Annotated in this window: 35 protein-coding genes; 6 read left to right on the forward strand and 29 right to left on the reverse strand. The window is 40.3% G+C overall.

Annotation, left to right across the window (positions count from 1 at the left end; genetic code table 11):
- From QHT84_RS13860 to recR, 9 genes are all read right to left on the reverse strand, one after another.
- Positions 1-1,493: beta strand repeat-containing protein (locus QHT84_RS13860; protein ID WP_283240173.1), on the reverse strand; the 1,493-nt coding region annotated here is incomplete at its 3' end.
- Positions 1,494-1,827: 334 nt separating this feature from the next.
- Positions 1,828-2,844, reverse strand: coding sequence for an NAD-dependent epimerase/dehydratase family protein (locus QHT84_RS13865; protein ID WP_283240174.1), 1,017 nt, complete (start codon positions 2,842-2,844; stop codon positions 1,828-1,830).
- 34 nt (positions 2,845-2,878) lie between these two features.
- Entirely contained in the window at positions 2,879-3,925 is a 1,047-nt protein-coding gene (gene rfbB, locus QHT84_RS13870; protein ID WP_283240207.1) for a dTDP-glucose 4,6-dehydratase, read from the reverse strand.
- Between the two features lie 26 nt (positions 3,926-3,951).
- Positions 3,952-5,226 (reverse strand): nucleotide sugar dehydrogenase, encoded by a 1,275-nt coding sequence (locus QHT84_RS13875; protein WP_283240175.1) that lies wholly within the window; start codon positions 5,224-5,226, stop codon positions 3,952-3,954.
- A gap of 82 nt (positions 5,227-5,308) precedes the next feature.
- Positions 5,309-6,700, reverse strand: coding sequence for a UDP-glucose 6-dehydrogenase (locus QHT84_RS13880; protein WP_283240176.1), 1,392 nt, complete (start codon positions 6,698-6,700; stop codon positions 5,309-5,311).
- A 10-nt stretch (positions 6,701-6,710) separates the two neighbouring features.
- Entirely contained in the window at positions 6,711-7,694 is a 984-nt protein-coding gene (locus QHT84_RS13885) for an SDR family oxidoreductase (RefSeq protein ID WP_283240177.1), read from the reverse strand.
- Positions 7,691-10,165 (reverse strand): exopolysaccharide transport family protein, encoded by a 2,475-nt coding sequence (locus QHT84_RS13890; RefSeq protein WP_283240178.1) that lies wholly within the window; start codon positions 10,163-10,165, stop codon positions 7,691-7,693. Before QHT84_RS13890 ends, QHT84_RS13885 begins: the two co-directional genes overlap by 4 nt.
- Positions 10,166-10,177: 12 nt before the next feature.
- Positions 10,178-10,966, reverse strand: a complete 789-nt coding sequence (locus QHT84_RS13895) for a polysaccharide biosynthesis/export family protein (RefSeq protein WP_283240179.1) — start codon at positions 10,964-10,966, stop codon at positions 10,178-10,180.
- Between the two features lie 76 nt (positions 10,967-11,042).
- Positions 11,043-11,663 carry a recombination mediator RecR gene (gene recR / locus QHT84_RS13900; protein ID WP_283240180.1) on the reverse strand — a complete coding sequence of 207 codons (621 nt, stop codon included), beginning with the start codon at positions 11,661-11,663 and terminating at the stop codon, positions 11,043-11,045.
- A gap of 142 nt (positions 11,664-11,805) precedes the next feature.
- Between recR and QHT84_RS13905 the strand changes: the two genes are divergently transcribed.
- The gene (locus QHT84_RS13905; protein WP_283240181.1) at positions 11,806-13,302 is read left to right on the forward strand and encodes a sodium:solute symporter; all 1,497 of its coding nucleotides are present in this window, start codon (positions 11,806-11,808) and stop codon (positions 13,300-13,302) included.
- Between the two features lie 220 nt (positions 13,303-13,522).
- On the opposite strand, the gene QHT84_RS13910 is transcribed toward QHT84_RS13905, so the two are convergent.
- Complete coding sequence (locus QHT84_RS13910) at positions 13,523-13,888, reverse strand: CoA-binding protein (RefSeq protein WP_283240182.1); 366 nt, start codon at positions 13,886-13,888, stop codon at positions 13,523-13,525.
- Between the two features lie 97 nt (positions 13,889-13,985).
- Here QHT84_RS13910 and QHT84_RS13915 point away from each other — a divergent pair, with 97 nt between their 5' ends.
- Together QHT84_RS13915 and QHT84_RS13920 are read left to right on the forward strand one after the other, a co-directional pair.
- Positions 13,986-14,609 (forward strand): MarC family NAAT transporter, encoded by a 624-nt coding sequence (locus QHT84_RS13915; protein WP_407649253.1) that lies wholly within the window; start codon positions 13,986-13,988, stop codon positions 14,607-14,609.
- A gap of 10 nt (positions 14,610-14,619) precedes the next feature.
- Entirely contained in the window at positions 14,620-15,240 is a 621-nt protein-coding gene (locus QHT84_RS13920; protein WP_283240184.1) for a chromophore lyase CpcT/CpeT, read from the forward strand.
- Positions 15,241-15,335: 95 nt separating this feature from the next.
- Here the strand turns inward: QHT84_RS13920 and ctlX are convergent, their stop codons facing one another.
- From ctlX to QHT84_RS13935, 3 genes are all read right to left on the reverse strand, one after another.
- Positions 15,336-16,271 (reverse strand): citrulline utilization hydrolase CtlX, encoded by a 936-nt coding sequence (gene ctlX / locus QHT84_RS13925; RefSeq protein ID WP_283240185.1) that lies wholly within the window; start codon positions 16,269-16,271, stop codon positions 15,336-15,338.
- 46 nt (positions 16,272-16,317) lie between these two features.
- The gene (locus tag QHT84_RS13930) at positions 16,318-17,232 is read right to left on the reverse strand and encodes a dimethylarginine dimethylaminohydrolase family protein (RefSeq protein WP_283240186.1); all 915 of its coding nucleotides are present in this window, start codon (positions 17,230-17,232) and stop codon (positions 16,318-16,320) included.
- A gap of 85 nt (positions 17,233-17,317) precedes the next feature.
- Entirely contained in the window at positions 17,318-18,490 is a 1,173-nt protein-coding gene (locus QHT84_RS13935; RefSeq protein ID WP_283240187.1) for a tail fiber domain-containing protein, read from the reverse strand.
- Between the two features lie 223 nt (positions 18,491-18,713).
- Between QHT84_RS13935 and QHT84_RS13940 the strand changes: the two genes are divergently transcribed.
- On the forward strand, positions 18,714-18,974 hold the full coding sequence (locus QHT84_RS13940; RefSeq protein WP_283240188.1) for a hypothetical protein: 261 nt from the start codon (positions 18,714-18,716) through the stop codon (positions 18,972-18,974).
- A 217-nt stretch (positions 18,975-19,191) separates the two neighbouring features.
- On the opposite strand, the gene QHT84_RS13945 is transcribed toward QHT84_RS13940, so the two are convergent.
- The 12 genes from QHT84_RS13945 to sucC all read right to left on the reverse strand — a co-directional run bounded on the left by QHT84_RS13945 (position 19,192) and on the right by sucC (position 38,414).
- Entirely contained in the window at positions 19,192-20,001 is an 810-nt protein-coding gene (locus QHT84_RS13945; RefSeq protein WP_283240189.1) for an FkbM family methyltransferase, read from the reverse strand.
- Positions 20,002-20,092: 91 nt separating this feature from the next.
- Positions 20,093-22,066: a 3-coathanger stack domain-containing protein gene (locus QHT84_RS13950; protein ID WP_283240190.1), complete on the reverse strand. Its 1,974-nt coding sequence runs from the start codon at positions 22,064-22,066 to the stop codon at positions 20,093-20,095.
- A 1-nt stretch (position 22,067) separates the two neighbouring features.
- Positions 22,068-24,122: a hypothetical protein gene (locus tag QHT84_RS13955; protein ID WP_283240191.1), complete on the reverse strand. Its 2,055-nt coding sequence runs from the start codon at positions 24,120-24,122 to the stop codon at positions 22,068-22,070.
- Positions 24,123-24,492: 370 nt separating this feature from the next.
- A complete protein-coding gene (locus QHT84_RS13960) occupies positions 24,493-25,776 on the reverse strand; it encodes a citrate synthase (RefSeq protein WP_283240192.1) in 1,284 nt (427 codons plus the stop codon).
- 183 nt (positions 25,777-25,959) lie between these two features.
- Positions 25,960-28,389, reverse strand: a complete 2,430-nt coding sequence (locus tag QHT84_RS13965; protein ID WP_283240193.1) for a T9SS type A sorting domain-containing protein — start codon at positions 28,387-28,389, stop codon at positions 25,960-25,962.
- 114 nt (positions 28,390-28,503) lie between these two features.
- The gene (locus QHT84_RS13970; RefSeq protein ID WP_283240194.1) at positions 28,504-31,095 is read right to left on the reverse strand and encodes a DUF7619 domain-containing protein; all 2,592 of its coding nucleotides are present in this window, start codon (positions 31,093-31,095) and stop codon (positions 28,504-28,506) included.
- Positions 31,096-31,204: 109 nt separating this feature from the next.
- A complete protein-coding gene (locus QHT84_RS13975) occupies positions 31,205-31,963 on the reverse strand; it encodes a LytR/AlgR family response regulator transcription factor (RefSeq protein WP_283240195.1) in 759 nt (252 codons plus the stop codon).
- 54 nt (positions 31,964-32,017) lie between these two features.
- On the reverse strand, positions 32,018-33,979 hold the full coding sequence (locus QHT84_RS13980; RefSeq protein ID WP_283240196.1) for a tetratricopeptide repeat-containing sensor histidine kinase: 1,962 nt from the start codon (positions 33,977-33,979) through the stop codon (positions 32,018-32,020).
- 102 nt (positions 33,980-34,081) lie between these two features.
- Positions 34,082-34,819: a class I SAM-dependent methyltransferase gene (locus tag QHT84_RS13985; RefSeq protein ID WP_283240197.1), complete on the reverse strand. Its 738-nt coding sequence runs from the start codon at positions 34,817-34,819 to the stop codon at positions 34,082-34,084.
- Positions 34,820-34,821: 2 nt separating this feature from the next.
- Positions 34,822-35,772, reverse strand: coding sequence for a glycosyltransferase family 2 protein (locus QHT84_RS13990; RefSeq protein WP_283240198.1), 951 nt, complete (start codon positions 35,770-35,772; stop codon positions 34,822-34,824).
- Complete coding sequence (locus QHT84_RS13995; protein WP_283240199.1) at positions 35,762-37,132, reverse strand: glycosyltransferase family protein; 1,371 nt, start codon at positions 37,130-37,132, stop codon at positions 35,762-35,764. Before QHT84_RS13995 ends, QHT84_RS13990 begins: the two co-directional genes overlap by 11 nt.
- Before the next feature lie 88 nt (positions 37,133-37,220).
- Entirely contained in the window at positions 37,221-38,414 is a 1,194-nt protein-coding gene (sucC, locus tag QHT84_RS14000) for an ADP-forming succinate--CoA ligase subunit beta (protein ID WP_283240200.1), read from the reverse strand.
- 184 nt (positions 38,415-38,598) lie between these two features.
- Between sucC and QHT84_RS14005 the strand changes: the two genes are divergently transcribed.
- The gene (locus QHT84_RS14005) at positions 38,599-39,015 is read left to right on the forward strand and encodes a hypothetical protein (protein ID WP_283240201.1); all 417 of its coding nucleotides are present in this window, start codon (positions 38,599-38,601) and stop codon (positions 39,013-39,015) included.
- Between the two features lie 73 nt (positions 39,016-39,088).
- Positions 39,089-40,294, forward strand: coding sequence for a diaminopimelate decarboxylase (lysA, locus tag QHT84_RS14010; RefSeq protein WP_283240202.1), 1,206 nt, complete (start codon positions 39,089-39,091; stop codon positions 40,292-40,294).
- Positions 40,295-40,411: 117 nt separating this feature from the next.
- Here the strand turns inward: lysA and pafA are convergent, their stop codons facing one another.
- The 4 genes from pafA to QHT84_RS14030 all read right to left on the reverse strand — a co-directional run.
- On the reverse strand, positions 40,412-42,022 hold the full coding sequence (gene pafA / locus QHT84_RS14015) for an alkaline phosphatase PafA (RefSeq protein ID WP_283240203.1): 1,611 nt from the start codon (positions 42,020-42,022) through the stop codon (positions 40,412-40,414).
- A 159-nt stretch (positions 42,023-42,181) separates the two neighbouring features.
- Positions 42,182-44,062 carry an OmpA family protein gene (locus QHT84_RS14020; protein ID WP_283240204.1) on the reverse strand — a complete coding sequence of 627 codons (1,881 nt, stop codon included), beginning with the start codon at positions 44,060-44,062 and terminating at the stop codon, positions 42,182-42,184.
- A 10-nt stretch (positions 44,063-44,072) separates the two neighbouring features.
- The gene (locus QHT84_RS14025; RefSeq protein ID WP_283240205.1) at positions 44,073-45,026 is read right to left on the reverse strand and encodes a PorP/SprF family type IX secretion system membrane protein; all 954 of its coding nucleotides are present in this window, start codon (positions 45,024-45,026) and stop codon (positions 44,073-44,075) included.
- Between the two features lie 17 nt (positions 45,027-45,043).
- The coding region (locus QHT84_RS14030) for a T9SS type B sorting domain-containing protein (RefSeq protein WP_283240206.1) at positions 45,044-48,805 on the reverse strand (3,762 nt) is incomplete at its 5' end.

Raw genomic sequence — 48,805 nt, forward strand, 5'->3', positions numbered from 1 at the left:
ACCGGTTGCGTACAGTTAGACGTAGTCGTAGCCAAATCACCAAAGCCGTCACCGTCAAAATCACGGTACCACGTTACGTTGGCTACCACTGTATTCGAAATCGAATTGCTGCTGGCCGTATTGGTAGTCAAACAAGTACCTCCCGAAACAGTAATATCAACACTCACGGACTGACCACTGGTTAAACCACTGGTAGTGTACGTATTGGACGCCCCATTTTGAACGGAAGAACCGTTAACTTTAAAATTGTAAGAAGCGGTGCCGCCGGCCAAACTTCCGGCAGTGGCTGTGAAAGTCACACTGGTTCCGGCACAAAACGTATTATCGGCATCATTACTTGCCAAAGAAACGGTAGGTGTTGAATTGGCAATCACCGTATTCGAAATCGAATTGCTGCTGGCCGTATTGGTAGAAAGAAATGAACCACCGGTAATAGTGATATCAACGGTAACCGCTTGTCCGTTAGTTAAGGCTGTAGTCGTGAACGCATTAGAGGCTCCCGATTGAACACTGCTGCCCGCTACTTTAAAATTGTAATTTACAGATCCGCCTCCTACATTGGATGCTGTAGCGGTAAAAGTCACGCTGGTTCCGGCACAAAACGTATTATCGGCATCATTGCTGACTAAAGAAACGGTAGGTGTATTATTAACGGTCAAAACCCCCGTAGCGGCATTGAAAGTAGCGGTTTGTCCGGCACCCAAACCCGAAGTAGACAACGAAGCATTACTAATCAAGGCACCCGGCAAAACTGAGTAATTTCCGGCCGCCGGCGCAGGACTAAAAGAAACACTAATCCCTGAGGTAGTAATGGTGGCCGTGTATCCTGATTTTTGGATGATTAAACTTCCACCGGTTACCGTTGTAGCACCTGTGTAGGTTAAGTTACCCGACAAAGTGGTAGTCCCCGAATCTTCTTTAGTGAGTTTACCTCCGGATCCGGATATCGTAGCCGTAACATTATTATTCCCGGCTCCTTGAAACACTACGGTGTTAGAATTCACAAAGATTTCTCTGTTGAAATTATTGACAGCACTGGAACCTGTTGCTTTTAAATAAACAAATGCCGCATCAACTCCAATTCTTACATTAAAATTGTGTGTGGTGTTTGATTCATTATACAAACCACTGGTAAAGCTCAAGCCCCGTGTATTATCATCCGGGGAACTATTCAAAGTTCTTGTGGATGACGCACCACTTGATAATGTCAAAGCCCGTAAACCCCAGAAAGCCGTATTCACACTCATTGTGGTGAAAACATTATTTCCGATAGTTACATTATGACGAGTGGTACTCCCATCGAAACAATCCGGTCGGTTTCGGGATGAATTACCCCCAAACCCGCCATAAAACCACTGGCTGTTTGCCGTTCCGATTTCATTACAATTTCCATTTTCCCAATTTCCATTGGCGGCTTCTGCCCTCCAAAAAACAGATTGCTGAGCATAGCCCGTAAAAGAAAATAAAGTTAAAAGCAGTAAAATTCTTTTCATAGTGTAATCTTTAAGTTGTTAGATTAAAAAGTGAATACCATGCATGTTCTCCCATAAAGAGAAGGAAAAGAATAGTGTAGAAATTGGGTGGTTAAAACTATAAAATTAAACAATCCAAATAACACACAAAACATATTGCGTGAAAACGAAAACGTTTTCGTGTTAATAAATTATAGATTTTAAGTTAATAAAATGATGGAGATGCAAATTTTACCATCAAAAATTGTCAGATTATAAATGAACAAACACTCATTCACAGAAGGCAATCTTCAAAATCGGAGCTAGGAACCGAAACAAATTTTACAGTCAATGAGTGCTAAACTTCGCGGAAAAGTTATGCCGGTTTATGCTGGCCTATATACTTTCTGTACCAATCAACAAATTCTTTGATTCCTTTTTCAATAGAAGTATTAGGACTGTAGCCAAAATCGGCTTGAAGGTCGGACACATCTGCCCAAGTGCGTTCTACATCACCCAATTGCATCGGCGTCATTACTTTATTTGCTTTTTTACCCGTACATCTTTCAATGGCTTCGATAAAATCAACCAACTTGATAGGTTTACTGTTACCAATGTTGTACAAGGCATATTTTTGTGTCATTTGGGTATCCGTAACTGTGGCCACTACGCCATCGACAATATCATCGATATAAGTAAAATCGCGATAAAGCTCTCCGTTGTTAAATACCTGAATGGGTTTGCCTTCCAAAATGGCTTGGGTAAATAAAAACATAGCCATATCAGGACGACCCCACGGACCGTAAACGGTAAAAAAGCGCAGTCCTATACATTGAATCCCGAACAGATGACTGTAGGTATGGGCCATCAATTCATTTGACTTCTTGGTAGCGGCATACAAACTAATCGGAGCATCAACCGAGTCAGTTGTAGAAAACGGTATCGATTTGCTGTTGCCGTATACACTCGAGCTGCTGGCATAAACTAATTTGGGAACACCGCTGTTTCGCATGCACTCTAATAAATTGATAAACCCGACAATATTACTTTCTACATATACCATCGGATTTTCAATACTGTACCGCACACCGGCTTGCGCCGCTAAATTGCAAACCGCATCAAAAGAATACTGACTAAAAAGTAAGGGTAAGTGCAACTGGTCTTCCAAATTCATTTTTATAAAATGAAAATGGTCGGGATGCGTATGACTTTTCGATATCTTATTCTCAAAAACATCGGTTACCCCTAACTGTTGCAAACGAGCCATTTTTAAGTTGATATCGTAGTAACCGTTTATATTATCCAAGCCAACTACCTGATGTCCTAAATCCACCAGTTTTTTACTCAGATGAAACCCAATAAATCCGGCTGCTCCGGTTACTAATAGTACCATCGTTCAATCAGGTTAATGCGGCTCAAGCGAGCTGCTATTGATATTGTTGTTCGTAATATTTTTGATACGCTCCTGAGGTGACATTGGCCAACCAGGCTTCGTTGGCTAAAAACCAGTCGATGGTTTTCTCCAATCCTTCCTCAAACGTCACGGTGGGTTGCCAACCCAATTCCCGGTGTATTTTCGATGCATCTATAGCATAGCGTAAATCATGACCCGGTCGGTCTTTAACATACGTAATCAGTTTTTCAGAAGTACCTTCAAGTCTTCCTAACTTGGCATCCATTTTTTGACACAATAACCTAACCAAGTCGATATTCTTCCATTCATTAAACCCGCCGATATTATAGGTTTCATGATTTTTCCCTTGATGAAAAACCAAATCAATGGCCATGGCGTGGTCAATAACATACAACCAATCGCGGGTATAGTTCCCGTCACCGTAAACCGGAAGCGGTTTGTTGTTAATGATATTATTGATAAAAAGCGGAATCAATTTCTCCGGAAAGTGATTCGGACCGTAATTGTTGGAACAATTGGTAATCACATAAGGCAAACCATAGGTTTCCCCGTAGGCGCGCACAAAATGATCGGAACTGGCTTTGGAAGCCGAATACGGCGAATTCGGATCGTACGGTGTGGTTTCGGTAAACAAACCGGTAGCGCCTAAACTTCCGTACACTTCATCGGTACTGACATGGTAAAATCTTTTTCCTTCAAAATGATCTTTCCAACTGCTTTTGGCAGCATTTAATAAATTCATCGTGCCTATCACATTGGTTTTCACAAAAGCCAACGGATCGGAAATAGAGCGATCCACATGAGATTCGGCCGCCAAGTGAATGACGCCGTCAAAATGATGTTTTTGAAACAAATCCATGACAAAATCCGCCGCTGTAATATCGCCTTTTACAAAATGATAATTGGGCGCATTTTCGATATCGGCAATATTTTCCAAATTACCGGCATAGGTCAAGGCATCCAAATTGAAAATTTGATATTCGGGATATTGCGTCACAAAACGACGCACAACATGCGACCCTATAAACCCGGCACCTCCTGTTATTAAAATTTTATGTATCACGACTCGATGATTAATTTAACTCTTTACAATTTCGCATCGGCTTCACTAAGAACGCCTTTCACATCGAAAACAACCGCTGTGTCTTTTTTCAATTTATCAAAATTAATACCGCTGAACTCCTTGTGAGAAACCGCCAATACAATGGCATCGAAAGTTCCCTCCGGAAGTTCGGAAACGGTTTGCAATCCGTACTCATGCATCACCTCAGCAGGATTAGCCCAGGGATCATAAATGGTGATTTCGGTTTCAAAATCTTTCAAAGCATTAACCACATCCACCACTTTCGTATTTCGAACATCAGGACAATTTTCTTTAAACGCAATGCCCAACATTAAAATTTTAGATCCGTTGACTTTGATATTCTTCTTAATCATCATTTTGATTACCTGAGAGGCAATGTATTCACCCATACTGTCATTTAATCGTCTTCCTGCCAAAATAATTTCGGGATGATAGCCTTTTTCTTGGGCTTTTTGCGCCAAATAATACGGATCCACACCGATGCAATGGCCTCCTACCAATCCCGGTTTAAACGGAAGAAAATTCCATTTGGTTCCGGCCGCTTCTAATACCGCATGGGTATCGATTTCCAACAAATTAAAAATCTTAGCCAATTCATTCACAAACGCAATATTGATGTCGCGCTGTGAATTTTCAATCACCTTGGCAGCTTCAGCCACTTTAATGGATGGCGCTAAATGCGTGCCGGCGGTAATCACCGATTGGTACAATTCGTTTACTTTTTGACCGATTTCAGGTGTAGAACCCGAGGTCACTTTTAGTATTTTCTCAACCGTGTGCTCCTTGTCACCCGGATTAATACGTTCCGGGGAATATCCGGCAAAGAAATCCACATTGAATTTCAAACCGCTCACGCGTTCCAAAACCGGAATACATTCTTCTTCGGTCACTCCGGGATATACCGTAGATTCGTAAATCACGATATCTCCCTTCTTCAAAACCTTACCCACCGTTTCGCTCGACTTATACAACGGATTCAAATCGGGACGATTGTTTTTATCTACCGGTGTAGGAACTGTAACAATATAGTAGTTGCAATCTTTGATTTCTTCAATAGCATTGGTACAGAAAAGTCCGGATGATTGCCGGTTAGCACCAACCAAAACGGCTTTCAAAGTCGCTTCATCTACTTCGAGGGTAGAATCTAAACCCGAATTGAGTTCTTGTATTCTTTTTTGATTGATATCAAAACCAACGACCGGATATTTGGTAGCGAAGAGCCTTGCCAAAGGCAAACCAACATATCCCAATCCTATGATTGCAATTTTAATATTCATTTTAGTTTCTTTTAAATAGGCTACTCAATTTCGCCTGACATTGGGTATCTTAAATTGAAAATTTTTGCTGTTTGCCTTCCGACTAACTTCCGATGGATTGGTAAACAAATCCGATAGCTCTCATTTCGGCAGGATCTAACAAATTGCGCCCGTCAAATACAAAGGCCGGTTTCAACATACTGTCGTATATTTTTTTCCAATCGTATGCTTTAAACTCGTCCCATTCGGTGAGTATCGCAATCGCATGCGCGTTTTCACAAGCTTGGTACGGGTCATCGAATGTTTTGATATACTTTTCGTTCTCGGCCGGTTGACGTGTCTCCAAATAATTCAAGTCGGATAACACCTGTTTGTGACCTACTTTCGGATCATAAAGGGCGATGTTGGCTTGCTCGTTAATCAAATCATCGGCTACATAAATAGCGGCTGATTCACGAGTATCATTGGTATCTTTCTTGAAAGCCCAACCTAAAAAAGTAATTTTTTTGCCCGAAACCGTGTTGTACAAAGTTTGCACGATATTTTTAGAGAATCTTCTTTTTTGATGGTCATTCATAATAATAACCTGTTCCCAATAATCGGCCACTTCGTGCAATCCGAAAGCCTTAGAGATATAAACCAAGTTTAAAATATCTTTTTGAAAACAAGAACCACCGAATCCTACGGAAGCTTTCAAAAACTTCGGTCCGATTCGGCTGTCCATTCCTATGGCTTTGGCTACTTCATTCACATTGGCTTCTGTTTTTTCACACAATTCAGAAATGGCATTGATAGAGGAAACACGCTGCGCCAAAAAAGCATTAGCCGTTAGTTTGGACAATTCCGATGACCATACATTCGTTTTTAAGATACGCTCTCTGGGCACCCAATGGGCGTAGACATCCACTAATGTCTCAATAGCCTCTTGTCCTTCCGGTGACGTTTCACCACCAATGAGCACTCTGTCCGGGTGCAGCAAATCCTGCACGGCAGTTCCTTCGGCTAAAAACTCCGGATTGGAAAGAATCTGAAACTGAACGCCGTTTCCGGTATTGTTCAAAATACTCTTGATGGCTTCAGCGGTTCGTACCGGTAACGTAGATTTCTCTACAATAATTTTATCGGTTTTGGCTACTCTGGCGATTTGACGCGCGCACAATTCGATATACTTCAAATCGGCAGCCATTCCTTTTCCGGTACCATAGGTTTTGGTAGGCGTATTCACCGAAATAAAAATGAGTTCTGCTTCATCTATGGCTTTATCCACTTCTGTTGAAAAAAACAAATTCCTACCTCTGGCTTTCGCTACTATTTCATTCAATCCCGGTTCATAAATGGGAATATTATTAACATCTTCGTCATTCCAAGCTGCAATTCGGGCTTCATTCAAATCGACTACCGTAACTTTGATGTGAGGACATTTCTCGGCAATAACAGCCATTGTTGGCCCGCCTACATATCCTGCACCGATACAGCAAATATTTGTTATTTTCATTATATAAAATTTATTTGAGTTCTAAATTATTCCAATACCAATGTACCGCTTCCTTCAACCCTTGCTCAAATGAAAATTGGGGTTGATAGTGTAACCGTTCTTTGGCTTTATCAATACTCGCTAACGAATGGGGAATATCCCCGACTCTGTTAGGCCCGTAAAGGACTTCTACTTCGGCTATGGCCGAATCATATTCGGATAAAAACTGTTTCAGAAAGTGCACCATTTCGTTCAGTGTGGTTCTGTCTCCGAAAGCCGTATTGTACACCGTATTAACGGCATCCGGGTTTTGGGTCAGCATGGCTAATTCATTCATTTGAATCACATTGTCGATATAGGTAAAATCTCTGGAATGATTTCCATCTCCGTTGATAACCGGGCTTTCGTGTCGCATCAGTTGCATCACAAATTTCGGAATCACCGCGGCATAGGCACCGTTGGGATCTTGTCGCCTTCCGAACACATTAAAATAGCGCAGTCCGATGGTTTCTAATCCATAGGTTTTACTGAAAATATCCGCGTATAATTCGTTTACGTATTTCGTAATGGCATAAGGCGAAAGCGGTTTCCCGATGACGGCTTCCACTTTGGGCAAACTTTCCGAATCGCCATAGGTAGAAGAACTGGCGGCGTAAACAAATCGCTTCACACCGGCATCTCTTGAAGCCACCAACATATTTAAAAAACCGGAAACATTCACTTCATTGCTCGTGATAGGATCATTAATAGATCGGGGTACCGAACCTAATGCCGCCTGATGCAAAACATAATCCACATTTTTTACCGCAGCGCGACAGGTCTCCAGATTTCGGATATCCCCTTCTATAAATTGAAAGTTAGGACGATTCAAAAAACCAACTATATTGTGTCGATGACCGGTAGCCCAATTATCGAGGCAAACGACTTGATATCCTTTCTCTAAAAAATACTCACAAAGATTGGAACCGATGAATCCGGCGCCGCCTGTAATTAAAACTGTTGTTCCTGTTTTCATGACAAGCCCAGTTTTCGCAATATTCGGAATTTCCACTTCGCAAAGAAACCGGTTGGCTCTTCATCTTCATGATAACCACTGCCGTAACCGTAACCATAGCTGTATCCATAGCCGTAACCGTATCCGTATCCGACACCGTATTTGGCTTTGTTTTCATAACCGTTAAAAATGATACTCACATTGTTCAACTCGCCGCGTTTAGCCCTATTGTTCAACAACGTCAGCATCTCTTTTTTGGTGAAATTCTGACGCACAATATACAGTGAGACATCACAAAACTGAGCCAATTCGAGAGCATCCGAAACCAACCCTACCGGTGGTGTATCTAAAATGATGTAATCGTACTTCGTTTTGAGCTCCTCCATCATCGTTTTCATCGAATCACCCATAATTAATTCAGAAGGATTCGGCGGAATCGGACCGGAGGTAATAACATCCAAATACGGGATATGGGTATGCTGTATCACTTCGTCTAATTTCTTTTGTCCAATCAGATAATTAACGGCTCCGACATCATTTTGAATATTAAAATCATCAAAAATTTTCGGCTTTCTTAAGTCGAGTCCCAAAATAATAGTTTTCTTCTCACTCAATGCGAAAACCGTAGCGATATTGATGGAACAGAATGTTTTTCCTTCGCCGCTGACAGATGATGTTAACATCAATGTTTTGGTTCCTTCGATACTTTGCTTTTTATACAAAAACTGCAAGGAGGATCGAATCGCTCTGAAGGATTCCGACAGGGCTGACTTTGGTCTTTCAAACACCGATAAATTGGTTTCGGAGTGTTTCACTCCAACAATTCCGATAAGCGGTAATTTGGTTAAACTCGAAATATCTTCAATATTTTGAATCGAGTTACTAATGAAGAAGATAAAGAAAACCAACACCAATGGCACTAGCAATCCGACAAAAAATGCTAGCACGTAATTCACGCTGGTTTTAGGTCCTAATAGTCCGCTGCCGACATCTTTGGCCGGATCGATAAATTGAATATCGGATAAGTTGGCTGCTTTTACAATGGAAGCCTCACTCCTTTTTTGCAGATACGTATTGTAGATGTTATCGCTCAGATCATACTTGCGGGAAAGGTTAAGCCATTCCAATTTGTTTTCAGGTAATCTTCCGATTTCGGCCTCAACGCCTTGTATTTTTTGGTTAACCTGATTTAAATCGAATTGTAATGCGGTTTTGAGCGTATTCGCATTCTCCAACAATGCTTTTTTAACCGATTGAATTTCATTGTCGATGCGTTCGTAATACACTTCGCCTTTGATGGAATAGGCCAACTCGGTTCTTCGAATAGACAAATCGATTAACTTAGACACATTGGTCACAATATTCGGCTCTTCAATTCCAACCACGGTTGGGGCCGGTAATTTTGAAAAATCAACGCTGTTTTTGAGGTAGTTTTTTAACGTATTGAGATAGGCCAACTTGCGCTCTACCAAATCTTTTTGCGTATCATAAGTAACCAACTGGTTTTTGTAGGTTAGTCCGCCTTCTTCAATATCGATGATATTATTACTCTTGCTGAAGTCTTTTAAATTATCACCCGATGTCTTGAGTTCTTTCTCCATTTTGAAGAGCGTTTCATCGATGAAGTTAATAGTGTTTTCGGCAAATTTATTTTTATTCTCGAGTTGTCTGGTGATAAGCACATTTACCGTTTCGTTCAGGTAGTCAACCATTCTGGCTTTGTTAGTACCTTCCATAGACAACTTAAGAATAGATCCTGCCTTTTCATCTATATCCACGCGCAACCCTTTATAAACGGAAACGGTGTTGTCAAAACTGTTAAATCGGACGGATATTTCTTCACGCTCGTTCTCGCCTTCATAGTTAACAGGTGTCAACTTCCAATTCAAAAACGGCAAATTGACTACTTGTCCCAATCGGTATACTTTGGAAAACTCCCCAACAGGGACATCTACTACGGTTCTTTTGTTATCGGAATAACGAATGACTTCCGCCTTATCGGATTGAAAAGAGACCGTCAATCGGTATGTATTGTCGGACAGCATTTTTACTTTCACAAATTGATCCAACAATTGGTACTGCGACTTGTCTATATTTACTTTGAAAGGCACACTGCCGTATACATCTTGTAAAAAGTATTTGGTTTTTTTCATGTAATCGATGAAAAACTCCAGCTTGTTTACCACTAACTCATTGTGCGATCTTGACTTGAGTGTTGTGGAAATCATTTGGACTTTATCGGAAGTACCGCCCCAGTTGAAAACCAAACTGGTGTTAGACGTAAAAAAAGGATTGTTTTCTTCTTTTACGGCAATAGTGGTCTCAATACCATAAATCTTTTGTTTTCTTACATTGACCTGATGCGCAATAGAAAAAGTAATGATTAAACCAACCACAAACCATTTCCAATAGCTAATGGTTTTGATCAAAAATCCTTTGAAATCAAAACTGTTTTGCTTGTCAAAAAAGGTAAAATCTTTTACGTCTAACATGAAAAATGGGTATTAATTTCTAAGCAACAAAAAAGTGGTTGTTGCCAAAGAGAGCAGCGTTACTACAGTCGTTAAAGATTCTATTCCGGTTTTTCCGGTTCCCCATGACTTTTGTTTTAGGGGTTTTACATAAATATAGTCGTTCGGCTGCAAATAAAAACAAGGGGAATTCACGGCATTACTATCGGTTAAATCGATGCTGAAGGTTTCGCTTCCTTGCGGAAAATTACGAATCACCTTAACGTCTTTTTTGTCACCGGTCAGATTGATATCACCGGCATTGGCAATGGCTTCCAAGATGTTTACCCTATCCTGGTATAGTGTTTTGATTCCGGTATTCGCTACTTCACCGTTAATAGTGTATCGGAAACCGGATAATTTGACAATCACAAAAATACCGGCTTCGCTCTTGAAATACTTTTCATGCAGGAGTGTTTCAATCTTGATTCTAACTTCTTCAGTGGTAAATCCCAAGACATTCATTTCTCCCAAAACGGGCAATCGGATATTCCCATGATCATCAATGGTGTAACCATTCAAATAATTTCCCTGATCGGGTGTTGAAATGATGGCCTGACCGCCCGAAGGATTGAAGATCTCAACTAATTTCGGATCGATAGCTCGTATGGAAATGTTTAATAAATCGTTAACCTGAAGACGGTAAGGCTTTTGGTTTGAGGCGGTTATGGGCGCCACACTAGTACCGTTTTTGTTTTGCAGGTAAACTAAATCCTTATTCGGAACACATGAAGTCAATAAAACGGGTAAAAGAAAAAGTATATAGAGTTTGATTTTATTCATTACTTATTAAAAAAAATTAGCAAACAAAGATAGTTTTTCAATTCTAAATACAAAAATGTAACATATTATTATTTTCTTATAAATTTTTCATAGAATGCTCAAACGGAATACGATTCAGAATACTGCGCCCCAAAGTGACCTCATCGGCATATTCTAATTCGTCGCCCACTGCAATGCCACGGGCGATAGCAGAGGTTTTTACCTCACAATCTTTAATTTGTCTGAAGATGTAAAAATTAGTGGTATCGCCTTCCATAGTGGAACTCAGCGCAAAAATTAATTCTTCGATACCACCGGCTTTGACTTTTTCTACCAAGGAAGCAATGTGCAACTGACTCGGCCCGATACCGTCGACCGGAGAAATTTTCCCGCCCAACACATGATATATTCCTTTGAATTGCCCTGTATTTTCAATAGCCATGACATCACGAATGTCTTCCACCACACAAATTACTTTGTTGTTGCGCAGTGGGTTACTGCAAATTTCACAAAGGGCAACATCGGAAATATTGTGGCAACTTTTACAAAACTTTATCTCCTCGCGCATAGTGGTTAAAGCCTGCGCCAAATACTGCGTTTGCTCCTCGGGTTGTTTGAGTAAGTGCAACACCAATCGCAAAGCGGTTCGTTTGCCGATACCGGGCAATTGTGCCATTTCGTTGACGGCTTTTTCTAAAAGCTTTGATGAAAATTCCATGGGGCAAAAGTAGTTAATTTGAAAATCACTCCATTTGAAAATTTAAAATTAATGTATAACCTCATCCTCAAATTTTCAAATCTTCAAATCTTCAAATTGAGACATTAATTTTTGTATTTTGGCTCACTGTAAAACCCAACTTATGACGCCGACTACTATTCTAATCATCATTGTTATTTATTTCGGATTACTGATTTTCATCTCGAATTGGGTCAGTAAAAAAGGCACGGATAATGACACTTTTTTCAAGGCCAATAAAAATTCCAAATGGTATTTGGTGGCTTTTGGGATGATTGGTACCGCGCTTTCGGGCGTGACGTTTATCTCGGTTCCGGGCGAAGTAGGCAACCCTGATTTACAATTCAAATACTTCCAGTTTGTGCTGGGCAATGCCATAGGGTTTTTAATTATTGCCAAAGTCTTGTTGCCGCTGTATTATCGTATGAATCTCACGTCGATTTACAGTTACATCGAACAGCGTTTGGGTACCATAAGTTACAAAACCGCAGCCTCTATTTTCCTGATTAGTCGCACCATAGGCTCGGCGTTTCGCTTGTATTTGGTGGTGATTGTATTGCAGCGTTATGTGTTTGATGCCTTCAACGTTCCGTTTGCCGTAACGGTTTTAATTTCGTTGGGATTGATTTTTGCCTACACCTACCGCGGCGGATTGAAAACCATTATTATCACCGATACCCTGCAAACCTTCTTCTTGGTTTCCTCGGTGTTTTTGACGATTTATTTTATCTGTAACAGCCTGGAATTTGGCGCTTTGCAAGCTTTTGAAGCCGTAAAAGAAAGTAACTATTCGAGGGTTTTCTTTTTTGAAGATTTTTTAAAAGGAAATTATTTTTGGAAACAGCTACTCGGCGGCATCTTTGTGACTATTGCTATGGTAGGTTTAGATCAGGATTTAATGCAGAAGAATTTAAGTTGCAAAAATATAGGCGAAGCCCAAAAAAACATGTTTACGTTCACCGGTATTTTTGTAGTGATTAATATTTTCTTTTTGAGCGTGGGTGCTTTGTTGTATTTATTCGCCGAGAAAAACGGCATTGCCGTTCCGATGGTCGATGGCGTAGCACGAACCGATTTATTGTTCCCCGAAATTGCGTTCCACCATCTAAGCATCGTCCCCGCCGTGGTCTTTTTGTTGGGATTGACAGCGGCGACATTTGCCACTACCGACTCGGCTTTGACCGCTTTAACCACATCGTTTTGTGTGGATTTCCTCGGTATGGATAAGGCCGAAAACCAAAACAAACCCCATGTCGTGAGAACGCGCCATTGGGTGCATTTAGGGTTTTCGTTTTTGATGTTTTTGGTGATTGTATTTTTTAACGCGGTGAATGATGCCTCGGTGGTGAAGATGATTTTTAAAATTGCATCGTATACTTACGGTCCGTTGTTAGGTTTGTATGCCTTTGGATTGTTTGTAAAATCGAAAACAGTTCAAGACCAATGGGTGCCGTTGGTGTGTATTTTGGCGCCGACCTGTTGCTTTTTTATCAGCAAATATTCGGCTGAATTGTTGGGCAATTATGTTTTGGATAACGAACTGATTATTGTAAATGGTTTGATTACCTTCCTTGGTTTGTTGCTGATTAGCAAACCGACCACGGAAAATACCCGATATTAAAAAGGATTCCTCATTAGCCCTGATGGAAGTGAAAATCCTGCATCCGTAAGTTCGAGTGTTTTGTTGCGCTTCTCGATACCACTCGGTCATCAAAGACCAAACTACTCGAAGTGACGCAACAAAACGTATCGAGAACCGGATGCAGATTGTAACGGAAAGCAGGAAAACGGATTCCCGATTGACCCGAACCTTTCGCTCCTACCTTACAAAAACGACTGAACTAATACTGGTTTGTAGCCAGTAAAACCAGCGTACACGCCACTTCTACCGCAATACCGTTGCTGCGCAACAATTGATAGAACTCGGGATTTTCGGTTCCCGGATTGAAGATGACGCGTTTGGGTTTGGTTTGGATGATGTAATTGTAATAGTCGCGCTGCCGCGTGGGATTGAGGTACAAAGTAACCGTGACGATGTTTTTTAACGGGATGCTTTTGGTGTGGATTTTGACGCCGGCGACTTCGCCTGCATTTTGACCGATGGCCAGTACCGAGTGACCGTTTTCCACCAGTTTGTGTATAGCGATGTTGGCGTAGCGCTCGGGTTTGGTCGTAGCGCCGAGGACGAGTGTTTTCTTATTTTTCATTACACAAATTTAACGATTATTGTTGTTATTGTAACACTCTCTTTTATTCTTTGCCTATCTTTGTAGCCGATAAGAATTATTGTACATGGAAATTTTTCTGAACACTTTTTTGGTCCTGTTGGGTGCTTTATTTTCGGTATTGAACCCGATTGGCGCTATTCCTTTTTTTGTGAGTTTAACCCAAGACTACAAGAAATCCGAACGTTCCAGGGTATCGCTTTGGACCGCCGTTAATGTTTGCATTATTTTGTTGATTTCGTTTTTTCTGGGCGAATACGTTTTGAGCTTTTTCGGAATTACCATTTCGGCGCTCCGCATTGCCGGTGGTATTTTGATTGCCAGTTCGGGATTTGGATTGCTCAACGCCAATCAGAAGAAGCGCAAAGGAATCAGCAAAGAAGTGGAAGAAGATTTGCAAAACCGAAATTCAATTGCGCTGACGCCATTGGCCATGCCGATGCTGGCCGGACCGGGTTCGATTTCGTTATTGATTGCGTTTAACCAAGACCACCATTCGACGCCCGAAATCCTATCATCGGTGTTTTCGATTATTATTGTTTCCTTACTAATCTTTTTAATTTTGCGAAGCGCTCATTATTTGGCCAAATACTTAGGAGCTTCGGGAATTGTGGCCATTTCACGAATCGTTGGGTTTCTGACGGTGGCCATCGGAATTCAGTATATTATCAGTGCGGTGTTGAGTATTATCAGAGGAATTTAAATTTATTTTTATGCGTATCTTTTTATTTTCATTGCTTGCAGTAGTTTGTTTTTCAAGTTGTAAAAGCGGGCAAACCGCTGCTTCACAAGACAGTTCACCCTTAGACGAACTGGTCTCCATTATGCAAGGTCACTATTCTTCGGAAAAACAATCGGTGACCGACAAAGACTATTTTAACATCTCCTTGCGCATGACGCCTATTTGGAAGTCGAAAGGCCACTATTTATTTGTAGAGCAAGCCCTTTTTGACAAACAAGACAAGCCGTACCGGGTGCGGATTTACAAAGTATCGCAACGCGGCGACTCGTTTGTAAGTGAAATATACACCCTGAAAGACGAAAAAGCGTGGATTGGCAAATGGGCTACTCCGGAAGTGTATGACCAACTCACCGAAGCGGATATCGAATTGAAACAAGGTTGTGAAGTGGTTTTGAAGCGCGTGGGCAAAAACCGATTTGAAGGCGCTACCGGAGACAAAACCTGCCCGAGTGAGTTGCGTGGTGCCAGTTGGGCCAATTCTAAAGTAACGGTTACCGAAAACAGCATCTTGTCCTGGGATCAAGGTTTTGACAAAGACGGTAAGCAAGTTTGGGGCGCTACTAAGGGCGGCTATGCGTTTTTTAAAATATAATATCCTATCATTTCAATAAAAAAATCCCAAATTTCTGTATAGAAATTTGGGATTTTTTGGTTTTCCCTCGACTGCGCTCGGGATGCCATTTATTATTATGCTCTCGGCAGGAAAATCTCGGCCATCATACAGCGGGCACTACCGCCGCCACAAGCTTCGATGGTATCTAAACTGGAGTGGATGATTTCGACATGGGCTTCGAGTTGGGCGATTTGCTTTTTGGTCAAACTTTTATACGCCGACTCGCTCATCACCACATACCGCTTTTCGTCTTTACCTTTGACTTCAAGCATGTTACCGGCGAAATTATTCACTTGTTCTTCGGTAATTAAGATAATTTCTTTGTCATCGCCCCGCAGGCTGTCGAGCACCATTTTGCGCTCTTTTTTGTCGTCGATACAATCGGCACAAATGACTGCAAAAGTATCACCTAAGCACATCATCACATTGGTATGATAGATGAGTTTTCGTTCGCCGTTAACGGTTTGATAGGCTTCAAAAATCACCGGCGTATATTCGAAATCTTCACAAAATTCAATCATCAATTCTTCGTCGGCTCTGGGCGATAACGCACAATACGCTTTGCCGTTTTCTCTGTCTAACAGCAAACTTCCGGTGCCTTCGAGGAAAATATCGGCTTCTTCAGCCAGGGTATAATCCATGATTTCATTGATAACAAAACCCTCATCTTCCAATAGGTCGAGTATGTCTTCGCGGCGTTCGGCGCGGCGGTTTTCGGCAAACATCGGATACAAGACAACATCGCCGTTTTCGTGAAACGAAATCCAATTGTTCGGAAAAATACTGTCGGGCGTATTTGGCTCTAAAGTATCTTCTACCACAATCACATGCACGCCTACTTTGCGGAGTTTGCTCACAAAAGCATCAAATTCGGCTTGCGCTTTAGCGTTAACGGTTTCGGGCGACAGTCCGTCGAGTACTTTTTGGTAATAGTTGTTCACAGCGGTTTGCTCATTCATACGAAACGCCACAGGGCGAATCATAAGTATGGAGTTGGTGGTTTGTTTCATTTTGTTTTGGTTTAACGTTTCAGGTTAGCTAACTTGAAACCAATTTTTAATCTCTAATCAACGGCAACGTCGAGCATCGCAACAAGCCTTCTTGCTTGGCGATTTCGGCATACGGAATTTCCTCTACGATAAAATCGTTGTCGCGCAGCCATTTGTTCAATCGGGTAAAGTTACGCTCCGATACGACCACGTTCTCATCGATGGAAAACACATTGGAATTCATGTGGTACATTTCGTCTCGAGTGATGTGAAATAGATTTTCTTTGCCGAATAATTTCACCAAGAAAACATAATCGGCCTCTTCTCGGAAACCGCTTTTATAAATAATGCCTTTGTTTTTGCCGACCGGTTGAAAACAACAATCCAAATGGAGCGCATTATCACGGGCTTCGAGTTTGGATTTCACCAAATCAAATTCTTTCACTTTCTTGTGCGGAAACATGTTGCGAATGTATTCTACGCCTTGCATGTTGGTTCGGGCTGTGATGTAATCTTTGTAATCGGAACCTTTATACGTACCGATGAAAATGTAATCGTTCCAAAGCATTACATCACCGCCTTCGATATGCACTTCTTCGGGCGGACGTACTACTTTGTTCGGATCCATTTGGTCGATTACGTATTGGATGGCATCGAGTTCCCGCTCTCTGTCGGGTAAAATATTGGCTTTGATAAAAATATCGTCGATAACAAAACCGATATCCCGGGTAAAAATTTGATTGTAATTTTCAATTAACTGTGGACGAAATACCTGCACATTGTATTTTTGAAACACTTGATTGAAAGCCTCCATTTCTTGCACCATATCAGCCTCAACCGGATAGGTACCGGCCAAGATATGCTCCAATGATTTCGGATCGTAGGCTTCTTCAGCTGTTGGTGTTGGACCGTTATTAACGGCAGAACCGAGCACTACGGCTCGTAATCGTGAGGTTTCGTTTTTTACATGTAATTGTAACATAAGGTTGTTTTGGTAATGGACAAATATAGCAAAGCTTCTCTGTTGGGAGAAGCTTTGTTTATAAGTATTTTTTGGGAATAATTAACTACTCAAAAATAATTTTTTTTGCATCTATACTTTTACCATTTATCATTAAACTCACAATATAAATTCCTATACCAAAATTATCTTTTTGAAAAGTTCTAGCCAAATTAGCATCACGTTCCTTAACATTTAAGCTACTTAACAAATTACCTTTCAAGTCATAAACTTCTAATTTTGCGTTTTGTACTGATTTTTCAATGTTGAAAGAGACAGATATCACATCTTTTGAAGGATTAGGAGAAACACTAATTATTTTGGTATTAGTTAATGTGATTAATTCTTGATTCTGATTTCTGAAGCTTTCAATTAACTGATTTTTTAAATCGTTAATTTGTATTTGTTGTTCTTTAATGGCTTCTACCAAGTATGGCATAAGCTCCATGTAATTAACTGCTTTATTCCCTTTTTCATCAGTTGCGACTAAATGAGGCATCACTTTTTCTAATTCTTGAGCAATGAAACCACTATGTAATCCATCATCAAAACCTAATTCTTTGTTTCCTTGTTTGTTCCATAAATAAGTTTTTCCATCTAATTTTTGAATTACTTCTAATGAATTGTTTATTGCCTTGATATCTTTTTTGAACTTCTCATCTGAAGAAGCCCAAAAAGCTACTGATCTGGTAACCCCATTAACATCTAATTTAAAAGTACCATTTCCAACTCCACCAGTACCACTTTGAAAAAGTGTACCTGGGGTTGTCCCTGATATAAAACCAAAATTAGAGGTTGTTCCTATTCCAACACTTGTCCCGTCATCAAAAATTTGGCTGCAAACCATACTACTTGAGCCTGTTGATTTGGGAACAAAATTATTAGTTCCACAAGTCGAAGTAAATGTAGTACCTGAAACTGTACCAACAACATCATCAACTAATATAACATCTCCTACGTTATTAACTGTTAATACCCTCCTATTGGTTGTTGGAGCTGCAGTACTATAATTAGTATTAGTAAAATTTCTAAATCTTAAACCTGTTGTACCTGCTACAATTCCAGCGGCACTCGAATTTATTTCAAATCTATTTTGAGGGATTTGATTATTACCTAAACCAACACCTACACAACCATTACTATGGGCATAAATTCTCTGATTACCTGAACCATCTGCAACAATAACCTTATTATTTGTATTGTTTCCTGCTGTAGTTGAAGTTGCTGCTACCGAAGGCATTGTTATTTGATGACCCAAAAAAGTATTTGAGCCACCTGTTGTCAAACCATTTCCAGTAGTTCTTCCAATAAGAATATTGTTGCTACTAGAAATATTTACACCTACATCAGTTCCAATACCAATATTAAATTGATTATTATTACTTACACCATTTTCCAGTGCACCTCTGCCCAGGGCTGTATTTCCTGAACCTGTTGTATTCCCATTTCCTGATAAATGGCCTATGAAAGTATTATTTGCTCCAGTTGTATTAGTAGTACATGCATTACCTCCAATAAAAGTATTCCAAGTTGCTGCAGCGTTTGTAAACGGATTGGCATTTAAGCCAACTGAGACATTTGAACCATTTGGCGAAGCAGTTGTAATTCCATATAAAACATTAGTTTGCGCAGAACTATTTACTAACCCAATAAAAAGTGTTAGACCTACGATAAAAAAAAAACTCTTTTGTTTTCATAAAATATTGTTTTTAATGTTATTATGAATAAATATATAGCTTTTTTCTGTAAGAATATGAAAAATAACATTAATTAGTTATCAACTCAGAGTGTGAAAAAAAAAATATCCATTAAATAAAACAAGAAACTTTTTTGTTTATCCTATGATGAAACTCTAACATCTGATAATAAACAATCAAACTTATTGTATAAAAAAAGGCTTCTCAATAGATAGAAGCCTTCAAGTTTAAATTATTAAATTCTCTATTCAATTTTGAGACCAGCAAAGGTGATGATTTCATTACCTCTGAAAGTAACAGTCTTATGTGGATAATTCATTTTTTTGAAAAACTCTTCCACTTTAATATATGTTGGCGCACCATTAACAATATGATAGGAAGCAATAGCAAAATTAGGCTTGAACTTTTTCATCACGTCAATACAACCGTCTAAAGCCTCTATTTCAGCCCCTTCTATATCCATTTTAATAAAATCGAGTCGTGTTAATCCCATAGTTTCTGCCCAGCTATCTAAAGTCACCGCTTGCTTTTTAACGATATTGGCTCGCTCTGAAAACCAAACGGCTGAAGAACCAACAGTCCCGGCTTCTTCAAAATCAACCATGGCATTTTCATTCCATAGTAAAACATCTTGTATGATAATGTTATCCGGTAAATCAGGATTCAGGTCTCTATTTTTTTGTAAACGCTCAATGTTGTATTTGTCGGGCTCAAAGCAATACACCTTCCCCTGTTCCCCAACTTGTTTCGACAAAAAAATGGATATATGTCCTAAATTCGCCCCGGCATCGATAGTTACATCTCCTTTTTGGGTTTTGCAAAAATGTTGATAGTAATTAAAATCGTCGGCTATAGGATAAAGCGCTTCGTTGGTTAGTAAAACGGTTTTCCCAAAAGTAGTTTTATAAATTACCTTCGTTTCTTGCTTTAAAATTTCGAATGAAATTCCTCGTCTAGGAAATAAATTGTAAAAAAATAACTTGATTTTTTCTTTAAAATATCCTTTCGGCACTAATGAACTAATTGCTTTTTTTAGTTTCTTTTTTAAACTCATTGAGTTGTGTTTAACAATTATGATTTATACAAATATAACAAAGCTTCTCTGTCGGGAGAAGCTTTGTTTATAAGTATTTTGAAAGTTATGATTAATTCTTAATCAATTTTTCGGTGTGCAACGAACCGTCTTGCGAAGTGATATTGATGATGTACACCCCGTTGGCATAGCCGCTCACGTCGAGTTGCAGTCGGTCGGTGAGTGCGATGGTTTTACTCATGACCATTTTCCCGTCAATAGCCGTTATGGTGACTTTATTGAACTTGGTATCCTTCATGACAATTTCGATACTGCTGCTGGACGGATTCGGAATAATGGCAAAACCATTGGCAACTTTCACCAAATTGATGGCTTCTTCCCTGGTAACGGCTTTGATATCGGTTACCGGTTCGGTTTGATTTTCGGCTCGGTATACAAAATTGTCGGTACAACCTTCGGGATAGGCAGCAAATTGGGAACCTAACACCGCTTCGAAGCCCGGATTTAATTCGACATAATTCGCAGCATGATACACCACACCATTACCGGTTACATTATCGCCAACAGAAATAATATTGGCGGCCTTAATCCAATCGGAGCGCTCTTTTTCTTTATTGGCTACCGGAGCCAAATTACTCAAATCATCGGCCGGTGAGGCTAACACCAGTGTAGCCTGGCAGCAATTATCGAATGTCACATCGGGACCAATTCCGGCAGAATTATCGGATATCTCATACATAAATGTTCCGGCCGGACAATTGACACTGAACGCGGCATTGACCTGAAACTCGAAATCACCGGTGGGCGATGCGCCGAAAGCACTTGGCGGAATCGTAAAACAGAAAGCACTCGAAGTTAAGCTGGTTGGGGCGGCTACCGTTCCTATTACGACGCCGTTTTGCGTTATATTTAATGATAATGTATTCAAAACAGCATTTACCGGCGGCTGATAGGTTCCGCAAACCTGAATAGGAATGGCGCCTGACATATCCGGACAGTCGAAATTGGTCGGATCGGTACTTAAAGCGCCCAATTGAGGTACGGCACAGGTTAATCCGCAAATGTTATCGATGTACACGGTACCGAAATGCGCCGATGGCTCACAGTCACTCACCGTAAACTCAATGGTCCCCGGTTGGTTCAGAATTTCACCTACATTAAGTCGGGCGCAAATCCAGTTGGTATACAACACTCTTCGGTTAGAGCCAATTACTAAGGTATTGAACAAACAGTTATCGGGATTGGCTATAATACAAATTTCATCAACAATATTGTTGTTTTGGTCGTAAACACGTGCTCTGAAAAAAGGCTGAATCGGTTGACCGTGCGCCGGTTTATTGTCCATGATTAATGAAAAATTAAAATCGATGGTCGCTTGATTAATCACCGGAAAATAGCGTGACACGGTGGTCACATCGGAGGAACCGAATCCTTGTGCATTATTCAATTTGATACATTTTGTTCCGCCGTTTGAATTTAGTGTCGGCACATTGACTCCCAGAGAAGCCAAAGTGGGATCGTATTGTTGGTATCCCGGGCTGGTACTGCTTATGAGCGTAATGGTGGAATTAAAATTATTGACACTGGGCGTTACCAAATTGGTAGCCGTTTGTGCTGTTGGCATAGAACAGGATTGAAAAAAGCCGGTTCCCGTAGCCGGTTGCGGATAGGCATCACTCCAGAAGGAATAGCCCGCCGTATTGCTTTCAAAATCACCGTTAGTACACGTTTGCATCACTGCCGGTGGTGGCGGTTTGGCCACATAATACTCTTTTTTATCGGGATTCTCGTAAAAGAAAAGTTTGCGCAATTCGACAATCTTAGCATTGATTAAGGCTTTTTCCAATTCGGCATCCGAGAATTCTTCCTCACTGTGAAGGTGCTGAATGACATCGGCCGTGACTTCTTTCGATAATTTGTAATTTTTAAAATTATCATTTACAAATCTCAAGATTTCATTTTCTGTTTGTTGCGACAATGAAATCCTGTTATTTTCAGCCGCAAGATATTCATCGAGCTGCGCCGAAACGTTGACAGAACCAAGTAGTATACAGCCCGTCAGAACTATTTTGAATATCTTAAACATCTTATTTCGATTTTGCTAATAACAATTGGATTTGAGCTTTAAGCGCTTCGATTTCTTGATTATTTTTATCGATGGCTTTGTTTTGCGCTTCTATTTTTTTCTCTTGATCGATAATATATAGCGTAAGTTCCTCAATTTTTTCCATTTGTTTTGACTGCATTTCGGCTACATCAATTCCGTTAGCCGCTAATTTTTCGGCTGAATCAATACCCGGTAAATGTTTGTTAGTCATCACAAACTGCTCTACTTCTTTCAGCGGCATCAGCTTGTAATCTTTGGCAAAAACATAATCAGCCCAGTTGGCAGAACTACGTAATGCTACTTTTACTTTTTCGGTAAGGATACCTCCTTCTACAAACAATTTGTAGTTTCCGGTTGTATTCGGATAAGCAGTACTGGAACCCAAATAAATTTTTCCGTTTGAAGTACTGTTGGCGGTATTAAACCAGATATTGCTGTTGTTCATGTCTACTACCCTGTTTCCGGCAGTAGTGGTTGCCTGATTAATGATACCGTTGTTAGCATATAAACTAGTGTCTGTTCCGGCAGCAGCACTAACAATGTAAGGAGAAGCCGCTGTTCCGGTTCCGGTTACGGTTACATTGGTACCCGCCTGAACTACGGTTTGTGGTAACGTGAAAGAACCACCCCCGTTGGATAAGGTTACAATGGCGCCGTTTTGAGTAATGGTTTGCGGGCCATGGTTCGGTAATACCACGCTATTTCCGTTAGAAATAGAAAGTACATTTCCGGTTATAGAAAGTGTTTGTGCGTCGGTATCTGTGAATGATGGAATCGTAACAGAACCGCCACCGTTGGATAGCGAAATGGTATTCCCCGACATTGAAATGGTTTGCAACTCATTAGTGGTACTGCCATCAACCTCTGTCAGTAAGGATTGCGGCAAGGTTACCGGAGCACTGGATACTCCGTTAACTGTAGTCACCAATTGGTTATTCGTATTAATTGTATTTGAGATAGAGTTTACAATTGGTGCCGAAGCCAAAATACCACTTACATTGGAAGTCATCGTGTTGGCGTTAGAAGAAATAGCATTGGTATTAATGACACCCGGCATTCTTTGTAACACTACATCCCCTGTGGCGTTTACCGTTAAAAACTTGTCGGTTGTGGTTGTTGTGGTAGGATTAAAAAGACTGGTTAAGTTGGTAAAACGAAGACCGGAATTACCCGTAACACCTTGGGTAATCTCGAGTTTGTTGTTTGGCGTTTTAGTTCCGATTCCGACTTTACCTTCTACTAACAAACCATTGGCAGGAGCCAAAGTCGTATTTTGATCTGTGGTACTGGCATTGGGAACAAAATTCCTACCGATAACCACACCGCCACCAACGTCTAATCGGTTGGCCGGTATTACATTATTTCCTAATCCGATTCCTGTGTTTCCGTTTCTGTTGACAAAGATTCTTTGATTCCCGAATCCGTCTGCGAGTATGATGGTATTGTTGGTATCATTTCCGGCTAATTTTGCTGAGGAAGGGGTAGCAAAAAGAGCCACTCTACCAATGAATACATTGTTATTTCCACTGGTCAAGTTAATCCCCGACTCGTAGCCGATAAATATATTAGAATTACCGTTTATTAAGTGTCTCGGCGTTCCGGCTCCAAGAGCGACGTTAAAACTACCCACTGAACTCAAAGAAGAAGCATATCCGATAGAGGTATTAAAACTTCCGGTCACATTGGCTTCCATAGAGCGGTGTCCCAAGGCCACATTCCCTTTTCCGGAAACATTTGCATATAAACTTCTGGTTCCAAATGCATTGTTGAGCGAACCGTCAATGTTAGTTGCCAATGATTCATTACCGAAAGCACAATTAAAACCGCCCGTAGTGCTACTCAAGGTATTTCTTCCGAAAGCACTATTGCTGTTACTGGTATTGTTTAACAGGGAATTAAAACCAAAGCCTGTGTTGAAATTTCCGATACTGTTGGTGCCTGATCCTTCTCCGGAAAAGGTATTGCCAATCTGTGCATTAGCCTTTACAGACAACAAAAACAATATTGCCGTCAGATAAACGTAGTTTTTTTTCATAACTTTTAGATTTGGGACGTTAGAAAATTAATTAAAAACTCATTACTTAATATGATAAACTCAGGTTTGGCTTAGAACTTTGGATGAATCGAAATATTCCGTATTTGTAGGTTAAGAATCGGTTCGATTTTACAGTTTCAAAAATAGGGTATTGTTTTTTAAAACATCTATAAAAAACCAAATAAATCGATGAAATGCACTTTTTTTTAATTTGTTAATTGTTTTTTCTTACATTTTGAAAAAAGAACAAAAATGTAATTCTAAGGGATTCATTACAAGAGTAATGCGAAGCCTTTGAGTCTATTTTTAAACCAAAAAAAACTCTTTGCAAGCAAAGAGTTTTTGGTGTAAATAAAGTATAAACTACTTTTTATCTTTCGTTAATGTTCTTGAATGGTCTCAACGGATAGCCGGTGTAAATTTGTCTTGGTCTTCCTATCGGTTCTTTGTTGATACGCATTTCTTTCCATTGTGCAATCCAACCCGGTAGTCTTCCGATGGCAAACATTACCGTAAACATTTCGGTCGGAATTCCCAAGGCACGGTAGATAATTCCGGAATAGAAATCGACATTAGGATATAATTTTCTGGATACAAAATAATCGTCAACCAAAGCAGCGGCTTCTAACTTTTTAGCGATATCCAAAATAGGATCATCTACACCTAAGGTATTTAAAACCTCATCGGCCGCTTTCTTGATGATTTTTGCTCTCGGGTCAAAGTTTTTGTACACACGGTGTCCGAATCCCATCAAACGGAAAGGATCATCTTTATCTTTGGCCTTGGCCAAATACTTATCAGCATCTCCACCGTCTTTTTGAATGGCTTCCAACATCTCCAGTACAGCCTGATTAGCACCGCCGTGTAACGGACCCCACAAAGCAGAAACTCCTGCTGAGATAGAGGCAAATAAACCGGCATGTGAAGAGCCTACTATTCTCACTGTAGAAGTAGAACAGTTTTGTTCGTGATCGGCGTGGAGAATGAATAACTTATCTAAAGCATCGATTACCACCGGATTGGTCTTATACGGACCGGTTGGCAATTCGAACATTAAATGCATAAAGTTTTCTACATACCCTTTGGTATTATCGTAATAATTCAAAGGATAGCCCATCATTTTTCGGTAAGTCCAAGTGGCAATCACCAGGAATTTCCCCATCGTTTTACAAACGGCTTCGTACATTTCCTTTTCGTTTTCAACATTAACTACTTTAGGATTAAATGCCGTAAGCGCACTGGTAAGTGATGCCAAAACACCCATAGGATGAGCCGTTTTCGGGAAACCATCGATGATGTTTTTCATTTCCTCATTAACCAAGGTATATTTTCGGATATCATTTTCGAATTGTTCCAGCTGCGTTTTAGTTGGCAATTCTCCAAAAATGACTAAATAAGACACTTCCAGAAAACCGGCTTTTTCTGCCAAATCTTCGATGGCGTAACCGCGATAACGCAAAATACCTTCCTCTCCGTCGAGGAATGTAATATCGCTGGTACACGAGCCAGAATTTTTATAACCCGGATCTAAAGTGATCGCACCTGTTAAAGCGCGTAATTTTTCAATATCGATGGCGGCTTCGTTTTCGCTTCCGACTATTACCGGAAATTCATACTTGTTGCCATCAAATTCTAATATTGCTGTTTTAGACATAATGTATAAAGGAAATAAATCTTAATAAAATTATTAATTCGACAAAATTAACGAATTGACCACGAAATAAAAAAGAATTACAATAACGTTTTCGTTAATTATTTGGTAAATTTTGCAAAATTAGTATATAAAAATAAAAGGCGCATAAAAATGCGCCTATGTCTCAACCTATTCCTCTCGAAATTATCGCTTGATTAACTTTTCTACTTTCATTCCATTATCAGAAATTACTTTTACAAAATAAATCCCGCTGGAATGGTTTGAAATATCCAGTGAGAAACTGGTATTGTTTACCAAATTTGTCTGTAATAATCGTCCGTGAACATCAAATAACTGGACCGAATTGAGATTAAAATCACCCGTTATGGAAACAAAGTCCTGCGTCGGATTCGGAAAAACTTTGATGGTATTATCATTTTCAAAACCCGGCGTGTTCAACAATTGGAAAACAGTTTCGGCATCATTCGTCTCTACAGGAAAGTTATAATCAAAATAAATATTGGCCAATTGGTTTACTGCGTCACCTTCCTGAAGCGTATTTAAAGATTTAATTTTAAACACTACATCTCCTTTTCCACCGGCCGGCAAATTTATATTCTCAAAAATAAACTCCGCAATATTGCCGTTCAATCTGGTGTCAACGGCATGTGAAGCATTTAATAAATAAAAAGTGCTGGTATCAAAATCGGCCGGATTAAATTCGACTTTTACGACAACATTTTCGGCTTGTGCTGTTCCGGTATTTTCAAAACGAATGGTATAGTGCAAATATTCTCCGATTAGTGACGGAGCAACAACCTCTCCTTCTATACAACTAATATCATTCGGGTCGAATGAACCAATGACAGTTTGATTGAATTGAAAAGTATTATCAGACACCATTTCATCATTGGCCAACGGATTAGCGACACCTGTAAAGGTCAACACATCATTAATGTTTACAGGGTTTGTATCGGTTGGCGCATTAATTCCCATGGTTACCAAAATGCTTCTACTTTCGAAAGGCAACAACGTTGAGAAATCCCAAGACAATACGCCCGAGCCTGATGTTGAGACCGGCACAGAAGTCGATACAAAATCCATTACATTATCATCATAAACAAAAGAAATTCCGTTTAACTGAGACATGACTTGGTTTCCTTTATTCTTGTATACAATTTTATAAATCGCATCAAAACCGGGACGTGCCGGAATTACCGGTGAAATTACAATTTCCAAATCCGGATGGACTCCATTGGCACTGATACAAAAACCGTTAATAGAGGTATTGTCGTTGTTATCTTGAAAATTTACGGCAATAGTAGCCGGCGACAAATTAAAAAAAGAGGGATTCTCGAGCGCCGGTGACACATTGAAGTCGCCTTCCTGAGTGTAAAAATTATACGTTCCCAAATGATCCGTAAACGAGAATCCCTGAGTAACGCCATCAGTAAGGCGGACTCTTACATTAGATTGTACCGAATCGTTAGAGTTGCAACCATTATTATCAACGTCAAAAGTCAACACGCCTCTAATCGTATTAAACGTTCCCCCCGGTTCGAAAGAACAATATGTATTGTAGTTGACATTTTGGAGCGAGCTGTTGGTCAATATCAGCTGAAGCGCCGCAATTTCAGTCTCAAAATCATCAACACAAACAAATTGTAAATTAGGATTATTACTCCAATCAGCACCATCAGAGCTCAAATTATTAATTCCGTTTTTCATACTTATGTAAGTCAGATTGTTGTCGTTACATTTCAAAATTGAAAAATTCGGATTCTCTGAAAAATCCAGTGCATTTAATTGGTTGTGATTGCAATACACCATTTCAAGCAACGGCAAATTTTGAAAATTTATGTTTTGCAGTTGGTTATGGTTACAATACAAATACTTCAGTGTTTGAGCGCCTGAAATCGAAAGACTATTGAGTTGGTTATTATTGACATACAATTGCTCTAGCATTTGCAAACTCGTAACATCAAGTGACGTCAATTGGTTGTAACTACAATTGAGACTGGTTAACTTTTGAAGTGGGGAAACATCAATATTGGTAAAATTACAATCGGCAATCATGAGCTGATCTAAGTTCTCCAGATTACTGAAATTGATTGTCGAAATCGGATTTCCGGCACAATACAATCTTACCAAATGTCCGGCATTAGATAAATCTATGCCGGAAATATTTACATAAGAGCAATAGAGTTCTTCTATGTTTGTAAGTAATGTAATATCAAAAGTATTCAACGGATTATGATCGCATGTAAGGCTCAACAATGCTTCCGGAGCCGGTAGTGATGCAAAATTCAAATTGGTTATTTGATTGTAAGAACAGTTCAATTTTGTGAGATTACTGAAGCCACTCAGGTTTAGAGAATTGAGTTGATTTGACGAACAATCTAAATTATTGATGTTGGTAAAACTTTCAATCCCCGTTAAATCGGAGATATTTAACGAAGACACGTCTAATACCGTTAAGGTTTGAGCCTCTGATACCTGAATTTCGCCGTCTAAATTAGCATCTACGCCTATGGACAACAGCTTGGCTTTAAAGTTGGCATCGGGTATAGTTACAATTTGGGCTTCAGCAGTTCCGAAAAGGAATAATAAAAAACAAAATAATAGTATTCTCATTGTTGAGCATGTTAATTAATTGATTTCAAATATAGTACTTTATTGTATACCTAAAATACCAAATCCTTTCCGAAATCGGAAAGGATTTTGATCCACAATTAATTTAACCCAAATTTATTGCTTAACTAATTTCTCAACTTTGATTCCTTTATCAGAAATTACTTTTACAAAATATACACCATGCGATTGGGTTGAAATATCTATTAAAGTATGTGTATTATTAACCAAATTCGTTTGTAACAACCTTCCTTGCACATCAAACAACTGCACGGTCTTGATATTTGTGGTGGCGGTGACGTTTACTATACCCGAGGTAGGATTCGGATAAACGCTTACGCCATTATCGGTTTCAAAACCCGGTGTGTTTAATGCTTGGAAAACCGTTTCGGCATTATTGGTTGCTACCGGAAAATTATAATCGAAATAGATGTTGGCTTGCTTGTGTACCATATCGCCTTGTTGCAATGAGTTAGTCGATTTAATTTTGAGCAATACATTGCCGTGACCGCCGGTATCCAAGTTAATGGTTTCGAACACAAACTCAACCGTATTGCCATTCACTCGGGCATCTACTTCATGGGAGGCACTGAGAAGTTGCAACGTATTGATATCGAATTCGGCCGGGTCAATCTCGGTTCTAACTACTATATTTTCGGCCTGAAAGGTTCCGGTATTTTCAAAGCGAATCATATAATGCAAGTATTCGCCAATCTCTGAAGGAGAAACTACATCGCCTTCAATACAAGTGACATCATTAGGATCGTAAGAACCAACCACCGTTTGATTCAGTTGAAAGGTGTTATCCGAAACCATTTCATCATTAGCTACCGGATTGATAACTCCGGTAAAGGTTAACACATCATCAATGGCAACCGGATTGGCATCGGTGGGAGCATTGATATTAAGTGTTACTAAAATACTGCGACTTTCGAACGGTTGCAAATTGGTAAAATCCCATGCTAATGTTCCGGTTCCTACAGTAGATGGTACCGTTGATGCGGCTACAAAATCCATCAAATTATCGTCGAACGAAAAACTTACACCGTATTGTTGCGATAGGATTTGATTGCCTTTGTTGCGGTACACAATCTTGTATACCGCATCAAATCCGGGGCGTGCCGGGAAAACCGGTGCTATCACAATTTCTAAATCAGGATGCACACCATTCGCAGTGATGCAAAAGTTTTGGGTAGCGGTATTGTTATTATTATTTGGGAAATTAATCGTTGCTGCAGACGGAGTCAAAGTAAACCATGAAGCATTCTCTATATCAGGAGTGATGTCAAAATCGCCGGCTTGTGTGTAAAAAACATAGTTTCCTGTCAAGCTCGTAAACGAAGATCCTTGTGTAGTTCCGTCGTCGATTCTCACTTTCATGTACGGATGAAATGCATCATTGGCGTCACAACCGTTGTTGTCGGCATCAAAGGTCAAAGTTCCTGAAATCGTATTGTAATTGCCGCCGGGTACAAAATCACAATAACTGGTAACCGGTACCGTTGGCGCCGGTGTAATCAAACTGTATGTAAAGGTATCGCCTTCATCCACACAGATATATGTTAAATTAGGCAAATTATAATAGCTGCTGTTGCTGTAATTAATGGTGTTAACCATTCCGCTTTTCAAATTAACATGAGTCAGGTTAGGATTGTCCGAATACATTATACTGTTCAGTAACGGACTGTGTGAAAAATCCATTTCAGACATTAACGTGGTGTATCCGGCAAACGACATCAGATTAACCAACGGCGAAAAATCACAGCTGGCAATTGGGTTTCCTCCCAAAATTAACTGTTGCAATAGCGGATTATTCGAAAAATCTAAAGAGGTTATGTTGTTATTATTAACTGCCAAACCTCTCAAATTAGGATAGCCGGTTAATGTAATCGAAGGAAAACCATTAGACCCTACATACAGATATTTGAGTGACGGTAAAGAGGTTGGCAACACTAAATTGGCTATTTGATTGCCTTGCAAGTTAATTTCTTCGATATTGTTGATGTTCGTAAACCCAGATGTATCCGTAAGATTGTTTGAGGCTAAATTCAATATTCTCAACAATGGAAAATTAGCGATGGCAATGGAGGTTAGGTTGCTCCCCGACAAATTAATTTCTTTGACTACAGGAGAGTTTGTAATTGATAAATTACTTATTACACAATCATTGGCCGCTAATCTGTCGAGTGCCGTTAAGCCAATCAAATTTAGAGTTGAGAGTTGTGAATTTCCCCAAATGTTAACATTGGTCAAACTCGTCAAATTGGTCAAGGTTAGGGATGTTATATTGCTGTAATAAAAACTGAAATGAGTTAACGACGGGAGATTTGAAAACGACAAAACCGTATTGGGATTATTCACGCCCGAGATATTAATGTTTTGAAGCGCAGCCAGTCCGCTCAAATTGAAATTAGTTGCCGGATTGGAATACGAACCGAAGAATGTGATATTCGTAAAGTTTTCAACCCCGGTAAAATCGGTAATGCCCGAGGACTGAAACTGCAACCCGGTAACAGCTAACGCTTCGGAGACCTGGATTTCGCCATCACTATTGGTATCAACAGTAACGTAGCCTGATGGTCCTAAAGCGGTGGAATTGGACGGACTTGCATTGAGTAAGGCCGCTTTAAAATTGGCGTCAGGAATGTTAATGATTTGGGCATTGACCCATCCTGAAATCAGAAACAAAAAAAAGTATAATTTTCTCATAATATGTAGTGTTCGTTTTTTTGATTTTCTTTTCACATTATAAATTTAAGTCAACTTTTACGAGCCGTTGGGCTTAAATGAGTAATTGCCAGTTTTCAATTAGAATTCGTTACATCGTTTTTAATAATTCCTGCAATCGGTCTTTTTTTCGTTGTGAAATGGGCAAATGACTGTTGTCGGCCATCACCACATAACCGCCGTCTTTTTTGATGTACGACTTTAAATACGCCAGGTTGATGAGATGCGATTGATGGATGCGTTCGAAACCGTGTTCCGTTAACAAATCTTCGTATTCTTTCAGCGTTTTAGATATCAAAATCGGTTTGTTGTTTTTGATGTAAAACTTGGTGTAATTGTCTTCGCTTTCGCAGCGAATAATATCACTAATCTCAAACAAATGGATTCCGTCTGAATTGGACAGGGCTATTCTTTTGAAATGATCTACCTTCTTTCTGATGTTTTCCAGCAGCAAATCGATGTGCGCTACATTGTCATTTTTATCAATCACCTGTTTGAGTTTTTCGATGACTTTTTGCAACTCATCAGGATCGACCGGTTTGAGCAAAAAATCGAGTGCACTAAACCGAAACGCTTTAATGGCATACTGCTCGTGTGCCGTGATGAATACAATTTGCGAGGTCAGTTTCCCTTTTTTGTTTACTTCTTCCAACAAGTCAAATCCGGAACCGTCTCCCAAATGAATATCGAGAAAGATTACTTGCGGTGGATTTTGCAGCAAAAGTGCCGTTCCGGTGGCCACGCTGTCGGCCTCACCAACAATCTTAATATCAGGAGCATAACGAGACAACAGAGTTTTCATTCCGTTTCTCAAATTGCTGTCGTCGTCAATCAATAAAGCTGTAATCATAATTCGTTTCAGGTCTCAGGTTTCAGGTTTCGAAAGTTAGTTAATGATTCGAAGCTATTTAACATACTGAATAGGCAACTGCAAGGTTACCTTGGTACCGGTTACTTCGCCTTCTTTATTTTTAGTTTCTTCAATGCTGAAATCGGTTTTTTGCTTGGTCGCCGATTCAATCATTTCCAATCGTTTTTTGGTAATGTCTAAGGCCATCGATTTGTGTGCCACCACCGAGTTGATCTTTTGGGCTTTCGACTCCTGAAAACCGATTCCGTTATCTTCTATAGTGCAAATCAAACTATCATTGGCTATGCTAAATCGAACCGCAATACTGCCGATTTCTTTTTTGGGGATGACACCATGTATGATGGCATTTTCTACAAAAGGCTGCATCAATAGAGGCGGCAAAGCCATATCGTCTTCGATATCACTACTTTTGTATATGGTAAAATTGAATTTGTTATTGAAACGCAACTGCTCTAATTCGAGGTAATTTTGCAAACTTTCTATTTCTTTGTGAATGGGAATCAGCGATTCTTTAGAATACTCCAAGGTCAATCGCATCAACTTCGAAAACTTAGACAAGTATTTGATGGCCGAATCGGTTCCGTTTTGCACAATAAAACTCGAAATCGAACCCAAACAATTGAATACAAAATGCGGATTCATTTGCAAATGCAAGGCTTTTTGTTCGTATTCCGCCAATTCTTTTTGTAAAGTCAAGTTCTTTTTTAACTGAATGCGGTTGTAAATTAAAAACGCAATTCCAAAAAGCAATAACCCGAAAACGGCCGCAAAAAAGAGTTGTAAGGTGTTTCGTTTTGATTCTTCTTGTAGCAATAAATCCCTTTTTTCGATCTCCTTTTGCTGCACCGCTTCGCGCTTTTCAAAATCGTAAACCAACTCTTCTTCTACGCTTCTCCGGATATTTTCTTCATTGGTTAAACTGTCTTTGGCTTCGCTGTACCGTTTAAAGTGTTGCAAGGCTAAAGCGGTGTTGTTTTGTTGGCTGTAAATATCGCTGAGCAATTTTTCGGAAATCACAATTTGCTCCAACACCTTGATTTCTTTGGCTAAAGTCAATGATTGCTGCGCCATTTGCATGGCTTCTGCCAGTTTGTTTTGCTGCAAATACAATTGACCTAAATAAATATAACTGTCGGCTATCCCGAATTTATCGTCAATACTTTGAAACGTTCGAATTGCTGAATTCCAATTTTCAATGGCTTTCGCCGGATTGCCGGATGCTTTGTGATACAATCCGAAATTATTGTACCATTCGCCCAATGCTCTGGGATTAGGATTCCGGTCTAATGCGATTTTGGCTTTATTATAATAGTTGAGGGCATTGGGCAGGTTTTTTTGACTCAAATAGCTGTTCCCGATGTTGGTATAGGTAATTCCAACATTGACATCTTTCCGTTTTTCCTGGATTTTTTGTGCCTTGATAAAGTATTCTAACGCTTTGAAATCGGCAGACATTGACTTGTAAACGATACCGATATTATTGTAGAGTTTGGCGCACTTTTCATCGTCTTTGAGTTGTTCGTATATCTTGACCGCTTTTAAGTAATACTCCAAGGCTTTGGAATAGTTGCTTTGCTCCGAAAAAATAATCCCAATACTCCCCAAAGCTTTGGCTAAGCCTTTTTGTTTGTCGGTATTGTTTTTCACCGTCAAGGTTTCGAACAAATGTTGTGCTTCGGTAAAATAGCGTAATGCCTTTGGATAATCCCCTGTGATGATGTTGGCATTGCCCAGATTCAAAAGCGCATTCCCTTCGGCTACTTCGAAATTAATCTTTTGAGCCAATTGATAGGCTTGCTGCGCATACTCTGACATTAGTTTCGGATGGCTTGTTTTGTACTCGTCGGCAATCGCATTGAGCAACTGTACTTTGTCGATATCATTGCGCGTTTTTTTCAAAACCGAAATCAAGCTGTCTGCTTTTGGATTTTGTGACCAAGCCCCGACAGCAAACAACGACAAGCAACAAAGAAGAAAGTATTGTTCTATTTTCATTCGTACACTAATGTAATGATATAAACAAAAATAGGGTTAAGTTTTGGGCCGGAATCGTCAAAATGAGTATTTAAGCTTTCTCAATGAGAATTCGATAAAGACTTATGCCTTTCGTTGAACAATACAAAAAGTACTCACCCCGAAAGGAAAATTAAAAACCTTGAGCAGTTTATTTTCAAAAACGATAAGCAGGAGCAACATGGTATTCACCCATGTATTTCCTATAGAAATATCACTTTCTCCTCTTTTGTTTTTTTGAAAGACTGCACTCAGTTTACGAAACACATATACCGGCAAAAACAAAAAGAAGTTCCAGTAACTCGATTTAAGAATATGAAGGTTTTCGGCCTCTAATTTCGACCGAAGCTCAGCATTAGTGTATCTTCTGTGATGCATGTTGACTTCATCGTGGTAGCTCCACAGCGACATAAAAGCCGGCACAAAAACATACATCTTCCCTCCTGTTTTCAGTAATGATTTCCAATTTTGAATGGCTTTTTGGTCGTTTTCCAAATGCTCCAAGCAATCGGAAGCAATGATGATATCGAATGATTCGTTGAGTGTGATATGTTGTGCATCCATCACAAAAGCATTCGGAATACCGTTGGCTTTGCAATTGGCAATTGCTTTTTCGCTGATGTCAACGCCGTATAAATTTTCAATGGAAAAACCCAACTGCACCAAATCTTTAAGAAAGATTCCGGAGGAGCAACCAATATCCAATACCTTGCTGTCTTTGGGTGCGTTTTGCAGCAAATCGAGCAGGTACTTTCTTCTGGACTTGAACCACCAATGCTCTTTTTCGACATCGTGGTATTTTTTTTCAAAATCCTTTTCCATTTTTAATCGACTCGTTTATCAATAAAATAGCGCGGTCTTTGTTTCACTTCCGAATAAATCTTTCCGATATATTCACCGATAATTCCGAAACAAAACAATTGAACGCCGCCCAAAAAGTACATCGGCAAAACGGTCGAAAGCCAACCCGGAACCACATTTCCGGTGTATAGTGCGAAAAGCGCGTAGCCGGTCATCAATAAACAGAAAAAGAAAATCACAAAGCCTACGATGGTGACCAATTTCAACGGATAATTACTAAACGAAGTGACGCCGTTCCAGGCAAAAGCGGCCATTTTGCGAAACGGATATTTTGATTCGCCGGCAAATCGCTCCAAACGATCGTAATACACTACATCGCTGCGGAAGCCTATAGACGGAATAATACCGCGAAGAAACAAATTGACTTCACCAAATTCGGATAAAGCATTCAAAACGCGTTGACTGCACAAACGATAATCGGCGTGATTGTAAATGATGTTTACCTTCATTATTTTCATCAATCGGTAAAACAACAACGCCGTGTTTCTTTTAAAAAAAGTATCGGTTACGCGTTCTTTTCGAACTCCGTAAACCACATCGGTCCCCGATTTGAATTTGACAATCATATCTTCAATAACCCGAACATCGTCCTGCAAATCGGCATCAATGGAAATGAGTGCATCGGCTTCGTCTTTAAAGGTAATCAAGCCGGCTAACAACGCTTTTTGATGGCCTACATTTCCGGCCAATTTTAATCCTTTGATGTGAGCGAGCTGCCGGGCTTGTTGTTCAATAATCGACCACGTTTGGTCTTTACTGCCGTCATCAATAAACACGGCAAAACTCTTTTCCGATATGAGGTTCCGCGCTGCCAAATCGGCCAAAACGGCGTTGATTTGCGCCGAAGTTTCGGGAAGCACCAGCGCTTCGTTATAGCACGGAGAAACAATTCCTACGATAGGCTTAGTATTCATTGGCAGTTGCTTTAGGTAACGGAAAAACAAATTTCGCAATAAAATTGACAACTCTTTTTATAAATCCTATTTTGTATAATCCGGCGGCACTCATAATATATAGTGCTACCCGAGCCGGAAACATATAACGCGGCTCCATGTAGGTCAGTGCATGAAAAATTAACAGTGCTACAATTACGCCCCAAAACGGCCAATACCGAATCAGTTGCTTCTCTTTAAACAAAAATAAAAACGCACCCAGCAGGATAATAACATTGATAGCGTTAATCAGCAATATAAAAAACCAATATCCCATGGCGCCTTGTAATGGCCCTAATTTAAACTCATTGGGTTTTACGCTATTAATAAAATAAACATGACCATAAAAACTTTTGACAAAAAACTGTCTGGTAAACCAAAAAGGATGCTCGGCGATATCATCGAGTAAAAACTCTTGGTATACTTGATTGTGAGATTTTCCGGTAGCAATCATTTGTCGGTCCAAATCGGAGATACTTCGCACCCAATTTTGGTAATCTTTGCTATCGGGTCTTATTTCGTTATCCCAAAATCGAAAATCGGTTGGCTCTTCCCTAAATTGAAACCTTCCTTGATGCGCTACAAAATAAAACAATTCCTCTTGATTGCCACCCGCTTTCGTTCCGGTAATGGTTTTGGCCAGTTGCAATACGGTAAAACCCAAAAGACCAACAGTGACACAAGTAATTATTATCTTTTTGCCGTACAACCAAAAGAAGGATTTGTTTCTCCAAAAGGCAAAAGCAACCACTACAATTCCCAAGCCCAATAAGAATACCGCGTTCGGTCGATTGAGAATCAGAAACCAAATGCCGACTGTCAGCCAAAGCCAACCTTTTATCTTGTGAGGATGGTAATACGCAACAGACCATCCGTACAACGCTAAAGCCAGAGAGAAAAAAGCAGGCGCTTCGGCTAAGATTCCCAACGAATAATAACAATGTATCGGGAAGACAAAGAATAATAAAACACTGAGAAGTCCGACTTCTTTAGAAAAAAAAGCAGTAGCAATTTTAAAAACAAGGAGCAAACTAATCGTGGTTATGACAAAAGTAAACACCACTCCGTACGTCCAAAGCTGATTGTCGGTAGCATGGGCCGGTGCCGCAAAATAAGCCGGTGTGTAAAAAATAACCGGACCGGGTGCTTTGGTTATGGTAACTTTATCAAAGCCGATATCGCCTTTCAGATAGAGTGCTAAATTCTTGGCTTCCTCATGAAAGGTTATATCTCCAAAAGGCTTGGCTTTGAAAGGAAGGTTTAACACCACTACCATCATCACGGTTGAAATCAGTATTATCAGCAGATTGATTCTTTGGGTTGAAAAGTTTAGCACACTCATTTGTGGTATTGACAATAAATTGAGGTCGAAAAGTAATAAAAAAATCCCGAGCTTGCACTCGGGATTTCATTTATGTAAAAATTTATTTTTAAGATAATGCGGCTTTCACTTGGTCGGCAGCTTCTTGGAATTGCACGGCTGATAAAATCGGCATTCCGGAATTATCGATAAGCTCTTTGGCAATTTCTGCATTGGTACCTTGCAAACGAACAATAATCGGCACTTTAATCGCATCGCCCATATTTTTATAAGCATCAACTACACCTTGCGCCACACGGTCACAACGAACGATACCACCGAAAATGTTAATCAGAATCGCTTTTACATTCGGATCTTTCAAAATAATACGGAAAGCGGTTTCCACACGTTTGGCATCGGCCGTTCCTCCTACATCCAGGAAGTTGGCGGGCTCAAACCCGGCGTATTTAATTAAATCCATCGTAGCCATCGCCAATCCGGCACCGTTAACCATACAACCTACGGTTCCGTCCAAATCAACGTAGTTTAATCCTACTTCTTTGGCTTCAACTTCGATAGGGTTTTCTTCTCTGATGTCACGCATGTCGGCATATTTCGGCTGACGGTATAAAGCGTTATCATCAATATTTACTTTGGCATCTACGGCCATGATTTTGTCATCAGACGTTTTCAAAACCGGATTGATTTCAAACATAGAAGCATCGGAACCAATATAAGCATTGTAAAGCGCTTCTACGAATTTCACCATTTCTTTGAAGGCATTGCCCGAAAGACCTAAATTAAAGGCAATTCTTCGTGCTTGAAAACCTTGCAACCCAACAGACGGATCGATTTCTTCGGTAAAAATTAAATGGGGTGTATGCTCGGCTACTTCTTCAATGTCCATTCCGCCTTCGGTAGAATACATAATCATGTTTCTTCCTTTGGCTCTGTTCAAAAGTACCGACATGTAAAATTCACGCGTTTCACTTTCTCCCGGATAGTAAACATCTTCCGCAATCAAAACTTTGTGTACTTTTTTTCCTTCCGGTGGTGTTTGAGGGGTTTTGAGCATCATTCCGATGATTTGCTCGGACAACTCTTCTACTTGCTGTAAATTTTTGGCCAGTTTCACTCCGCCGCCTTTACCGCGTCCTCCGGCGTGAATTTGGGCTTTCACTACATGCCAACCGGTTCCGGTCTCGGCAGTTAATTGTTTGGCTGCTGCCACGGCTTCTACAGGATTGTTGGCAACAATTCCGCGTTGCACGCGAACGCCATAGCTGGCTAAAATCTCTTTCCCTTGATATTCGTGAATATTCATATTGAAGTTTTTTGTGTTGAATGACTGAAATACATTTCAGTTTATTGTGCCACAAAAGTAACTAATTAGAATCAAACGAAAAAGAAATGTATATCAATTTAGTAGATTTGTTGCATTCCGCTTTTTGATACAGCACACGCAACCCTTTTGACAATGTTGCATCTCGTTTTCAAATCAAAAAACTATGAAATCAAGAATCAAATCAATCGTCTTATTGTGTTTACTCACAGTATCTTTATTCACAAGTTGCAGCAAAGACACAGAACCAACCACTTCATCCGTAGCCGGAAAATGGAAACTGACTAATGTTAGCGGAACGTTTGCCGGAATTAACAACGATATTACGCCCGGTTTAATTACTTGGGATTTCAACCCGATTACACAAACAGTGACTGTAGTTAACAATAATCCCGACAACGGTTTGTGGGATGTTTTTGAAACCGGTGTTTACAACTATCATATTGTAACCGATTCCGAATATCCGTGTGGCGAAATCATCCGAATTGACAACACTGACATGGGTTGCTTTGTGATTGAAAACGACAACTTCATCATCGATCAATCGGTGGATGACGGATTCCGACTTACCTTGAAACATTAACGAACTGTTAACTTGATTTTCTTTGGAATTACCACATCATACAAGTAGTTTTGCAAAAAAAATATTTAACCTGATGCAAACGAAAGACTTAGTAGCACTAGCCGAAGAATTTGGAAATCCCTTGTATGTTTATGATGCCGAAAAAATTGAATCGCAATACAAGCGCTTAACCAATGCTTTTTCCAAGGTAGAAAAATTACGGGTGAATTACGCCATGAAAGCCTTGTCTACGGTTTCTGTGCTTAAGCTGCTCAAAAATTTAGGTTCGGGTTTAGATACCGTTTCCATTCAGGAAGTACAATTAGGCTTACATGCCGGATTTACTCCGGATAAAATTATTTTCACTCCCAACGGTGTTTCTTTTGAAGAGATTGAAGCCGTGGCGGCATTGGGCGTTCAAATTAACATCGATAATTTGTCGTTTTTGGAGCATTTCGGCACCAAACATCCGACCATTCCGGTTTGTATTCGCATCAATCCGCATGTGATGGCCGGTGGCAACGAAAATATTTCCGTGGGTCATATCGACAGTAAATTCGGAATTTCTATTTATCAAATTCCGCACGTATTGCGGATTGTGGAAAATACCAAAATGCACATCAACGGGATTCACATGCATACCGGTTCCGATATTTTGGATATCGAAGTATTCTTGTATGCCGCCGAAATTTTGTTTGACACGGCCAAACAATTCAAAAATTTGGATTTTCTGGATTTTGGCTCCGGTTTTAAAGTGCCTTACAAAAAAGACGACATTGAAACCAATATTGAAGAATTAGGAAAAAAACTCACCAAGCGCTTTTTGGCTTTTGAAAAAGAATACGGGCGCGAATTGACCCTAGCCTTCGAACCCGGAAAATTTTTGGTGAGCGAGGCGGGTTATTTTTTAGCCAAGGTGAATGTAGTCAAACAAACGACCTCTACCGTTTTTGCCGGAATTGACAGTGGTTTTAACCACTTAATCCGACCGATGTTTTACGGATCGCAACACACCATTGAAAACATCTCGAATCCCAAAGGGAAAGAACGTTTTTACACCGTGGTAGGCTACATTTGTGAAACGGATACCTTTGCCAACAACCGTCGCATAGCCGAAATTCATGAGGGTGATATTCTGTGCTTTAGAAATGCCGGCGCCTATTGCTTCTCGATGGCTTCTAACTACAATTCGCGTCTGAAACCTGCAGAAGTATTGTGGAAAAACGGCAAAGGCCATTTAATTCGCGCACGCGAAACTTTTGAAGATTTATTACAAAATCAGATTATGGTTGACTTATAAATTAAAAACCCCGAGATATGAATTTCGGGGTTTTTAATATAGTTGGGGAAGCAAAACACTTCGACTAGTTCAGTGTGACATTAGCATATATTATGATACTTCAATAGCTATGGATTGCTATTTTCCCAACACTTCTTCAAGCACTTCACTGTCGGTACCATTAGGCAGTGTAATTTTAAGTTTTTGAGCTAAGGTCGGCGCAATTTGTGTAATGACCTTTTTCTGATGGGATTCGCCTTTTTTGATATGCCAACCGTAAAAAATGAGCGGTACATTGGTATCATAGGCATAGGGCGAACCGTGCGTGGCTCCGGTGGCCGAATATTCGACGAATCCGGGTTTGTATACAAAGTACAAATCGCCGTTTTGCGTTGGGTCGTAGCCTTTGAAAATAAACTTCAACAACATATCATTCTGACCCGACGTTAAAATTTCTTCTTCGGTATACACTCTTTTGACGTAGTTTTTAGTGTATAAGAAATCTTTAAAACGCTGCTTTACTTCTCCCAAATGCAATCCTTTGGCTTTAATGGCTTCTTTGTCTAAATGCACGTTATAACTGTCGTATTTTAAGAGCAAATTGACGCCGAAAGTTTGTTCGGAAAAGGCTGTTAAATCTTTGGCTACATCTTTATAATTGATGTTGTCCACTTCGTATTTGTGATCCTTCAAATGGGTGGAATTTTCGGCACAGGCATGATCGGCCGTCATAAAAACCAGATAATTTCCTTTGCCTACCGTTTTATCCAAATAATTTAAAAAATCGGCTATGTTAAGATCCAATCGCAGATAGGTATCCTGAATTTCGATAGAACGCGGACCGAAGGTATGTCCGATATAATCGGTAGAAGAAAAACTCACCGCTAAAAAATCGGTAATAGCATCTTTCCCTAACCCTTCTTTTTCGATGGCTCTTTTGGCCAAATTCGCCAACACATCGTTCCCGAACGGCGTTACACGCAACACTCCGGCATCATTGCCGTTGTACATTTCTTTTAAATCATACGGAAAAACAGCCGGTTTTTTATACAACTTGCCTTCGTAATTGTTGGCATCGGGCAAACTCTCGTTGTATGCTTCAATCGGTTTTAACAATGACCAACCGCTGTTCAAATAAGACAGGTATTGTTTCTCTTTATTGAATTCGTCCACCCATCCCGGCAATTGATTGCCGTAAAAAGAGCTTGAGATGAATTCGCCGGTTTTGGTGTACCAAAACGCCCAATCGGCAAAATGCCCGGCCGGAAGGATGGCACCCCGGTCTTTAATACTCAGCCCAATTACTTTGCCTTTAAAGTTGGTGGCCAATTTTAATTCATCGGTAATCGTAGTGGATTGTAAATTTTTAGGCGACATTTTGCCTTCTTTTTCCGTTCCGGGAACCAAAGTAGTCACACTTTCATCATCGGTACAATATACTTCTTTCTTTAGGGTACGATGGAACCACTCGTTACTCACAATGCCGTGAATGGCGGGTGTCGTTCCGGTATAAATGGAAGCATGTCCCGGTGCCGTATAAGTAGGCATGTAATTGTAATGCATGTTGTGAAAGGTGTAACCTTCATTCATTAATCGTTTGAAACCCGACTCGGAAAAATCATTTTGAAAACGGTATAAATACTCCATTTTCATTTGATCGATGACAATTCCCACGACCAATTTGGGTCTTTGCTGTGCTGTCATTATGCTCACTGTCATCAGGAACCACAAGGCATCTCTTTTTTTCATAACCAAAAATTGTATCACAAAAATAGGGATAAGAACCCAACCTAGCGCATTTTTTGTGTTAATGTAGTGTTAGTCTTAGATTCAAAAACAAATGCATACCGGTTAAAGTATGCATTCGTTCAAAAAAATCCAATTTATAACAACACTTAACAACTAACTCTATTTCAAAATCATAAACGTACAACGGCGGTTGGTAGCATGTTCGCTCTCGGTACAATCGTTTTTCGGACAGATAATAAGCGGTTTGCTTTCGCCATAACCCACCGATTTTAATCGTTTTCTGTTGATACCGTTTTTCACTAAATATTCTAAGGCCGAAGCCGCTCTTTTGTTAGACAATCTCAGATTGTACATTTCGGAAGCGCGCGAATCGGTATGCGAACCAATTTGAATTTCCATGTACGGGTATTTCTTCAGTAAGCCCACCAATACATCCAATACTTGAGCCGCCTGCGGTTTGATGTCCCATTTATCCAAATCGAAATAAATGTTTTCCAATTCGATTAAAACCGTACCGTCGTCTTTTTTGTTGATGATGTCCTCAGCATCGTAATACGATTGTACTTTCATTTGTAAATCGAGGTATACTTTCCCTTTCTGACTTGTATCAAATTCTGTCTCAGCCGGAATGTAAAAATCTTTGAATGCCATGATTTTATACTTCTTATTCGGCTCCGTATTAAAGGCAAAATCGCCGTCTTTGCCTACCAAAATTTCTTCCAGAAGATTGCCTTGGTCGTCAAACAATTTCACGGTAGCACCCGGTAACAACTCGAGCGACTTCATATCTCGAACCTCGCCTTCCACCAAATATTGCAGTTTATTCTCTTCTCGAACAAAAGTGTACAAATTATCATCGCCGGTACGATTGGAAGCAAAATACCCCTTATCATTGGCTTCGTCTAAGATAAAGTTGAAGTCATCCATCTCACTGTTGATGGTTGAACCCAAATTCAAGGGTTTGTCAAATTCGGTTTCGCTCAACTTATAACTCATAAAAATATCGAGATTGCCATTACCCTGATGACCGTCGGAAGCAAAGTATAACGTTCCGTCTTCGGTGACAAATGGGAACTGTTCCCGATGAATGGTATTGATGGTTTCGCCTAAATTTCGCGGTTGTGAAAAAGTCCCGTCCTGAAAAATATCGACCACAAAAATGTCCATAGAACCTATAGTTCCTTTCATGTCGCTGGCAAAGTATAACTTTTTACCGTCTTTGGTTAAGAACGGATGCTCTACTGAATATTCATCGCTGGAGAACGAACACATTTTAACATTGGTCCACTTACCATCTACGAATTCGGCTTTATAGATTTTGATGGTCGCGACTCTTTCGTTGTTTACTTCTACCTGTTTTTCTCCGGAACGATTGAAATACATGGTTTTGCCATCGGCGCTGAACGTGGCATTACTCTCGTGTTTTTCTGTATTGATGGTTTTCGGAAAAGGTTCCACTTTGACCAATTGCCCTTTATCATTGACTTCGGCCATAAACAAATCCAAATAGGGTCTATCGTTCCAACCGTAGGCTTTAGATTCGCCGTTACGCAAGGAAGCAAAGGTTACTTTATCGCCAAAGAAAGCAATCCCGAAATCGCCGTTGGTTTTGTTCTTAGACATCATTTCGAGCTTAAAACTGTTAGGGGTATTCCGAGTTACATTTTTCATGAACTTAGGGGTATTTTGTTCGAACCCTAAATACTCCGACATGATTTTATCGCCTTTCTCAAAATCTTTGATGCCTTTTAGAGCATTGGCATATCTGAAATAAACTTCTTTTTTTACGCTGTCTTTGTGGGTAAAAAACAGTTGTCCGTATGCTCTCACTGCGTTATCCATTTGGAAATTGTAATAATAACAATCTCCCAAATTTTGTAACACTTGTTGCGACTGCTCTAACTGTTCGTAAGCAGCCGCGGCTTTCACATAGGCTTTTTTGGCAAACAAGCTGTTGGCTTGTTTAACACTGACTTTTTTTTGGGCAAAAAGAGTGGTGATACTGCAAAAAACAAATAGTATATAAAAGATTTTTTTCATAGTATCCGTATTAAAAGAATCGTGGTGATTTATCGTACCCTTTACCGGAGAGTCGACCCAAATCAAGATCGAACAACACAAACACTTCGTGTGAACCCGAATTAAATCGGGTCAAATTCGAGAGTGTGTAATCATAGGAATATCCTATTCGCAGGGTTGGCGTGACATAAAAACTGGCCAAACCACTCACCGAATCATCCATGCGATAACCAACACCTGCTTCAAATTTTTTATTGATTAAAACATTGGTGGTAAAATCGAGCGACACCGGCGCACCTGAAACTCCTTTCGCCATAAATGCCGGTTTGAGTTTAAAGTTGTCGTTACCGTTGAACGTAAATACATAACCTCCGGTGAAAAAATAGTGAATCGCTTCCACTCCGGTGGTGGTAATCCCGTTTACATTTTCAAGGTGTTTTGTGGTCAACAAATTAGGTGTTGAAAAACCCAAATAATAATTATCGCCAAACAAATAAGTTCCGGCTCCGATGTTGGGAAACGTTTGGCTGATATTGTTTTGAAAAGCGGGATCCGGCAATGGGTCGGTGTATTGAAATCCGTTAAAATTAGTGCTGAAAAGAGTTACTCCTCCTTTAACCCCAAAGGATAATTTTGTTGTTTCTGAAAGGGATAATACGTAGGCAAAGTCGGCAAAAATATTGCTTTCCTTTACCACATCACCTATTTCATCATGCACCACAGAAATACCCATTTCTACTTTTTTAGATAACGGTTTGTGTACAAAAAACGATTGAGTCGTTGGAGCGCCTTTGATGCCAACCCATTGCGCGCGATACATCCCCCCCATGGTAATAATATCAGTATTCTCGGTAGCATAGGCCGGGTTAATTACACTCATATTATACATATAATGCGTAAACTGCGGATCTTGCTGAGCCAACAATGATGAAGCGCTCCATACAATCAGTACTGCTGAAAGGTATTTTTTTAGTTTATGTTTCATACTAGTGCTCATCTTCATTATCGGTTTAGATATACTCTCCCCTGAACCGGTTTTCGGGTTCCGTCATTAAAATACAATATATAGAAATAGACCCCGGTTGGCAGTAGATTGTTTCCAAGATTCAATCCGCCTTGGTTAGTGGTTCCATCCCAATTTGGTGTATTTCTGTTTCCTTTATAGATTAAATTCCCGTAGCGATTATAGATTTCCAATTTAAAATTCGGGTAAATGATGTGCAGATTTTCAATTTCAAACGTATCATTAATACCATCATTATTTGGTGAATACCCATCCGGGATTAAAATATCATCGCAAATAGTCAAATCAACGGTCACTTCTAGTCTAACAGCACCTTCACATCCGCTTGGTGCTGTTAAAGCAGCATAGTACGTAGTGTTATGAACTAATAAATCGGTAGAAGCGTAAGCGGTTCCTCCTGTGGGAGCATCATACCATGTTACTGTAGGGAAACCTACCAAATTATTAGAAAGGTCTTCAAGGGTAGGCGCATCATCTTCACAGAAAAGATTCCCATCCTGAATGATGGTAGGCGTACCCAAATCATTTACATTAAAGGTCGTTGTGAGCACAACATTACCCATAACACCACAGGTAGTCACTACCGAATTGAGTTGGCTAATTGTCAAAGCTGTGGTACCATTGACCGTTAAATCGGTTGCCGGTATGGTGAATGTTCCCACGCCTCCGGTAAACGTAACCGTAACGGAATTGGAAGCCGAGTTAGCGCCGCTCAAGAGATAATCAATCACATAATCACCATCAGGCATATTGACAGTACCCGAGATGGTTACCAAAGTGGCATAATTTGCACATGTATCTTGAACCGTCATGGTAGCCGTACTTAAATCGGGTATCGGATTAATCACAAAATTAACTGTTGCGTTTTCATTGGCATTCGTACAACCGGAGGTTGACACGATTCCGATAATGGTAACCGTGTAATTTCCGGCAGTAGCAAAAACCGAAGCCGGAATAGTAAACTGCCCTGCTCCGCCGGTTATAGTAACACTTCCCGAATTTCCTGTGGTTGGGTTTCCGTTCGGAATTGAATAATTAAATTGATACACTCCGTCCGGTAAATTAACCGCTCCGGAAATAACAACCGTTACATCATTGCCAAAGCAAATTGCTGCAGCAGTTAAATTACCGCTATCGATATCTGCCAACAGATTCACAATTATTGGAACAGATACGCCTGTTAATGTATTGGAACAGTTCGTTACGGTGTTGAGGATGCTGTTAAACGTAATAATTGTTGTTCCGGTATTAGGTAGGGATGCCGAAGGGATTGTAAAGTTACCCACACCCGAAGCTATCGATACCGTAATCGTTTGACCGGTTAAGGTATTAGCACCCGACAGATCATAGCTCAAAGTATAAGTCCCATCCGTCATTCCGTTCAAATTCACAATCACATTAGAGCCCAAACAAGATGGTGATATCGAAATATTAACCGTTGCTAATTGTGGTGTCGGTAAAATCGTAAACTGTACTGTTTCCGGGTCAGAACCACATGAATTCGTCACGGTATAAGTATAACTGTAGGTCCCGGCCACCAAATTAAGGATGCTTATTGGGGATGTTACGGCTGTTCCGCTACTATCTGTCCAAATCCCTCCCGTATCTTGCCCTGATAATAACGTATTCAAATCTAAAACACCCACACTCGGACAAAGGGAAACCATACCTGTGAATGTACCTGCGTTAGGTAACGGATTCACCACTACAGTAACTGTTGATGTTGAATTAGCACATGGTGGTGTCCCGGTCACGGTATAAGTAAAATGATACGTTCCCAAACCTACAGCAGACGGATTAAATATAGTTCCGGATAACGCTCCCGTATTGTCATCATCATTCCAAATACCTGTCCCTTGAGTACCGTCTAAGCCTGTTGTTAAATCTAATGAAGTGATATTGATACACGTATTCAAGGTTTGTCCGATACCACCCGAATTTGCCGCCGGTATAACAGTAACGTTGACATTAGCGGATGCCGAAGGACAATACGTTGATGTAACCGTGTAAGTGTACGTATTGGAAGTATCAACAGCCGGATTAAATACACCGGTTCCACTGGCTAATGCCGGGGACCACGTCCCTCCGGTTTCTGCAGAAGTTCCTAAGAGAGTAAATAAATCCTGTGCTGCATCGGTGGAACACAACGTCAGCGAAGCATTGTTCCCGGCTACCGGAGCCGGATTAACAATTACAGTAACGGTTGAAGTGGCATTGGCACAGGGAGCTATTCCGTTGACTGTATAGGTAAAATGATAAGTTCCTACTCCAATGACAGAAGGATTAAAAATTGCACCCGATAATGCTCCTGTTGAATCATCATCACTCCAGACACCAACATCTTGAGTACCATCTAAGCCTGTCGATAAGTCAACCGATGTAGTGCTCACACAAACATTCAATGTCTGTCCGGCCCCACCTGAATTTGGCGCCTGTTCAATAGAAACAATAATATCTGCCGTACTTGTCGCACACAAGCCTCCACCGACACTGTAGGTATAAGTGCCTGCCGCGTCTACCGCAGGATCAAAAACACCACTGCCACTTGCTAATCCCGGAGACCAAGTTCCTCCCGCTTGAGCATTAGCTCCCAAAAGCGGAAATAAATCTTGTGCAGTACCATTAGAACAAAATGCAACAGCATTATTATCTCCGGCATTTGGAACAGGATTAACGGTAACTGTTATTACTGCAAAGTCATTATCACAAGGCTGTGTTCCGCTAAGTGTATATGTATAGTTTCCGGCCACATCAACAGCCGGATCAAATACTCCTGTGCCACTGGCTAAAGTTGGAGTCCATGTCCCTCCCGGTTGTGAGTTAGGACCTAAAAGCGGTGTCAAATCTTGTGGACTACTATTTATACATAATGTTATGGTATTGTCTGTTCCGGCCTCAGGACCCGGTGTTACCGTAACCGTAACTGTCGCTGTTGCATCAACACAAGGTGATATTCCTGTTATAGTATAGGTATAAGTCCCAGAAGAATCTACTGCCGGATTAAAAATTCCGGTTCCACTAGCCAAAGCTGGTGACCAAACACCACCTGACTGTGGCGTTCCGGTTAATGAATTAAATAAATCTACCGGATTTTGGTTAGAGCAAATTGCCAGAGTGCCATCACTTCCTGCATTCGGAACCGGATTCACAGTAACATTTACTGTTGCTGAGGCTGAAGGACAAGGAGCAATACCTGATACGGTGTAGGTGTATGCTCCGGCAGCATCAACTGCAGGATCAAATACACCGGTGCCACTTGCTAATACCGGAGACCACGTTCCTCCTGATTGAGCTGTTGGACCTAATAATGTAAATAAATCGGTGGGCGAACTTAAAACACACAATGTAACACTCGCATCCGTTCCGGCAATTGGAGGGTCGACTACGGTTAAGGTAACACTGCTGGTTTGCGGATTCACACAACTCGGAGTCCCTGCACTGGCGACACTAACAATATTCAATGTCGTATTGGCCGTGTAAGTACCACTAATGGTTGCCGTTCCCGCTCCGTTTAAGGTAACCGTTTGATTCGCTCCCCCGTTGATGTTATACGTTACCGTAGCATTCGGAGTACCGGTCAAGGTAAAGGTAGCGCTGCTGTTCGAACAAATCGTCGTCGGACTTACCGACGCACTCGCCGTTGGTAATGGCAACACCGTTAAGGTAACACTGCTGGTTTGCGGATTCACACAACTCGGAGTCCCTGCACTGGCGACACTAACAATATTCAATGTCGTATT

The organism is Flavobacterium sedimenticola, assembly GCF_030053345.1.
Taxonomy (GTDB): Bacteria; Bacteroidota; Bacteroidia; order Flavobacteriales; family Flavobacteriaceae; genus Flavobacterium; species Flavobacterium sedimenticola.

Bases quoted from the DNA above. Each gene is read 5' to 3' on its own strand.
- QHT84_RS13865 (WP_283240174.1), bottom strand. From the start codon at position 2,844: ATGGTACTATTAGTAACCGGAGCAGCCGGATTTATTGGGTTTCATCTG.
- QHT84_RS13875 (WP_283240175.1), bottom strand. From the start codon at position 5,226: ATGAATATTAAAATTGCAATCATAGGATTGGGATATGTTGGTTTGCCT.
- QHT84_RS13880 (WP_283240176.1), bottom strand. From the start codon at position 6,700: ATGAAAATAACAAATATTTGCTGTATCGGTGCAGGATATGTAGGCGGG.
- QHT84_RS13885 (WP_283240177.1), bottom strand. From the start codon at position 7,694: ATGAAAACAGGAACAACAGTTTTAATTACAGGCGGCGCCGGATTCATC.
- QHT84_RS13890 (WP_283240178.1), bottom strand. From the start codon at position 10,165: ATGTTAGACGTAAAAGATTTTACCTTTTTTGACAAGCAAAACAGTTTT.
- QHT84_RS13895 (WP_283240179.1), bottom strand. From the start codon at position 10,966: ATGAATAAAATCAAACTCTATATACTTTTTCTTTTACCCGTTTTATTG.
- recR (WP_283240180.1), bottom strand. From the start codon at position 11,663: ATGGAATTTTCATCAAAGCTTTTAGAAAAAGCCGTCAACGAAATGGCA.
- QHT84_RS13905 (WP_283240181.1), top strand. From the start codon at position 11,806: ATGACGCCGACTACTATTCTAATCATCATTGTTATTTATTTCGGATTA.
- QHT84_RS13910 (WP_283240182.1), bottom strand. From the start codon at position 13,888: ATGAAAAATAAGAAAACACTCGTCCTCGGCGCTACGACCAAACCCGAG.
- QHT84_RS13920 (WP_283240184.1), top strand. From the start codon at position 14,620: ATGCGTATCTTTTTATTTTCATTGCTTGCAGTAGTTTGTTTTTCAAGT.
- ctlX (WP_283240185.1), bottom strand. From the start codon at position 16,271: ATGAAACAAACCACCAACTCCATACTTATGATTCGCCCTGTGGCGTTT.
- QHT84_RS13930 (WP_283240186.1), bottom strand. From the start codon at position 17,232: ATGTTACAATTACATGTAAAAAACGAAACCTCACGATTACGAGCCGTA.
- QHT84_RS13935 (WP_283240187.1), bottom strand. From the start codon at position 18,490: ATGCCTTCGGTAGCAGCAACTTCAACTACAGCAGGAAACAATACAAAT.
- QHT84_RS13940 (WP_283240188.1), top strand. From the start codon at position 18,714: ATGAAAGTATTATTTGCTCCAGTTGTATTAGTAGTACATGCATTACCT.
- QHT84_RS13945 (WP_283240189.1), bottom strand. From the start codon at position 20,001: ATGAGTTTAAAAAAGAAACTAAAAAAAGCAATTAGTTCATTAGTGCCG.
- QHT84_RS13950 (WP_283240190.1), bottom strand. From the start codon at position 22,066: ATGTTTAAGATATTCAAAATAGTTCTGACGGGCTGTATACTACTTGGT.
- QHT84_RS13955 (WP_283240191.1), bottom strand. From the start codon at position 24,122: ATGAAAAAAAACTACGTTTATCTGACGGCAATATTGTTTTTGTTGTCT.
- QHT84_RS13960 (WP_283240192.1), bottom strand. From the start codon at position 25,776: ATGTCTAAAACAGCAATATTAGAATTTGATGGCAACAAGTATGAATTT.
- QHT84_RS13965 (WP_283240193.1), bottom strand. From the start codon at position 28,389: ATGAGAATACTATTATTTTGTTTTTTATTATTCCTTTTCGGAACTGCT.
- QHT84_RS13970 (WP_283240194.1), bottom strand. From the start codon at position 31,095: ATGAGAAAATTATACTTTTTTTTGTTTCTGATTTCAGGATGGGTCAAT.
- QHT84_RS13975 (WP_283240195.1), bottom strand. From the start codon at position 31,963: ATGATTACAGCTTTATTGATTGACGACGACAGCAATTTGAGAAACGGA.
- QHT84_RS13980 (WP_283240196.1), bottom strand. From the start codon at position 33,979: ATGAAAATAGAACAATACTTTCTTCTTTGTTGCTTGTCGTTGTTTGCT.
- QHT84_RS13985 (WP_283240197.1), bottom strand. From the start codon at position 34,819: ATGGAAAAGGATTTTGAAAAAAAATACCACGATGTCGAAAAAGAGCAT.
- QHT84_RS13990 (WP_283240198.1), bottom strand. From the start codon at position 35,772: ATGAATACTAAGCCTATCGTAGGAATTGTTTCTCCGTGCTATAACGAA.
- QHT84_RS13995 (WP_283240199.1), bottom strand. From the start codon at position 37,132: ATGAGTGTGCTAAACTTTTCAACCCAAAGAATCAATCTGCTGATAATA.
- sucC (WP_283240200.1), bottom strand. From the start codon at position 38,414: ATGAATATTCACGAATATCAAGGGAAAGAGATTTTAGCCAGCTATGGC.
- QHT84_RS14005 (WP_283240201.1), top strand. From the start codon at position 38,599: ATGAAATCAAGAATCAAATCAATCGTCTTATTGTGTTTACTCACAGTA.
- lysA (WP_283240202.1), top strand. From the start codon at position 39,089: ATGCAAACGAAAGACTTAGTAGCACTAGCCGAAGAATTTGGAAATCCC.
- pafA (WP_283240203.1), bottom strand. From the start codon at position 42,022: ATGAAAAAAAGAGATGCCTTGTGGTTCCTGATGACAGTGAGCATAATG.
- QHT84_RS14020 (WP_283240204.1), bottom strand. From the start codon at position 44,062: ATGAAAAAAATCTTTTATATACTATTTGTTTTTTGCAGTATCACCACT.
- QHT84_RS14025 (WP_283240205.1), bottom strand. From the start codon at position 45,026: ATGAAACATAAACTAAAAAAATACCTTTCAGCAGTACTGATTGTATGG.